56 protein-coding genes (2 of these 56 running past the window's edge) are annotated in these 53,694 nt (G+C 73.2%); 24 read left to right on the forward strand and 32 right to left on the reverse strand.

Annotated features, from left to right (window positions below; all coding sequences use genetic code 11):
• The 11 genes from pufM to AC2EAQ_RS06105 all read right to left on the reverse strand — a co-directional run.
• Positions 1-399: the beginning of a photosynthetic reaction center subunit M gene (pufM, locus tag AC2EAQ_RS06055; RefSeq protein WP_484640925.1), read on the reverse strand. 576 nt of this gene lie to the left of the window's left edge; 399 of the gene's 975 nt are visible here — the first part of the coding sequence; the start codon lies at positions 397-399; its stop codon lies beyond the left edge, outside the window.
• A gap of 13 nt (positions 400-412) precedes the next feature.
• Positions 413-1,237: a photosynthetic reaction center subunit L gene (gene pufL, locus AC2EAQ_RS06060; protein WP_484640926.1), complete on the reverse strand. Its 825-nt coding sequence runs from the start codon at positions 1,235-1,237 to the stop codon at positions 413-415.
• 103 nt (positions 1,238-1,340) lie between these two features.
• Positions 1,341-1,520 (reverse strand): light-harvesting antenna LH1, alpha subunit, encoded by a 180-nt coding sequence (gene pufA / locus AC2EAQ_RS06065; protein ID WP_484640927.1) that lies wholly within the window; start codon positions 1,518-1,520, stop codon positions 1,341-1,343.
• Positions 1,521-1,531: 11 nt separating this feature from the next.
• Positions 1,532-1,768 carry a hypothetical protein gene (locus tag AC2EAQ_RS06070; RefSeq protein ID WP_484640928.1) on the reverse strand — a complete coding sequence of 79 codons (237 nt, stop codon included), beginning with the start codon at positions 1,766-1,768 and terminating at the stop codon, positions 1,532-1,534.
• 25 nt (positions 1,769-1,793) lie between these two features.
• Positions 1,794-1,940, reverse strand: a complete 147-nt coding sequence (gene pufB, locus AC2EAQ_RS06075; RefSeq protein ID WP_484640929.1) for a light-harvesting antenna LH1, beta subunit — start codon at positions 1,938-1,940, stop codon at positions 1,794-1,796.
• A 111-nt stretch (positions 1,941-2,051) separates the two neighbouring features.
• Positions 2,052-3,515 carry a chlorophyllide a reductase subunit Z gene (bchZ, locus tag AC2EAQ_RS06080; protein ID WP_484640930.1) on the reverse strand — a complete coding sequence of 488 codons (1,464 nt, stop codon included), beginning with the start codon at positions 3,513-3,515 and terminating at the stop codon, positions 2,052-2,054.
• A 118-nt stretch (positions 3,516-3,633) separates the two neighbouring features.
• Positions 3,634-5,169 carry a chlorophyllide a reductase subunit Y gene (gene bchY, locus AC2EAQ_RS06085; RefSeq protein WP_484640931.1) on the reverse strand — a complete coding sequence of 512 codons (1,536 nt, stop codon included), beginning with the start codon at positions 5,167-5,169 and terminating at the stop codon, positions 3,634-3,636.
• 4 nt (positions 5,170-5,173) lie between these two features.
• A complete protein-coding gene (locus AC2EAQ_RS06090; protein WP_484640932.1) occupies positions 5,174-6,187 on the reverse strand; it encodes a chlorophyllide a reductase iron protein subunit X in 1,014 nt (337 codons plus the stop codon).
• Positions 6,184-7,143 (reverse strand): chlorophyll synthesis pathway protein BchC, encoded by a 960-nt coding sequence (bchC, locus tag AC2EAQ_RS06095; protein WP_484640933.1) that lies wholly within the window; start codon positions 7,141-7,143, stop codon positions 6,184-6,186. Before bchC ends, AC2EAQ_RS06090 begins: the two co-directional genes overlap by 4 nt.
• A gap of 188 nt (positions 7,144-7,331) precedes the next feature.
• Positions 7,332-8,477 (reverse strand): methyltransferase, encoded by a 1,146-nt coding sequence (locus AC2EAQ_RS06100; RefSeq protein ID WP_484640934.1) that lies wholly within the window; start codon positions 8,475-8,477, stop codon positions 7,332-7,334.
• A 4-nt stretch (positions 8,478-8,481) separates the two neighbouring features.
• Positions 8,482-9,357: a polyprenyl synthetase family protein gene (locus tag AC2EAQ_RS06105; protein WP_484640935.1), complete on the reverse strand. Its 876-nt coding sequence runs from the start codon at positions 9,355-9,357 to the stop codon at positions 8,482-8,484.
• 165 nt (positions 9,358-9,522) lie between these two features.
• Here AC2EAQ_RS06105 and AC2EAQ_RS06110 point away from each other — a divergent pair, with 165 nt between their 5' ends.
• Positions 9,523-9,756 carry a hypothetical protein gene (locus AC2EAQ_RS06110; protein WP_484640936.1) on the forward strand — a complete coding sequence of 78 codons (234 nt, stop codon included), beginning with the start codon at positions 9,523-9,525 and terminating at the stop codon, positions 9,754-9,756.
• A 30-nt stretch (positions 9,757-9,786) separates the two neighbouring features.
• On the opposite strand, the gene bchO is transcribed toward AC2EAQ_RS06110, so the two are convergent.
• Genes bchO through AC2EAQ_RS06130 form a run of 4 tightly spaced genes read right to left on the reverse strand, consistent with a single transcriptional unit; the run spans position 9,787 to position 14,762 of the window.
• On the reverse strand, positions 9,787-10,650 hold the full coding sequence (gene bchO, locus AC2EAQ_RS06115; protein WP_484640937.1) for an alpha/beta fold hydrolase BchO: 864 nt from the start codon (positions 10,648-10,650) through the stop codon (positions 9,787-9,789).
• A 55-nt stretch (positions 10,651-10,705) separates the two neighbouring features.
• Complete coding sequence (locus AC2EAQ_RS06120; protein ID WP_484640938.1) at positions 10,706-12,445, reverse strand: magnesium chelatase subunit D; 1,740 nt, start codon at positions 12,443-12,445, stop codon at positions 10,706-10,708.
• Positions 12,442-13,470, reverse strand: coding sequence for a magnesium chelatase ATPase subunit I (gene bchI / locus AC2EAQ_RS06125; RefSeq protein WP_484640939.1), 1,029 nt, complete (start codon positions 13,468-13,470; stop codon positions 12,442-12,444). The genes AC2EAQ_RS06120 and bchI overlap by 4 nt, the downstream gene beginning before the upstream one ends.
• A complete protein-coding gene (locus AC2EAQ_RS06130; RefSeq protein ID WP_484640940.1) occupies positions 13,470-14,762 on the reverse strand; it encodes a DUF3422 family protein in 1,293 nt (430 codons plus the stop codon). The genes bchI and AC2EAQ_RS06130 overlap by 1 nt, the downstream gene beginning before the upstream one ends.
• 108 nt (positions 14,763-14,870) lie before the next feature.
• Between AC2EAQ_RS06130 and AC2EAQ_RS06135 the strand changes: the two genes are divergently transcribed.
• Positions 14,871-15,200: a high-potential iron-sulfur protein gene (locus tag AC2EAQ_RS06135; protein ID WP_484640941.1), complete on the forward strand. Its 330-nt coding sequence runs from the start codon at positions 14,871-14,873 to the stop codon at positions 15,198-15,200.
• 7 nt (positions 15,201-15,207) lie between these two features.
• Here the strand turns inward: AC2EAQ_RS06135 and AC2EAQ_RS06140 are convergent, their stop codons facing one another.
• The 7 genes from AC2EAQ_RS06140 to AC2EAQ_RS06170 all read right to left on the reverse strand — a co-directional run bounded on the left by AC2EAQ_RS06140 (position 15,208) and on the right by AC2EAQ_RS06170 (position 22,438).
• Entirely contained in the window at positions 15,208-15,942 is a 735-nt protein-coding gene (locus AC2EAQ_RS06140) for a hypothetical protein (RefSeq protein ID WP_484640942.1), read from the reverse strand.
• Positions 15,943-15,944: 2 nt separating this feature from the next.
• Complete coding sequence (locus AC2EAQ_RS06145) at positions 15,945-16,448, reverse strand: TspO/MBR family protein (protein ID WP_484640943.1); 504 nt, start codon at positions 16,446-16,448, stop codon at positions 15,945-15,947.
• Entirely contained in the window at positions 16,445-17,656 is a 1,212-nt protein-coding gene (locus AC2EAQ_RS06150; RefSeq protein WP_484640944.1) for a geranylgeranyl diphosphate reductase, read from the reverse strand. The genes AC2EAQ_RS06145 and AC2EAQ_RS06150 overlap by 4 nt, the downstream gene beginning before the upstream one ends.
• Positions 17,653-19,035, reverse strand: coding sequence for a BCD family MFS transporter (locus tag AC2EAQ_RS06155; protein WP_484640945.1), 1,383 nt, complete (start codon positions 19,033-19,035; stop codon positions 17,653-17,655). The genes AC2EAQ_RS06150 and AC2EAQ_RS06155 overlap by 4 nt, the downstream gene beginning before the upstream one ends.
• A complete protein-coding gene (chlG, locus tag AC2EAQ_RS06160; protein ID WP_484640946.1) occupies positions 19,032-19,916 on the reverse strand; it encodes a chlorophyll synthase ChlG in 885 nt (294 codons plus the stop codon). Before chlG ends, AC2EAQ_RS06155 begins: the two co-directional genes overlap by 4 nt.
• Before the next feature lie 89 nt (positions 19,917-20,005).
• Positions 20,006-21,499 carry a transcriptional regulator PpsR gene (gene ppsR / locus AC2EAQ_RS06165; protein ID WP_484640947.1) on the reverse strand — a complete coding sequence of 498 codons (1,494 nt, stop codon included), beginning with the start codon at positions 21,497-21,499 and terminating at the stop codon, positions 20,006-20,008.
• 123 nt (positions 21,500-21,622) lie between these two features.
• The gene (locus AC2EAQ_RS06170) at positions 21,623-22,438 is read right to left on the reverse strand and encodes a cobalamin B12-binding domain-containing protein (RefSeq protein WP_484640948.1); all 816 of its coding nucleotides are present in this window, start codon (positions 22,436-22,438) and stop codon (positions 21,623-21,625) included.
• Positions 22,439-22,851: 413 nt separating this feature from the next.
• Between AC2EAQ_RS06170 and bchF the strand changes: the two genes are divergently transcribed.
• The 16 genes from bchF to AC2EAQ_RS06250 all read left to right on the forward strand — a co-directional run bounded on the left by bchF (position 22,852) and on the right by AC2EAQ_RS06250 (position 40,295).
• Positions 22,852-23,367 carry a 2-vinyl bacteriochlorophyllide hydratase gene (gene bchF / locus AC2EAQ_RS06175; protein ID WP_484640949.1) on the forward strand — a complete coding sequence of 172 codons (516 nt, stop codon included), beginning with the start codon at positions 22,852-22,854 and terminating at the stop codon, positions 23,365-23,367.
• On the forward strand, positions 23,364-24,680 hold the full coding sequence (locus AC2EAQ_RS06180; protein ID WP_484640950.1) for a ferredoxin:protochlorophyllide reductase (ATP-dependent) subunit N: 1,317 nt from the start codon (positions 23,364-23,366) through the stop codon (positions 24,678-24,680). Before bchF ends, AC2EAQ_RS06180 begins: the two co-directional genes overlap by 4 nt.
• 80 nt (positions 24,681-24,760) lie before the next feature.
• On the forward strand, positions 24,761-26,389 hold the full coding sequence (gene bchB / locus AC2EAQ_RS06185) for a ferredoxin:protochlorophyllide reductase (ATP-dependent) subunit B (protein ID WP_484640951.1): 1,629 nt from the start codon (positions 24,761-24,763) through the stop codon (positions 26,387-26,389).
• A 4-nt stretch (positions 26,390-26,393) separates the two neighbouring features.
• On the forward strand, positions 26,394-30,299 hold the full coding sequence (locus AC2EAQ_RS06190) for a magnesium chelatase subunit H (protein WP_484640952.1): 3,906 nt from the start codon (positions 26,394-26,396) through the stop codon (positions 30,297-30,299).
• A complete protein-coding gene (gene bchL / locus AC2EAQ_RS06195; RefSeq protein ID WP_484640953.1) occupies positions 30,296-31,225 on the forward strand; it encodes a ferredoxin:protochlorophyllide reductase (ATP-dependent) iron-sulfur ATP-binding protein in 930 nt (309 codons plus the stop codon). Before AC2EAQ_RS06190 ends, bchL begins: the two co-directional genes overlap by 4 nt.
• Positions 31,225-31,959, forward strand: a complete 735-nt coding sequence (bchM, locus tag AC2EAQ_RS06200) for a magnesium protoporphyrin IX methyltransferase (protein ID WP_484640954.1) — start codon at positions 31,225-31,227, stop codon at positions 31,957-31,959. Before bchL ends, bchM begins: the two co-directional genes overlap by 1 nt.
• The gene (locus AC2EAQ_RS06205) at positions 31,956-33,431 is read left to right on the forward strand and encodes a BCD family MFS transporter (RefSeq protein WP_484640955.1); all 1,476 of its coding nucleotides are present in this window, start codon (positions 31,956-31,958) and stop codon (positions 33,429-33,431) included. Before bchM ends, AC2EAQ_RS06205 begins: the two co-directional genes overlap by 4 nt.
• Before the next feature lie 25 nt (positions 33,432-33,456).
• On the forward strand, positions 33,457-34,224 hold the full coding sequence (gene puhA, locus AC2EAQ_RS06210; RefSeq protein WP_484640956.1) for a photosynthetic reaction center subunit H: 768 nt from the start codon (positions 33,457-33,459) through the stop codon (positions 34,222-34,224).
• 13 nt (positions 34,225-34,237) lie between these two features.
• Positions 34,238-34,924: a photosynthetic complex putative assembly protein PuhB gene (puhB, locus tag AC2EAQ_RS06215; RefSeq protein ID WP_484640957.1), complete on the forward strand. Its 687-nt coding sequence runs from the start codon at positions 34,238-34,240 to the stop codon at positions 34,922-34,924.
• 19 nt (positions 34,925-34,943) lie between these two features.
• A complete protein-coding gene (gene puhC / locus AC2EAQ_RS06220; RefSeq protein ID WP_484640958.1) occupies positions 34,944-35,402 on the forward strand; it encodes a photosynthetic complex assembly protein PuhC in 459 nt (152 codons plus the stop codon).
• Positions 35,399-36,466: a magnesium-protoporphyrin IX monomethyl ester (oxidative) cyclase gene (gene acsF / locus AC2EAQ_RS06225; RefSeq protein WP_484640959.1), complete on the forward strand. Its 1,068-nt coding sequence runs from the start codon at positions 35,399-35,401 to the stop codon at positions 36,464-36,466. Before puhC ends, acsF begins: the two co-directional genes overlap by 4 nt.
• Before the next feature lie 87 nt (positions 36,467-36,553).
• Complete coding sequence (gene puhE / locus AC2EAQ_RS06230) at positions 36,554-37,324, forward strand: putative photosynthetic complex assembly protein PuhE (RefSeq protein ID WP_484640960.1); 771 nt, start codon at positions 36,554-36,556, stop codon at positions 37,322-37,324.
• Positions 37,321-38,865 carry a phytoene desaturase family protein gene (gene crtI / locus AC2EAQ_RS06235; protein ID WP_484640961.1) on the forward strand — a complete coding sequence of 515 codons (1,545 nt, stop codon included), beginning with the start codon at positions 37,321-37,323 and terminating at the stop codon, positions 38,863-38,865. Before puhE ends, crtI begins: the two co-directional genes overlap by 4 nt.
• Positions 38,862-39,884, forward strand: a complete 1,023-nt coding sequence (locus AC2EAQ_RS06240) for a phytoene/squalene synthase family protein (protein WP_484640962.1) — start codon at positions 38,862-38,864, stop codon at positions 39,882-39,884. Before crtI ends, AC2EAQ_RS06240 begins: the two co-directional genes overlap by 4 nt.
• A complete protein-coding gene (locus AC2EAQ_RS06245; protein ID WP_484640963.1) occupies positions 39,881-40,066 on the forward strand; it encodes a hypothetical protein in 186 nt (61 codons plus the stop codon). The genes AC2EAQ_RS06240 and AC2EAQ_RS06245 overlap by 4 nt, the downstream gene beginning before the upstream one ends.
• Positions 40,056-40,295 (forward strand): hypothetical protein, encoded by a 240-nt coding sequence (locus AC2EAQ_RS06250; protein WP_484640964.1) that lies wholly within the window; start codon positions 40,056-40,058, stop codon positions 40,293-40,295. Before AC2EAQ_RS06245 ends, AC2EAQ_RS06250 begins: the two co-directional genes overlap by 11 nt.
• A gap of 136 nt (positions 40,296-40,431) precedes the next feature.
• Here the strand turns inward: AC2EAQ_RS06250 and AC2EAQ_RS06255 are convergent, their stop codons facing one another.
• The 3 genes from AC2EAQ_RS06255 to pufB (AC2EAQ_RS06265) all read right to left on the reverse strand — a co-directional run bounded on the left by AC2EAQ_RS06255 (position 40,432) and on the right by pufB (AC2EAQ_RS06265) (position 42,389).
• Complete coding sequence (locus tag AC2EAQ_RS06255) at positions 40,432-41,865, reverse strand: PucC family protein (RefSeq protein WP_484640965.1); 1,434 nt, start codon at positions 41,863-41,865, stop codon at positions 40,432-40,434.
• Positions 41,866-41,992: 127 nt separating this feature from the next.
• A complete protein-coding gene (locus AC2EAQ_RS06260) occupies positions 41,993-42,208 on the reverse strand; it encodes a light-harvesting protein (protein WP_484640966.1) in 216 nt (71 codons plus the stop codon).
• Between the two features lie 16 nt (positions 42,209-42,224).
• On the reverse strand, positions 42,225-42,389 hold the full coding sequence (gene pufB / locus AC2EAQ_RS06265; protein WP_484640967.1) for a light-harvesting antenna LH1, beta subunit: 165 nt from the start codon (positions 42,387-42,389) through the stop codon (positions 42,225-42,227).
• Between the two features lie 181 nt (positions 42,390-42,570).
• Here pufB (AC2EAQ_RS06265) and AC2EAQ_RS06270 point away from each other — a divergent pair, with 181 nt between their 5' ends.
• The 4 genes from AC2EAQ_RS06270 (at position 42,571) to AC2EAQ_RS06285 (ending at position 46,374) form a co-directional block, all read left to right on the forward strand.
• Positions 42,571-43,536, forward strand: a complete 966-nt coding sequence (locus tag AC2EAQ_RS06270) for a hypothetical protein (protein WP_484640968.1) — start codon at positions 42,571-42,573, stop codon at positions 43,534-43,536.
• 124 nt (positions 43,537-43,660) lie between these two features.
• Positions 43,661-44,203: a Spy/CpxP family protein refolding chaperone gene (locus AC2EAQ_RS06275; protein ID WP_484640969.1), complete on the forward strand. Its 543-nt coding sequence runs from the start codon at positions 43,661-43,663 to the stop codon at positions 44,201-44,203.
• Positions 44,204-44,293: 90 nt separating this feature from the next.
• Positions 44,294-45,013: a response regulator gene (locus tag AC2EAQ_RS06280; RefSeq protein WP_484640970.1), complete on the forward strand. Its 720-nt coding sequence runs from the start codon at positions 44,294-44,296 to the stop codon at positions 45,011-45,013.
• Complete coding sequence (locus tag AC2EAQ_RS06285) at positions 45,010-46,374, forward strand: HAMP domain-containing sensor histidine kinase (RefSeq protein ID WP_484640971.1); 1,365 nt, start codon at positions 45,010-45,012, stop codon at positions 46,372-46,374. Before AC2EAQ_RS06280 ends, AC2EAQ_RS06285 begins: the two co-directional genes overlap by 4 nt.
• Before the next feature lie 28 nt (positions 46,375-46,402).
• On the opposite strand, the gene AC2EAQ_RS06290 is transcribed toward AC2EAQ_RS06285, so the two are convergent.
• From AC2EAQ_RS06290 to AC2EAQ_RS06310, 5 genes are all read right to left on the reverse strand, one after another.
• Positions 46,403-47,788, reverse strand: coding sequence for an MATE family efflux transporter (locus AC2EAQ_RS06290; protein ID WP_484640972.1), 1,386 nt, complete (start codon positions 47,786-47,788; stop codon positions 46,403-46,405).
• Positions 47,785-48,270, reverse strand: coding sequence for a DUF3717 domain-containing protein (locus AC2EAQ_RS06295; RefSeq protein ID WP_484641184.1), 486 nt, complete (start codon positions 48,268-48,270; stop codon positions 47,785-47,787). The genes AC2EAQ_RS06290 and AC2EAQ_RS06295 overlap by 4 nt, the downstream gene beginning before the upstream one ends.
• 118 nt (positions 48,271-48,388) lie before the next feature.
• Positions 48,389-48,565, reverse strand: a complete 177-nt coding sequence (locus AC2EAQ_RS06300; RefSeq protein WP_484640973.1) for a hypothetical protein — start codon at positions 48,563-48,565, stop codon at positions 48,389-48,391.
• A 51-nt stretch (positions 48,566-48,616) separates the two neighbouring features.
• Positions 48,617-49,609: an MBL fold metallo-hydrolase gene (locus AC2EAQ_RS06305; RefSeq protein ID WP_484640974.1), complete on the reverse strand. Its 993-nt coding sequence runs from the start codon at positions 49,607-49,609 to the stop codon at positions 48,617-48,619.
• A 92-nt stretch (positions 49,610-49,701) separates the two neighbouring features.
• Positions 49,702-50,079, reverse strand: coding sequence for a DUF423 domain-containing protein (locus AC2EAQ_RS06310; RefSeq protein ID WP_484640975.1), 378 nt, complete (start codon positions 50,077-50,079; stop codon positions 49,702-49,704).
• 62 nt (positions 50,080-50,141) lie between these two features.
• On the opposite strand from AC2EAQ_RS06310, the gene AC2EAQ_RS06315 reads away from it, so the two are divergent.
• Entirely contained in the window at positions 50,142-50,945 is an 804-nt protein-coding gene (locus AC2EAQ_RS06315; protein ID WP_484640976.1) for an SDR family NAD(P)-dependent oxidoreductase, read from the forward strand.
• Positions 50,946-50,959: 14 nt separating this feature from the next.
• Entirely contained in the window at positions 50,960-52,081 is a 1,122-nt protein-coding gene (locus AC2EAQ_RS06320) for an NADH:flavin oxidoreductase/NADH oxidase (protein WP_484640977.1), read from the forward strand.
• A gap of 3 nt (positions 52,082-52,084) precedes the next feature.
• Here the strand turns inward: AC2EAQ_RS06320 and AC2EAQ_RS06325 are convergent, their stop codons facing one another.
• Together AC2EAQ_RS06325 and AC2EAQ_RS06330 are read right to left on the reverse strand one after the other, a co-directional pair.
• The gene (locus AC2EAQ_RS06325) at positions 52,085-52,378 is read right to left on the reverse strand and encodes a DUF2783 domain-containing protein (protein ID WP_484640978.1); all 294 of its coding nucleotides are present in this window, start codon (positions 52,376-52,378) and stop codon (positions 52,085-52,087) included.
• 18 nt (positions 52,379-52,396) lie between these two features.
• Positions 52,397-53,694, reverse strand: partial view of an FAD-dependent oxidoreductase gene (locus tag AC2EAQ_RS06330; RefSeq protein ID WP_484640979.1) — the 3' portion only. It continues 382 nt past the right edge of the window; the window shows 1,298 of its 1,680 coding nt (coding positions 383-1,680); the start codon falls outside the window, past its right edge; its stop codon occupies positions 52,397-52,399.

The following is a 53,694-nucleotide window of genomic DNA, read 5'->3' on the forward strand; positions in this document are numbered from 1 at the left end:
GTAGGTGCGCGCCCACCACAGCAGGATCGACGCGGTGAGCAGCCCGCCCGCCAGCAGCCACCATCCGCCCTGGTTCATCGGCGGGAAGTGCAGGCCGTAGCCGGGCGGCGGCGGCTCGAGCGCCAGCCATGGCAGCTGCCGGATGAACTCCACCGGGTTCCAGTTCACCGACGCCAGCATGTTGAAGCCGATGATGTTGATCGCCAGCGTGCCCAGGATCAGCGAGGCGATGCCCAGGCCGCCCAGGTACACCGGACCCACCTGCGCATTGCCGAGCAGGCCGAGCAGGTACCAGAGCCGGGGCTGCCCGGTGCGCGGGCTGTTGCCCGCGGGCAGCTCGATGCCGTGGTGGACCGGGCCGACGGCCTGGACGCGCGTGAAGAGGTTCTGATACTCCATGGTCGCGGCCTCCCTACTTCCAGATCGGCAGCGCGAGCCACCAGTTCCACCACTCGGGCCAGCCGCGTGTCCAGAACGGCCCGCTGATCACGATGCACACGGCACTGAAGAACACCGCGGCCAGCGCCAGGAACAGGCCCAGCCGGTGGATGCCCAGCGTGCCCACCGAGTAGCCGATCAGGTCGCGGAAGAAGGTGTCCTCGTGGTCCGGCGTCTTGACGGTGCGGCCGGCGCCCGGATTGGTCGACGACAGGATCAGTCCCCCGTGCATCGACAGCGCCAGCGCCGTCGTGAAGAAGAACGTGATCGCCAGCATGTGCGCCGGGTTGTAGTGGAAGTGCAGGTACTGGTAGCCGACGTTGGACACCCAGTCCAGGTGGCTGAAGATGCCGTACGGGAAGCCGTGGCCCCAGGCGCCCAGCAGCACCGGCCGGATCACCACCAGCGTCACGTAGGCGAAGATCGCCATGCCGAAGGCGAAGGGCACGTGCAGGCCCATGCCGAGCTTGCGCGCGATCTCGATCTCGCGAAGCATCCAGCTGCCGAAGGCGCCGATCGCGCACACGGTGACGACCTGCCAGATGCCGCCTTCCTTGAGCGGCGCCAGCGCCAGCCCGTACTTGAGGTCGGGCGGCGCGATGTTGATCTGCCACGGGTTCCACGTGGGGCCGAGGGCGGCGCCGTAGAGGATCATCGCCGTGCCGACGAAGGTGAAGAAGACCGTGGTCACGCCGAAGAAACCGACGTAGAACGGGCCGACCCAGAAGTCGAAAAGGTCACCGCCGACGAGCGTGCCGCCGCGTACCCTGTACTTGCGTTCGAAACTCAGCATCGCCATGGCCGGTTCCTCTTTCGATTCGATGGAGAGGACGGAGCGCGGTCTTCGCCTTGCGGGCTCGTACCGTGCCCCGCCATCCGTTTGTGCCTTGACGGCCCAGGAATCACTTCTTGGGCATCGCGGCGTTCTGCTTCAGCGTCTGGTTTGCGCTTGGGCCATCCAGCCAGTTGAAGGTGGGCGTCGAAAGCAAGATGAGATGAATCATCGCCGCCAACCCAAACAGGAAGATGCCTTGCGCAACCATGGCGCGAAGCGGGTCGTACAACTTCCAGATACGCCACATAACGTGACCTCCTATTGAAGATGCGACATGAAGGTATAGACAGCCGCCTTCACGCCCCCGGTCACCGACTTGACTCCTTCGGCACCGGGCAACCAGGACCGCCATTGCATGCCCAGCGTCTGGCCCACCAGAGCGATGGCCAGGAACACCACGAACGCCGTGGCGAAGATGAGAAGAAAGACTTTGCGTTCGTCCGCCCTCGTCACCGCCGCCGGCGGCATCACGTGTCGATCTGCAGGTATTGCCATGACAGTCCTCGCTTCTATGCGGTTGCTACAACCAGGGCCGCCAGATCCAGACCAGGATGTGCGCCACCACGGCAACCGCCGTGAAGCCCACGAACCCCTGGGTCCAGTACTGGTGGAACTCCTGGGCCTCTTCGTCGGTCAGGCCCGAAACCGAGCCCCTACGTTCAGCCATGTGAACCACTCCTTTTTCCGAAATCGACCTTGCGGCCTTTTTTGCGCACAACCCGCGCAATGTGGGTAGCCGGAGCGGAAGCCCCGGCGTCTTGGGGCAGGCGGCGCGCGCTCATGCGTCGGCCTCCTGCGGCAGTCCGGCCACGCGGGCCATCAGTTCGCGCGTCACGCGCGCGGCACCCGCCTCGCGGGCCAGGGCCTCGGCGCGGTCGCGCAGCCGCTTGGCGGTGGAGATCTGCACCAGCACCGGCTCGCGCTGCACCGCCTCGGCCAGCAGCGACTCGGCGGGCGCGTCCCAGGGCAGCGGCGCCTCGCGCTGGCGCGCCGGCGTGGCGTCCACGCGGTCGAGCTCGGTGCCCAGGGGCAGCACGTGGAACAGCGCGTCGAACAGCGCGTTGCAGAACTCCTGCACGAGGTAGGTCGCGCCGGCGTAGCCCATGAAGGGCGTGCCGGTGGCACGGCGGATCACCGCGCCGGGGAACGACGCCGGGATGTAGGTCGGCCGCGGGCCGAAGCCGGCGCCCGCGCTCTCGGCGAGGTACATGCGCTCGTTGTAGGAGCCGAACATCACCAGCGGCGGCTGCTCGTGGCAGAGCTTTCGCACCGCGTCGTTGTCGGTCTTGGCGCCCGGCTTGCGCGGCACCGCGAAGCGGCACGGCAGGCCCAGCTCGTCCTCGAGGAAGTGACGGATGCCGCGGGTGTAGGTCTCGTTGGCGACCACGGCGAAGGTGGCGGTGCCGAAGAAGTCCTGCGTCACCGAGCGCCACAGGTCCCACAGCGGCTTGATCGTGGTGTGCTTCTCGCGCTCGATGAAGGGTTCCGGGTCGAGCCCGGTCAGGCGGCCCAGCTCGCGCAGGAAGGCGGTGGTGCTGTGCAGGCCGATCGGCGCCTGCAGGTAGGGCCGGTCGAGCGCCTCGCACAGCATGCGGCCGAACTCGCGGTACAGGCAGATGTTGACGTCGGCTTCCACCAGGCGCGACACGTCGGCGAGGTGGCTGCCGAGCGGGAACACCATGTTCACGTCGCAGCCGATGCCCTGGACCAGGCGGCGGATCTCGGCCAGGTCGCTCGGGCCGTTGAACATGCCGTAGCTCGGGCCGATGATGTTCACGCGCGGCCGCTCGCCATCCTTGCGCTCGCGCTTGGGCACGTGGCGCAGGCCGTACTGCTGCCACAGCCAGTACATCGCGCGGTTGGCGCACTGCCACTGGTCCTCGTCGATCGTGCGCGGCAGGAAGCGCTGGATCGACGTGCCCTCCGGCGTGACGCCGCCGCCGATCATCTCGGCGATGGAACCCGTGACCACCACCGCGGGCAGGTCCGGGTCGAGCGCCGCATGGGCACGCTTCATCGCGCCCTCGGTGCCCTCGCGGCCGAGCTGCTCCTCGGCCAGGCCGGTGACGACGATGGGCAGCTCGTGCGGCGGCAGCGCGTCGGTGTAGTGCAGCACGCTGGTCACCGGCAGGTTCTCGCAGCCCACCGGCCCGTCGATCACCACCTGCAGGCCCTTGATCGCGGTGAAGACGTACACCGCGCCCCAGTAGCCGCCCGCACGGTCATGGTCTAGAACGAGCATCGGCGCTCCCCCACCCCGAGCCACGCAACCCAGCTTCCCGCCGCGGACCCGGCTTGGCCGGTCCGCAGGCGGACGGCCCCCTCGGGGGGCAGCGACCGGAGCAAGCGTGGGGGCTGCTTCAAATCATTTCCTCGGCCTTGCGGCGCTTGGCCAGCTTCTCGAGCTGGCGCCGCGTCTCGGCACGGAACTCGGGACGCATCTGCGGCGTGCCTTCCCAGACGCCGGCACGGTCGCCCTTGCCGGTGTCGCCGAAGAACTCGCTCATCGTGTCGAAGCGCGCCTTGTTGGCGATGGCCGCGTTGACCACCTGCGCCAGCGAGCCGGCACCGGCCGGCCCCATCAGCGGGCGCGCGGAGATCAGGTTGGTGAAGTACAGCGCCGGGATCGAGGCCTGCTTGGCCGCCTGCACCACCGGCGTCGTGCCGACGGCCAGGTCGGGCTGGAACTCGTGCACGGCGGCGAGATCCTGCTCGAGCGACGCGCGGTACTGCACGTGCACGCCGCGCGACTCGAGCCACTCGCGGTCGGCGTCGCTCCACGGGGTGCGCGGGCAGGCGGTGCCCACGTAGCGCAGGTCGGCGCCGGACTCGACCAGCAACCGGCCGACCAGCAGTTCCGAGCCCTCGTAGCCCGACAGCGTGATGCGCCCGCGCACCGGCGTCTTCGCCAGCGCGCCGGCGATCGCCGGCAGCCATTGGTTCTTGGCGGCGTCGATCTGCGCCTGGCTCACGTTCATCGCGTTGCCGATGGCCTGCAGCCAGGCCTCGGTGCCCTCGCGGCCGACCGGCGCCGAGCCCACCACGGGGCGGCCGGCGGCCTCGAACTCGCGGATGCTCGCGGTGTAGAAGGGATGGATCGCCGCGACCACGCTGCCGTCGAGCGCGGCGTACAGCTCGCGCCACTCGCGCGTGGGCACCACGGGCCCGGCGGCCAGGCCCATCGGCGCCAGCATCATGCCGACGCCCACCGGGTCGGCGGGGAACATCTCGCCCAGCAGCGTGACGGTGGGCCTGTCGGCGCGGCCGCTGCGCGGGGCGGCCACCGGGCCGGCCTCGGCCTCGGCGCGGGCGTAGCGCAGCATGGCGCCGGCCAGCACGTCCTTGGCCTCGGCATGGGTGGGTACGCCGAAGCCCGGCACGTCGATGCCAACGATGCGCACGCCGTTGATCTCGCGCGGCAGCAGCTGCAGCGGCACGCCGCTGGCGGTGGGCACGCACAGGTTGATGATGACGATGGCATCGAACTGCGCCGGGTCGGCCTGGGCGTAGACCGCCTCGCGGATGTCCTCGAACAGCTTGCCGGTGACCAGGGTCTCGCTGTTGAAGGGCACGTAGCCGACGCTGCGGCGCGCGCCGTAGAAGTGGCTGGTGAACGTGAGGCCGTAGACGCAGCAGGCCGAGCCGGACAGGATCGTCTGTGTGCGTCGCATGCGCAGGCCCACGCGCAGCGAGCCGAAGGCCGGGCACATGCTCTGCGGCTGGTCGTGCGGGCCCTTCGGGTAGTCGGCCGCGTACCGGGCCAGCGTCTCGCTCTTGCCGGCCGCGCGCGCGGCCGCGTGCATCGCGTCCTTGCCGGAGTGGCAGCCCAGGCCGTCGCCGGTGGCGGCGGCGGGCACCGCCAGCGGCACGATCGGAATGACGGGCGACGTGCTCATGGGCTCAGGCCGCGTCGTAGACCACTTCGAGCGAGGGCTTGACCACCTCGGCCTTGCCCACCATGTCGAACAGGGTCGCGGGTTCCATCTGGAAGTCGCGCCCGGTGGACTCGGCGGAGAACAGGCCCAGCAGCTGGTCCTGCGTCTGCGGCCGTGGCCGCACCGGCGGCGCCTCGGCCACGTTGGTGGCAAGCTGCTCGAACAGCGGCGCCCACTGCGTGCCGGGGCGGCCGATGATCTCGTAACTGGCGCTCTTGCGGCGGATGTCCTCGTGCGCCGGGATCGCCGCCAGCACCGGGATGCCGGCATTGGCCGCGAAGGCCGCGGCCTCGCCGGTGCCGTCGTCCTTGTTGATCACCATGCCGGCCACGCCGACGTTGCCGCCGAGCTTGCGGAAGTACTCGACCGCGCTGCACACGTTGTTGGCCACGTACAGGCTCTGCAGGTCGTTGCTGCCCACGACGATGACCTTCTGGCACATGTCGCGCGCAATCGGCAGGCCGAAGCCGCCGCAGACCACGTCGCCCAGGAAGTCGAGCAGCACGTAGTCGAAGCCCCAGTCGTGGAAGCCGAGCTTCTCCAGCGTCTCGAAGCCGTGGATGATCCCGCGCCCGCCGCAGCCGCGGCCGACCTCGGGGCCGCCGAGTTCCATCGCGTAGACGCCGTCGCGCTTGAAGCACACGTCGCCGATCTGCACCGCGTCGCCGGCGAGCTTCTTGCGCGAGCTGGTCTCGATGATGGTCGGGCAGGCCTTGCCGCCGAACAGCAGGCTGGTCGTGTCGCTCTTCGGGTCGCAGCCGATCAGCAGCACCTTCTTGCCCTGCTGCGCCATCATGTAGCTGAGGTTGGCCAGCGTGAAGCTCTTGCCGATGCCGCCCTTGCCGTAGATCGCGATGATCTGCGTCGTCTTGGTCACCGCGCCGGTGGGCACCGGGTCGGGCTCGACCGCGGCCTCGGCGCGCAGCTGCTCGCGCTGCATGAACTTGACCGGTGCGACGGCGGGGATCGTGTGCGTCATGCTCTGCCTCTCCAGTCGAGCACCATCTTGAGACAGTCGCTGTCCCCGAAGGCGGTGCGGTAGGCACGCTCGGCGTCGCTCGCCTCGGCGTGATGGGTGATGAGACCGTCCAGCGGCAGGAAGCCGCTCTCGGCCAGCTCGCGCACGGCCAGCATGTCGGCCGGCTTCCACTCGGCGGCGGCGCGGATCTGCGCCTCGCGCATGAACGCGGGCGGGAACGAGAACTGCAGCGGCTCGCTGTAGAAGCCCGCCAGCACGATCTCGCCGCCGGGGGCCAGGCGGGCGATCAGGCGGTCGAGGATCGACGCGTCGCCCGACACGTCGTAGATGGAGCGGTAGTCGCGGCGCTCGTCGGCGTCCGGATGCACCACGCGGTAGCCCTGGGCGCCGCCACGGCGCTCGGCGCAGGTGTCCCACACCGTGGGCGCCGGGTACTCGGCCAGCACCGTCATGCGCGCCAGCAGGCGGCCCAGCACGCCGTGGCCGACGATCAGGTCCGGCGGCACGATCGGCTCGCGGCGGCCGCCGCCGGCCACCGCGTGATAGGCCGTGGCCGCCAGCGCCAGCAGCACCGCACGCTCGCCCAGTTCTTCGCTCACCGTCACGGCCTTGGCACCGGGCACCACCAGGCGGGAGGCCGCGCCGCCGAACAGGCCGCGCACCTCGCCGAAGCAGCGCGCGCCGGGCACGAACACGCGCTCGCCGACCCGGTGACCCGACTCGCGGCCGGCCTGGCGCACACGACCGACCGACTCGTAGCCGGGCACCAGCGGGTAGCCCATGCCGGGGAACATCGGCATGCGGCCGGTGTAGAGCAGCTTCTCGGTGCCGGTGGAGATGCCGCTCCATTCCACGTCGACCACCACGTCGTCGTCGCCGGGACCGGCCATGTCCAGGTCGTGCAGCGCCAGCTTCTCGGGCTGCTCCAGCACGACCGCTCGGGTGCTGATGTTCATGGGCGCGACTCCTTGGGCGCGCCCGCGGCTCGGTGGGAAGGGAGGGGGCGTCGACCGTTCATGCATTGCCTGTGTGGGCGAATGTCATCGTAGGCTTACTTTGATTGGTGTCAAGCGTGATTTACGCTTTTCGGGCCCGGCGGCCCGCCGGACGGGGGCCGGACGGCACCCCACGCACGGGTAAACACTCAGGCCGCACGCGCAACGATCAACCCGGCCTGCAGCGGCAGCGCCGTGCGGCGCTCGCGGACGTGGTCGAAGCCGGCCTCGCGCAGCATCGCGCCCAGCCGCGCCGCGCTGCGCGAGCGCCCGCCGCCCATGGCCAGCAGGTACATGCCGAAGTAGGCAGCGCCCATCCGCTGGGCGCCCTCGGCACCGGCCATCGGCTCGGCCAGCAGCAGCGTGCCGCCGGCCGGCAGGGCGCGCCGCGCCGCGCGCAGGATGGCCTGCGCCGTGGCGTCGTCATGGTCGTAGATGACGCGCACCAGCGACACCACGTCGGCCCCCTGGGGCAGCGCGTCGCGGTGGAAGTCGCCCCCCACCGCCTGCGCGCGTTGCGCGAGGCCGAGCCGCGCGAAGCGGGCCCGGGCGGCGTCGGCCACCCTGGGCAGGTCGAACACCACCGCCTCCAGGCCGGGGGCGCGCACCAGCGCCTCGGACGCGAACACGCCCTCCCCGCCCCCCAGGTCGAGCAGGCGCCGATGGCGGCCGATCGGGTAGGCGTCGAGCACCTGCCCGGCCACCAGCGGCTGCGTCGCCGACATCAGCGCCGAGTACGGCGCGGTGCGCTGCGTGTCGAGCGCCGCCGGCGCGTCGCCCGCGGCATAGGCCCAGTAGCCGGCGACCGCGCCGCTGCCACGCCCTTCGCGCAGCAGCGCCACCGGGTCGCCCAGGTCGGCATACAGCGTGCGGTGGTGCTCCACCATGGCCGTCAGCGCCTCGTTGCCGACCATCGTGGCTCCCAGCGGGCCCAGGCCGTAGAGCAGGCGGCCCTCGGCGTCGTGCCCGCGCGCCTGGGCGAGGTCGAGCGCGGCCGCGGCCTCCAGCAGGCGCTGTGCCGACGCGACCGGCAGGTGCGCCTCGGCCGCCAGACGGTCCGCATGCAGCGGCGCTTCGGCCAGGCGGTCGAACAGCCGGAGCTCGACGCAGGCGAGCAGCCACTGCGTGTAGACGAAGCCGGCGACCAGGTCGAACAGTTCGCTGGCCCGTTGCCTGGCCAGCGGCCGGGTGGCGACGAAGCGGCTGGCGAACTCGCGAAAGCGCGGGCTGGCGAGCCAGCGATCACGCTGGGCGAACCAGCGTTCGCGCCAGGCGGGCAGGACGCCGGCGGCCATGGCGTCAGGCCGCCAGCCGCGCGCGCACGGTCGGCGGCAGCAGCCGCTCGGCCTCGGCGCGCAGCAGCGCCCGCAGCGGCCGGGCCCCGGGGCCGTCGGGCACCGAGCGGCCGGCGTTGTCGACCAGCGACTCGAAGCGCGCCAGCGCGCCGGACATGCCGAACTCGGCCACCGCGCTCGGACGGCCGAGCGTGCGGTCGCGGTCCGCGGGCTTGCCGAGCGTGGCGCTGTCGCAGGCCGCGTCGCGGATGTCGTCGGCCACCTGGTAGGCCTCGCCGAGCCATTCGCCGAAGCCGCGCCACAGCGCCGGGTCGCCCGCCGCGGCCAGCGCGCCCATCTCGGTGGCGGCGGCGAACAGCGAACCGGTCTTGGCACGCTGGTAGTCCGGCAGCGCGACCCAGTCCTCGCACTCCCAGGCCTGACCGGCGACGATGCCGGCGGGCATGCCCACGCGCTGCGCCAGCACCAGGGTCATCGCGGGCAGGCGGGCGGGATGGCGCGCAGCGCCCGCGGCCAGCACCTCGAAGGCCATCACGATCAGCGCGTCGCCGGCCAGCACCGCGCAGCGCTCGCCGTAGGCCGCGTGCACCGACGGCACGCCGCGCCGCAGGGGCGCGTCGTCGAAGCACGGCAGGTCGTCGTGCACCAGCGACGCGCAGTGCAGCAACTCGATCGCGGCGCCGGCCGCGTCGGCCAGGCGGGGGTCGGTGTCGCCGCAGGCCGCGGCCACGGCCAGGCACAGCTGGGGACGGATGCGCGCGCCGCCGGGCAGCACGGCATGGCGGATGGCCGCCGCCAGTCGGGGAGGCGCCCCGCGTGCCTCGCCGCGCGCCAGCGCGTCCGACAGGGCCTGATCGATCCGCGCCTTGGCGTGCTGCATCGCTTGCCTTTCAAGGATGGTGGAAGGGCAGCGCGGGGGGCGCGCAGTGGACGCCGAAGCGTCATGTCTGCTTGTCACCTGCCTGTGTAAATCAGTATAGACACAGGCCGGAAAACGCGTCAATCTGGTGCCAACACGGGGGCGACGACCCCGGGAGCGCATCGAATGGAGCGAAGCCCACCCTGGCACCAGCGCATCGCGCGCCGCCTCGAGAGCTGGATCGGCCTGGCCGCCCTGGCGGGCAGCGCCTGGATGTTCTCCACCATGAGCGAGGCCACGACCGTGGCGGCGCAGGGCGTGGTCAGCCCGGCTAGAGCCGAGGCTGCGCCTCGCGCGAATGCAGCGCCCGCGCATCCGTCGTCCGGGGGCGTGGCCCCGGCGCCTTCGCCCGGGCGCTGAGCCCGGTCACCGAATTCCGATCGCCGGCCGTCAGCCGACGAGGGCCGCCTGCGCCTGCGGGGCGGCGGCCCAGGCTGCATCGATGCGGGCCGCCGTCGCGGCGGCGTCCTCCTCGTGCGACAGGTGGCCCAGACCCGGCTGCCACGCCAGCTGCGCCCGTGGCAGCACGGCCTGCACGCGCAGCGCATGCGACGGCGCCAGCGTGCGGTCGCCCTCGGCCGCCAGCAGCAGCAGCGGCAGGTCCAGGCGCGGCAGGTCCTGCGCCAGGGCGTGAAGGTCCCACGACGCCATCAACCGCAGCGCGCCGGCCGCGTGACGCCGGTCGGCCACGAGGTGCGCATAGCAGCGCTCGCCCTCGGCGTCGATGCGCGAGCCGGTGCTGTCCAGCAGCCGGCGCGCCACCGACGGCAACCCGGCCCAGGCGGCGAAGGCCGGCGCCACCAGCGGATTGGCCGCCAGCAACCGGGCGGCGGGCATGAACATGCGGCCCACCGGCCCCTGCAGCGGCAGGATCGCGCCATTGATGGACACCACGAGGCGCGGATCGATCCGCCCCGCCAGTGCCATGCGCAGCGCCACCGCCGCGCCGGCACTGTGCCCGACCACCAGCGCCGGGCGCACCTGCAGCCGTGTCAGCAGACCGGTCAGCGCATCGGCCACTGCGGGCAGCGACAGCGCCTGATCGGCCGGCGTCTGCGTGAACGCATGCCCGGGCAGGTCGGGCGCGATCACGTCGAAGCGCGGGGCCAGCAGCGGCGCGAGATGGCGCCACGAGTGCGACCCGGCGCCGGTGCCGTGGATCAGCAGTGCCACCGGGCGCTGCGCGGCGGCGCCGCCCCAGCGCTGCACGTGCCAGCGCAGGCCATCGGCGTCGACCATCGTGCTGCGCTGCACATGCGGCCACCTGGCGGGCAGCCCGGGCGGCGGCATCGCAACGGACGGCGCGCGCTCAGCCACGGCGCGGCCCCGCGCCGGCGCCGCGTTCGTCGCGCACCGCCTGCGACAGCGCATGGGCCTGCGCATAGGGCAGCGCCACGCAGCGCGCGCCGAGGGCGGCCGCCAGGGCGGGGGCCGCGGCGCCGGGCTGCGCCGACGTGTCGATCAGCAGGGCCGGCGTCGCGGTGGCGGCGAACTGGCGCGCCGCGACCAGCGTGTCGCGCTGGGCCGCCTCGCGGCCGCCGCTGCCGTCGCGCGCGACGTTGGCGCGGCCGTCGGTCAGCAGCACCACCAGCGGCGTCGCGCCACCCCGGCGCACCGCCTGCGCCATGTCCTGTGCCGCGGCCAGCCCCGCGGCCAGCGGCGTGCCGCCGCCGCCGGGCAGGCCGGCGAGCTGGCGCTTGGCGCGCACCAGCGACCGCGTCGGCGCCAGCAGCACCTGCGCGCCGCGACCGCGGAAGGCGATCACCGCCACCCGGTCGCGCCGCGCATAGCAATCGGCCAGCAGCAGCTCGACGGCCCCCTTGGCCTCGGCCAGCCGGTGCATGGCCTGCGAGCCCGAAGCGTCGATCGCGAAGATGGTGGTGGTGGCGCGCTGCTGCACGCGGCGCTGCACGCGCAGGTCCTCGCGCGACACGTGCACGCGCGACGCGTCGCCGCTGGCCTGCCGGCGCAGGTTCTGCCACGGCGCCGCGGCGCGCAGCGTGTCGATCAGCGCCAGCCGCGCGCCGCCGCGCGGCGTGCCGCGGCGCGAGCCGACGCTGCGCCCGCGCTGCAGCGACGCGGTCATCGCGCCCTCGCGACCGGCGTCGCCGCCGCGCGAGGCGCGCGAGCGGCCGGCTGCCAGCAGCGCCAGCAGACCGGCGGGGATCGCGGCCTGCGCGGCGTCGAGCACGCGGTCCTCCAGCGGGCGGTCGTCGTCGGTGCGCGCCGTGGCGTCGTCCGGCGGCTCGTCGCCCGGTGGTGGCGGCTGCGGCGGCTCGGGCGGCTCGTCGGGCGCCGCCTGCGCCGGCGGCTCGGCCGCGTCCTCGACGGGCGGCAGGCGCGTCGCCTTGGGCGCAAGCACCACGCGTGCCGCGCGGGCGACGTCGTCGTCGACGGCCTCGGCACGGCCGTCGAGCGCGGCCGCGATGCGCGTCACGCACAGCGCCTGCCAGGTGGCACGCGCCGAGCCGACGCCCAGTGCCTGCGCCACGGCGGCGAGGGCCTCGATGCGCTCGTCGGCCACATGCACCCGGGGCCAGCGGGCACGGGCCCGTTCGACGCGCCGCGGGTCGGGCAGCGCGCCCGCCACCGGCCGCACCGTCAGCGCCACGCGCTCGGCCAGGCTCGCCGGCAGGGCCTCGTCGTCCACGCCTTCGTCGAGCAGCACGAGGCCGAAGCCGGCGTCGCCGTCGAGCGCGGCCGACACCTTGGCCGCCAGCACGGCGCCGATGCGCTCGGCGCTGGCGGCAACCAGCACGCCGCCGGCGGCCCGTGCGAACAGGCCGCGCTCGACCACGAGCCGGCCGGTGGCCAGCGTGGCGGCCAGGTCGGGCGCGCCCCGCAGCGCGTCGTCGCCCACGTGCACCGGCATGCGGACCCAGGGCGCGTCGGCCGGCAGCGCCGCGCGCAGCGCCGTCAGCACCGCGTCGCGCGGCGGGTCGGCCGGGCCGCGCAGCGCCAGCGCCCCCAGTGCGGCCGGCGCACAGGCGAAGGCCTCGATCGCCAGCCGGGCGTCGCCCGCGGCGTCGGGCGGGCGCGGGGCATTCACCCGAACTGCTCGGCGACCACGCGCGCGACGCGGGTCGAGGCGTCGCTGTCGTCGAGCGGGTTGCGGCGCAGCCGGTGCCGCAGCGCCGGGCCGGCCAGTCGACGCAGGTGCGCGTCGTCGACGCTGCGCGCGCCTTCCAGCGCCGCCAGGGCGCGCGCGGCGCGCACCAGCGTCAGTTCGCCGCGCAGGCCGTCGGTGCCGAGCGCGATGCACAGCGTGGCCGCGCGCTCCAGCGCCGCGTCGGGCACGGCCACGTCGTCGAGCCGGCGCCGCGCCTGCACGATGCGCTTGCGCGCGTCGTCCTGCGTGCCCTGCCACTGCGCGGCGAAGGCGTCGCCGTCGCGCTCGAACGCGTCGCGGCGGCGCACCACCTCCACCCGCGTGGGCAGGTCTTCCGGCGTGCGCACCTCCACCGCGAGGCCGAAGCGGTCGAGCAGCTGCGGCCGCAGCTCGCCCTCCTCCGGGTTGCCGCTGCCGATGAGCACGAAGCGCGCGGGGTGCCGCACCGACAGGCCGTCGCGCTCGACGACGTTCTCGCCGGAGGCGGCCACGTCGATCAGCAGGTCGACGAGGTGGTCCTCCAGCAGGTTGACCTCATCGACGTAGAGGAAGCCGCGGTGCGCCCGCGCCAGGAGGCCGGGCTCGAAGGCCTTGACGCCCTGCGACAGCGCGCGCTCGAGGTCGAGCGCGCCGACAACGCGGTCCTCGGTGGCGCCCAGCGGCAGGTCCACCACCGGCACCGGGATCAGGTGCACCTTGGGGCGGCCGCGCTCGCCCAGGCGCGTGCGGCAGTCCTCGCACCAGGCCGCGCGCGGGCCGGGGTCGCAGCCGTAGCGGCAGCCCTGCACCGCGCGCATCGCCGGCAGCAGCGAGGCCAGCGCGCGCACCGCGGTGGACTTGCCGGTGCCGCGGTCGCCAAAGGCGAGCACGCCGCCGATGCCGGGATCGACCGCGCACACCGTGAGCGCGAGCTTGAGCTCGTCCTGCCCCACGATGGCGGTGAACGGAAATGCCTGTCTGGCCATCAAGCCCCCTGCTCTGCCAGCCGCCGCCGCATGCGGCGAATGGACCACAACATCAATGCCGCCACCAGCGGGATCGACACGCCCACGGCGATGTCCGGGTCGATCGGCAGGCCGGCGCCGCGCGCGGCCTTGGCCACGTAGCCCACCAGCCCGGCCATGTAGTAGACGATGGCCGCCACCGACAGGCCTTCCACCGTCTGCTGCAGCCGCAGCTGCAGCTTGGCGCGGCGGTCCATCGACGCCAGCAGCGACTGGTTCTGCCGCTCGCGGGCGATGCCCACGCGCGTGGCCAGCAGCGCGCTGGTCTGCCCGATGCGGTCGGCCAGGCCGCGCAGGCGCTGCGCGGCGTTGGCGCAGGTGGCCGCTGCCGGGGCCAGGCGCCGGCTCATGAACTCGTCGATCGTCTGCAGCCCGGGCAGACGCGCCTCGCGCAGCTCGGCGATGCGGCGCAGCACCAGGCCGTGATAGGCCTCGCAGGCGCCGAAGCGGAACTGGCTCGCGGCGATGCCGCTTTCCACCTCGGTGGCCAGGCGCATCAGCTCGTGCAGCAGCGCCTCGTCGTCGATGCCCTCGCCGGCCATGGTGTCGGTGAGCGAGGCCAGCGAGGTTTCGATGGCGGCGATGCGCGGCGCCTGCCGGCGCGCGATGGGCAGCGCCAGCAGGGCGAGCACGCGGTAGGCCTCGATCTCGAACAGGCGCTGCAGCGTGCGGCCGGTCTGGGCCTGGGTCAGGCTGCGGTTGACGAGCCACACGCGGGTGCAGCCGTCGTCGTGCAGGCGGAAGTCGGTGAACAGCTGCGCCGCGCCCTCGGCGATCTCGCTGGCCACCACCGCGTTGCTGCCGAAGCGCGCGGACAGCGCCTCCGCATCGGGCACGCCGGGCGCCGTGCCCGACGCGGCCGTCACCTCGGCATGCACCGCGGCGACGGTGCGCCCCGGGATGCCGGCCAGCCAGCCGGGGGGCAGCTGCTGCGCGGCCGGGGTCTCGAACGGCGCCCCGTCCGAGGCGGCCATCGACATGGTGTAGCCGGAGAACTCGCCGTGCCGTTCCCACTTGAGGCGCAGCGGCCCGAGCGCGGCGCGGAAGTGCGACGCCTGCGGCGGCGGGCCGGGCACGTCGAAGCGGCGGCACAGCGCGGCCAGATGCCGCACCTCCTGGTCGCGCGCCTCAGGCTCCACCAGCACGGCCACGTAGCTCGCGCGCGCCGGCGTGGCCAGCGGCTCGGGCGGCCGCGCGTGGACCTCGTCTGCCAGAGCGATTCGCTCGGGATGGTCGGGCGGGAAGATGGACATGCGCAGGAGGCTCTAGGATGATCGCGCGGCGCTGGCACGCAGTATGTCAAATCGGGTTGACGATGTGCCGGCGTCATCCACCACTGTCAAACCCGAACGGAGCCCTGAATGTCTCTCTCGAATCGCAATCACTCCACGCGTCGCGTCTTCCTGATGCAGGTGGCTGCCGCGGGCGGCGCCGTGTCGCTGGCCGGCACCGCGCAGGCGCAGGCCAAGGTCGACGAGAAGGACGCCCAGGCGGCCGCGCTCGGCTACGTGGCCGACACCGCCAAGGCCGACGCCAAGAAGTACCCGAAGCACACCAAGGACCAGAAGTGCAGCAACTGCCAGCTCTACACGGGCAAGGCGGCCGACGCGTCCGGTCCGTGCTCGCTGTTCCCGGGCAAGCACGTGGCCTCGGGCGGCTGGTGCAGCGCCTGGGTGAAGAAGGCCGGCTGATCGCACGTCAGCGGCGCGGCGGCGAGCGCCGGCCGCGCCCCTGGGTCTTCGACGGCGCGCCCGCGCCCCGGGCGCGCTGCTGGGCCCGCGCCAGGAAGTGGCGCTCGGCCAGTCGCCGCGCATCGCGGATCAGGCCGGGCAGTTGGTCCTGGCCGATCCGGTCGTACAGCCGGCGCAGCGCGCGCAGCAGTTCCTCGTCCGCCAGGGCTTCGGCGCCGGCATCGGCACCGGCCGGCAGGCCGAGGCTGGCCTTCTCGCCGGCAGTGAGCGTGGCGGGCGCCTCGGGCGGCGCCGGGCTGTGCATGTTCCAGTAGCTTCGCTCCAGCGCTTCCTGCGCCGCCAGGAAGCGCTGCTGCAGCGCCGCCTGCGCCCGCAGGTCGTGACCGATCGCCAGCATCGGGCCGTCGGCCCCCAGTCGCGCGAGGCTGTAGGCCACGGGCACCGGGCCGCCGATCGCGCTCGGATGGTTGAGCTCGCGCCGCTTGGCATGGCCCTGCGCCGCCACGTCGGCGAGCATCTGGTCCACCTTGGCCAGCGAGTCGGCACCGACGGTCTGGCGCCACTCGGTGCCGACCCAGGCCACCGGCGCAATGGGGTGCGCGTCGTGCTGCGCCATGCGGGCGATGCGGCCCTTCTCGTCGATCACCAGCGCGATGTCGCACGACAGCGCGACGAAGGTGTCGGCCAGCTCGGGGGCCCAGGCGGCCAGCACCTGCAGATCGGACGAGGGCGGAGCGCGCATGGTCAGGCGGCCGGGTTGAGCCGCACCACGGCCAGGTTGAGGACGCCCGCGAATCCCACCCACAGCAGGTAGGGCAGCAGCAGCCACGCGGCCACCGGAGCGAGCCGTCCGGCCACGGCCATCAGCAGCGCCACCGACAGCCACAGGAACACCACCTCGACCAGCGCCCAGTCGGGACGGCGCGCCGCGAAGAACAACCCGCTCCACAGCACGTTGAGCGCGCCGTTGAGCAGGAACGCGACCAGCACGCCGCGGCGCTGGGGCCGGGTCGACGCCGCCATCCATGCCTTCACGCCGGCGGCTGCCGCCAGTGTGTAGATCAGCGTCCACACCGGGCCGAACCAGAGGTCCGACGGCTTCCAGTCCGGCTGCACCAGCGCCTGGTACCAGGGCCCGAGGTCGGTCAGCGCCATGCCCAGCAGCGCGACGACGGTCGCCACGGTGCCGGCCCACAGCGAAGCCACGGCCACGCGGCCGCGCGGCATTGCGCTGGCGCCGGTGCTCACGTGACGCGCGCCAGGCCCAGCAGGTGCGCCATGTCCTTGAAGAAGATCCGCACATGCGCGATCGGGCGCTTGCGGACGAGGCGCTTGTGCATGTAGGCGTCGAAGGTGAGCTGCTGCACGTCGCGGTCGCGGCAGATGGCCACGAAGCGCTCGCGCCGCTTGTCGCTGGAATACCAGAAGCGCTGCATGATCCCCAGCACCCAGAACACGCGGCCATGCTCGGCCAAGAAGCGCTTGCGCGCCTTGGCCAGGTGGCTGGCCTTGCCGGTGGCCAGGAAGGCCTCGACGGCCTCGGCGGCCATGCGTGCGCTGGCCATCGCGTAGTAGATGCCCTCGCCCGAGGCCGGCGCGACGACGCCGGCGGCGTCGCCCACCAGCACCACGTCGCGGCCGTTGTCCCAGCGCGGCAGTGGCTTCATCGGGATCGGCGCACCCTCGCGGCGCACGGTCTGCGCGTCGCCCAGGCCGATCTCGCGCCGCAGCGCCGCCGCCGCATGGCGCAGCGAGAAGCCCTTGTCGGCGCTGCCGGTGCCGATGGACAGGGTCTGCCCGTGCGGGAAGACCCAGCCGTAGAAGTCCGGCGACAGGGTGCCGCGGTAGATGACGTCGCAGCGCGAGCCGTCGTAGTCGGGCGGCGGCACGTCGGGCTTGCGCACCACCTCGTGGTAGGCGAACACGAAGCGCCCGCGCTCCCAGCCCTCGATGGCCTGGCGCGCGACGCCGCTGCGCGCGCCGTCGGCGCCGATCACGCAGCGGGCGCGCGCCTTTGCATGCCCGCCCGCGCCGGCGCCCTCGGCCTGCCAGGTGACGACGGCGGTGCCGTCGGTGTCGCGATCGATCGACTCGAAGCGGCCGGTGCGGCGCAGCGCGCCGGCACTGGCGGCGCGCTCGCGCAGCCACTCGTCGAAGTGCTCGCGGTCGACCATGCCGACGAAGCCGCCCTCGATCGGGATGTCCACCTTGCGGTCGGTCGGCGACACCATGCGCGCGCAGGTGGCATGCGCCACCAGCTGCTCGGGCGGGATGGCGAAGTCCTCGATCAGGCGCGGGGGGATCGCGCCGCCGCAGGGCTTGATGCGGCCGTCGCGGTCCAGCAGCAGGACCGAGCGGCCGCGCTGCGCCAGCTCGTGGGCCGCGGTCGCGCCCGAGGGCCCGCCACCGACCACGATGACGTCGAAGGTGCCGATGGGCGTGCTGTCATTGCTCATGCTCGTCTCTCCAGCGAGGGGGCTGCGTCGGGCTGCGGTGGCGGCTGGGGTGCCGGTGCGGACTCGGGCATCGCGATGCGCCGCGCCAGCAGCGCCGCGACCACGAACAGGAAGGCCTCGAGCGCGAACACCAGCGCATAGGCCGGCGCCTGCGCGCCGAGCCACCAGCGCGCCACGTCGCTGGCGGCCGTGCCGGCCACGCCGCCGAGGGCAAAGGCGATGGCCTGCGACGCGCCCCACAGGCCCATGCGCGTGCCTTCGCGCGCGGCGCGTCCCTGGCCGGCCAGCGCCATCATCGAGCCGATGGCCGCGATCGAGAACGCGCCATTGGCCACGCCCATGGCGAACACGTTGGCGCGCAGCGGCCAGCCGGCGGCCACGGCCGCGCCGCCGAAGCCGGCGAAGGCCAGCCCGGCCAGCGCCACGCAGGACGCGAGGCAGCCCCAGACGATCCAGGTGCGCAGCGAGCCGAAGCCGATGCCCATCACGCGGCGGCCGGCCAGCGCCGCGAGCAGCATCCCGGCCAGCGTGCCGCCGTGCTGCAGGCCCGACAGCTGCGTCGACTCGCCCGGCGTGAAGCCGAACACCACGCCGGCGAAGGGCTCGAGGATCAGGTCCTGGGCGCTGAAGGCCAGCATCGAGACGAACACGAAGACCGTGAAGCGGCGCGCGTCGGGCTCGCCCCACACCTGGGCCAGCGCGTGGCGGAAGCGCTGCGCGGTCATCGGCGCGTCGGCCCCGTCCCGCGGAGACGCGGCTTCGGCCACCAGCCGGCCCTGCCGCTCCAGCCGCCACAGCGCCAGCAGCGTGACGGCCACCGCGATGGCCGACACCACACCCGACACCGACATCAGCCGCGCCGGCGTGTAGGGGTCGAGGAAGCGGCCGGCCACGCCGGCCGTGACCGCGAAGCCGACGATCATCATGGTCCACACCAGTGCCGCGGCGCCGGCGCGTCGCGGCGCGTCGACGCACTTGGCCAGCATCACCAGCAGCGAGGTGCCGGCCGCGCTGACGCCCAGGCCGACCAGCGTGAAAGCCAGCACCGCCAGCGCGAGGCCACCGGCCGCCTGCTGCGACATCCAGGCCGTGGCCACGGCCGCGAGCCAGCCGCCAGCGGCCAGCACGGCCATGCCGCCGACGATCCACGGCGTGCGCCGCCCGCCGACGTCGGAGCCGAATCCCATGCGCGGGCGGCTCATCTGGATCGCATGGTGCAGGCCGACCAGCAGCCCCGGCAGCAGGGCCGGCAGCGCCAGTTCCACGACCATCACGCGGTTGATCGTCGACGTGGTCAGCACCACCACCGCGCCCAGCATCGCCTGCACGATGCCCAGGCGGGCGATGCCCCACCACGACAGCCCCGTGGCGCGGCTCATGCGACAGCCCTTTCCACCGCGCGCAGCGCGAACGCCGAGCACAGCATGCCCAGCACGTAGAGCGTGACGCCCAGGCCGCTGTACCAGAGCGCGCGCTCGCGCGGCGCCGCGAGGAAGCGCCACATCAGCGCCACCTGCGCCAGCAGCAGCGCGCCCACCGTGGCGGCATGCCAGGGCCGGCCCCAGTCGAGCAGCAGCGCCACCACCGCCACCTGCGGCAGCGCCATCACCCAGCAGGCCACCTGCGCCGCGCGCTGCGTCCCCAGCCGCACCGGCAGCGAGCCGATGCCCATGCGCCGGTCGCCCTCGATCGACTTGAAGTCGTTGAGCGTCATGATCCCGTGCGCGCCGGCGCTGTACAGCGCCGCCAGCAGCAGCGAGCGCAGGCTCGGCGCGCCTCCGGCCATGACGGCCGCGCCGGTGATCCAGGCCAGCCCCTCGTAGCACAGGCCGCAGGCCGCATTGCCCCACCAGCCGTTGCGCTTCAGGCGCAGCGGCGGCGCGCTGTAGGCCCAGGCCAGGGCCAGCCCGAAGGCGGCGGCGGCCAGCACCCACGGGCCGATGGCCCAGGCGGCCGCCAGCGACAGCAGGGTCCAGAGGATCGCGACGTACAGGCCCCAGCGCCCGGGCATGCGGCCGGACGGGATCGGCCGGTGCGGCTCGTTGATCGCATCGACCTCGCGGTCGAACCAGTCGTTGACGGCCTGGCTGGTGGCGCACACCAGCGGGCCGGCCAGCACCACGCCGGCGACGACGAGGCCGACGCGGCCGTCGGCGGACGCACCCGAGGCCACCGCACCGCAGGCGAAAGCCCACATCGGCGGGAACCAGGTGACCGGCTTGAGAAGTTCGGCGACCGCCGAAGGCGCAGGCAGCAGCATCGGCGCATGTTGCGCCTGACACTCAACTACGTCAACTCAGATTTACACCTTGAGCAGGGGACCCGCCCGGCCGGCACCGGCGCACCGCCTCAGGGCGCGTCGCCGCCGTCGAGGCCGCCGATGCCGAAGCGGCGCAGCTTGACGTACAGGCTCTGGCGCGACAGGCCCAGCAGCTGCGCGGCCATGGCCCGGTTGTCCTTGGTCATGGTCAGCGCGGTCTCGATCGACAGCCGCTCGATCAGGTCGCTCGTCTCGGCCACGATCTGCTTGAGCGGCACGCGGCCCACCAGTTCGGTGAGCTGCTGCACCGACGCCGGCACCTTGGTGGGCAGCGTCTGCTCGGACGGCGCCAGCCGGCGGCCGACGTCGCGCAGCGAGAACGCGAACGCCGCCTCGCCCGGCTCGTCCAGCACCGACGCGGCGATCTCCACTTCCGTCACCAGCCCGAGCGTGCCGCGCAGTTCGGTGCTGAACAGGCCGGCCGAGCCGCTCTCGCGCAGGTTGGCCAGCAGCACCGACAGTTCGACCCCGGTGCGCCCGAGCCAGCGGTCGAGCGTCTGGCCGCGGGCCTGGTCTTCGCTGGACAGCTGGGCCAGGCGCGCGAAGGCGCGGTTGACCGCCACCACGCGGCCGGCGGTGTCGGTGAGCACCAGCGCGTCGGCTGCGCTGCGCACGAAGGACGCCGCCGCCTCGTCGATGCCCTGCATCGGCGCCGCGACGGCCGCGCGAGCCCCGCGTGCACTGCGCGGGGCTGCGGCCTGCGGAGGCGCCAGGCGCACCAGCAGGAACGACGCCTGATCCTGGCGGAACGACGACAAGGCCACCGACACCACCTGGCCCGACGCCGCCAGCGGTGCCGACAGGCGTTCATGCTTGCCGGCATTGCGCGCCGCCGCCACCGCGGCGGCCAGCGCGTCCGCCGCCTCGGCGGCGAACAGCGACGCCAGCGGCGCTCCGGGCGTCTTGGCGGCGCGGCTTCCGGCCTCGCCGATCAGGGCCATCGCGGCCGGGTTGGCCTCGGCCACGCGCAGCGTGGAGCCGTCGACGATGAGCACCGCCTCGGCCGAGGACTGGAACAGGTTGCGGTAGCGGGTCTCCGCTTCGCGGAAGCGCCAGTAGTCGCGCTCCATCGTCTGCTGCGCCTCGACCAGGCGGCGCTGCAGCACCACCGTGTCGCGCAGATCGCGCCCGAGCGCGACGAGGCGGATGCCGGCGCGCGAGCGGCCGGTGCCCGCGACGCGGACCACCGAATACAGCACCGGCAGGTCCGGGCCGCCGCGGCCGGGATGGTTCACCTGGCGCGGCGCGCCGGCGCGGTCGCCCAGCGCCTGCTCCAGCAGGTCGGCCACCTTGTCGCGGCTGTCCACGGTGACGCTGTCGGCCCAGGGCTTGCCGCGCCAGTCGCGGCGGGCCGACTTCTGCAGTTCCGCGTCCTGGGCCCGCACGTCGATCACCACGCCGTCGCCGTCGAGCACGAGGGCGATGTCGCCGGCGGCCTCGATCAGACGTTGGGCATGGGCCGCGTCGAGGTCGCGCGCGAGCATCGGCGCGTTGGCCATGGCAGCCTTGGCAGCCCGGCTCATGAGAGCCGGGCCTTCGGGACAGTACTGCTCGGGTTGTGCTGACTGCGGTGTGGTGGGCCCACCGGATTCATCGGTCTGCGTCCTCTGGCTGGCGACCAGGTTGCCGTCTTCTACTGTCGCGGGTCAGCGCCGCTGCAGGCGTGTTGCCAGGAGTTGCTCCGCGATCGACGGCGCCTTGCCACCGTCGTTGCCCATCGCGTCGGCCCCAACCACCTTGGCCCACGCAGGGTCATGCACGAAAAGCGGCCCCCCTACCAGCACGACCACCGAGCGATTGCGCGTCGCCGCGCGTACCTGGGCGATTCGTTCCTTCAGCCAGTCTATCCGCGATTCGACGCCGATTGAGAAACCCACCACGTCGAACCAGTCGCGGGACACCTGGGCCGACGGGTCGTGCACCGCCCCGCCGACGCCACCCAGCACTTCCCAGCCGTCGCGACGGAAGAACTCCGCCACCATCGACAGGCCGAAGCTGTGGTGCTCGTCCGGATGCTGCGCCAGCAGGATGCGTCGTCCGTTGGGCGGGTGCTCCACCTCGGTGCCGAAGGCCGGGCTCCATTCGCGCAGCAGGCGCTGCAGGCGGCCCAGGCAGATGGTGACGGTGGAAAAGTCGCAGCGGTCGGACGCCCACATCTCGCCCAGCAGGCGCGCCGCGGGCGCGAAGACCTGCAGGAAGATCGACTCGACGGTCATGCCGCGCCGGCGCAGGGCCTGCATCGTGGCGTCGACCTCGGCCTCGGTGCCCTGCCGCAGCAGCCCGACGAAGCTCTCGACCTCGCGCGGCTCGAACGGCAGCGGCATCGGCAGGTCGCGCGCATGCGCCCCGACCAGGCGCGGAATGACATCGGACTCGAGGGTCTGCGCCAGCGACGTGAGCCGTGACTTCGCGTCGACCCGGCCGGCGGCCGCGCTCGGCCAAGCCGAGCCGGCAACGTGCATCCACACATCCGGAACCGGGTCGCACTCGGCGGGGGGGTTCTCCCTCGATCGGCCGGACTGCATTGAGGCCTTCTCCTGCGTCGCGTCCTCTGCCGGCGAATGCCGACGCAGGGCGGGCTTGCTCTTCAGCGCATTGCGCCGAGCCCTGCTCCGACCCGACCCCGGGGTCGAAGTCATCCGCATCGAAACAGCGCTCATGCGTTGTACTCCTCGGAAAGGTGAGCGTCAAAAGCAGTTCGCACCGGGTTTTCCCCGAGTTGCGTGACGCTGCGGCCCGGCCCCTCCGCCTGCCGCTCGATGCTGGCCATCTTCCGAAGCTCCGACCCTTCTGTCAATCCGGCATGACGTACATCTTGATTGACACTTTGCGGGCGCCCCACTAGGCTGCCTTCCGCAAGGAGAAGTCCGACCCGATGAACCAGCCGCGCCAAGCGAGGGGCCCGACCAGAGCACCGCTGTACTCGCCCGAGGAGCGCCGCCGCCGTGATGCGACGGCGTGGACGATGGTGCAGGGCGTGCTGGCACCGGTGCAGTTCGCCGTCTGCGCCGTCAGCGCCGTGCTCGTGGTGCGCTATCTCGTCACCGGCGACGGCTGGCTCGCCGCCAGCGTGTCCTTCCTCGCCAAGACCGCGCTGCTCTATCTGATCATGGTCACCGGCAGCGTCTGGGAGAAGGTGGTGTTCGGGCGCTGGCTGTTCGCCCCGGCCTTCTTCTGGGAAGACGTGGTGTCGATGGTCGTCATCGCACTGCACACCGCCTGCCTCGTGGCCATGGCCACCGGCTGGCTCACGCCGCGCGCCCAGATGCTGCTGGCGCTGGCCGCCTACGCGTCCTACGTCGTCAACGCGGTGCAGTTCCTGCTGAAGCTGCGCGCCGCGCGCCTCGACGAGCGCCGCGAGACCCCCTCGCCCGCGGGGGTGCCGGCATGACGCCGCCGGTGGTGCCCATCCACGCCGAGCCGCTGCCCGGCCCGGCCGGACTGCGCGGCGAAGGCTGCGCACTGCCGCCGGTGATCCGCGAGCGCGGCCAGCGCGAGGTGTTCTGCGGCCTCACCGGCATCGTGTGGCTGCACCGCAAGATCCAGGACGCTTTCTTCCTGGTGGTGGGCTCGCGCACCTGCGCGCACCTGCTGCAGTCGGCGGCCGGCGTGATGATCTTCGCCGAGCCCCGCTTCGCCACCGCCATCATCGACGAGCGCGACCTGGCCGGCCTGGCCGACGCCAACGCCGAGCTCGACCGCGTGGTGACCCGGCTGCTCGAGCGCCGCCCCGACATCCGGCTGCTGTTCCTGGTCGGCTCGTGCCCGTCCGAGGTGATCAAGCTGGACCTGTCTCGCGCCGCGGCGCGCCTGTCGCAGCGCTTCAACCCCGGCGTACGCATCCTCAACTACTCGGGCAGCGGCATCGAGACCACGTTCACGCAGGGCGAGGACGCCTGCCTCGCGTCGCTGGTGCCGCAGCTGCCGGCCACCGACGAGCGCCGGCTGCTGGTGGTGGGCGCGCTGGCCGACGTGGTCGAGGACCAGTTCCGCCGCCTCTTCGACGAGCTGGGCATCGGCCCGGTGGACTTCCTGCCGCCGCGCCGCGCGAACCTGATGCCGCCGGTAGGCCCGAACACCCGCATGCTGGTGGCCCAGCCCTTCCTCGCCGACACCGTGCGGGCACTGGAAGACCGCGGCGCCACGCGGCTGCCGGCGCCGTTCCCGCTCGGCGCCGAAGGCACCACCGAGTGGCTGCGCGCCGCCTGGAACGACTGGCCGCACGACGGCGACGACGTGACGCGCTTCGCCAACGTGGTCGGCCCGCGCCGCGAGCGTGCCGCACGCGCGCTGGCGCGCCACCGCCTCGCGCTGCAGGGCAAGCGCGTGTTCTTCTTTCCCGATTCGCAGCTCGAGGTGCCGCTGGCGCGCTTCCTGTCGCGCGAGCTGCACATGCAGCTGGCCGAGGTGGGTACGCCGTACCTGCACCGCACGCTGCTCGACCACGAGCTGTCGCTGCTGCCCGAGGGCACGCAGCTGGCCGAGGGGCAGGACGTGGAGCGTCAGCTCGACCGCTGCCGCGCCGCGCGTCCCGACCTCGTGGTCTGCGGCCTGGGCCTGGCCAATCCGCTCGAGGCCGAGGGCTACACCACCAAGTGGGCGATCGAGCTGGTCTTCACCCCGGTGCAGGGCTTCGAGCAGGCCACCGACCTGGCCGGCCTGTTCACCCGTCCCCTCGAGCGCCGCACGCGCCTCGTTGCCTGACATGAAGCCCCCACGCTCTCTTCGTTCGCTGCCCCCCGAGGGGGCGGTCAGTCCCTTCGGACCGGCCGGGCGGGACTGACATGCAGCTCACGCTCTGGACCTACGAAGGCCCCACGCACGTCGGGGCGATGCGCATCGCCACCGCGATGCGCGGCGTGCACTACGTGCTGCATGCGCCGCAGGGCGACACCTACGCCGACCTGCTGTTCACGATGATCGAGCGGCGCAACCACCGCCCGCCGGTCACCTACACCACGTTCCAGGCGCGCGACCTGGGCGGCGACACCGCCGAGCTGTTCAAGACCGCCGCGCGCGGCGCCTACGAGCGCTTCCGCCCGCAGGCGATGCTGGTGGGCGCGTCGTGCACCGCCGAGCTGATCCAGGACGACCCGGGCGGCCTGGCGCAGGCGCTGGACCTGCCGATCCCGGTGGTGCCGCTGGAGCTGCCGTCCTACCAGCGCAAGGAGAACTGGGGTGCCGCGGAAACCTTCTACCGCCTCGTGCGCGCGCTGGCGCGGCCGGCCACGCCGCGCGCAGCCGGCTCGCGCCCGCGCTGCAACCTGCTGGGCGCCACCGCGCTGGGCTTCCGCCACCGCGACGACCTGATCGAGATCCGCGGCCTGCTGGCGCGCCTGGGCATCGACGTCAACGTCTGCGCCCCCTACGACGCCACGCCGGACGACCTGGCGCGCCTGACCGACGCCGACTTCAACGTCGTGATGTACCCCGAGGTGGCGGGCCTGGCGGCGAGCTGGCTCGAACGCACGCACCGCATGCCGCGCACGACCGTCGTGCCGATCGGCCGCGGCGCTACGGTCGAGTTCGTGCGCCAGGTGGCGCAGTTCGCCGGCGTCGACGCCGAGCCGGTGCTGGCCTCGATGGACTGGCACTCGCGCTGGTATTCGCAGTCGGTGGACGCCACCTACCTGACCGGCAAGCGCGTATTCATCTTCGGCGACGCCACCCATGCGGTGGCCGCAGCGCGGGTTGCCACCGAGGAGATGGGCTTCGAGGTGGTGGGCCTGGGCACCTACAGCCGCGAGTTCGCGCGCGAGGTGCGCGAGGCCGCCGCGAAGTACGGCGTCGAGCCGCTGATCACCGACGACTACCTCGAGGTGGAAGCGCGCATCGCCGAGCTGCACCCGGAGCTGGTGCTGGGCACGCAGATGGAACGCCACATCGCCAAGCGCCTGGGCCTGCCCTGCGCCGTGATCTCGGCGCCGGTGCACGTGCAGGACTTCCCCGCCCGACGCTCGCCGCAGATGGGCGAGGAAGGCGCGAACGTGCTGTTCGACACCTGGGTGCACCCGCTGATGATGGGGCTGGAGGAGCACCTGCTGCACATGTTCCGCGACGACTTCGAGTTCAACGAGTCGTCGGCGCCGTCGCACCTGGGCTCCGCGGCGGCCCGGCCCGAGGCGACCGCGCGCGCCGCCGCTGCGGTGGCCACGGCACCGGCCGCCGAAGCGGACACCGACATGGCCGCCCTGCCCGCCACCGCGCAGGCGGCGTCCGAACCGATCGTCGTGCCGGCCGGTCCCGCCGGGCCGGCCCCCTGGACCCCCGACGCCGAGAACGAGCTGAAGAAGATCCCCTTCTTCGTGCGCGGCAAGGCGCGTCGCAACACCGAGGCGTATGCCGGCCAGCGAGGCCTCACGCGCATCACCGTCGAGACCCTCTACGATGCCAAGGCGCACTTCAGCCGCTGACACGGTGGCGGCCGCCACCCTGACGCTGCCCGGCGCCGCCGCCGGCGCCAAGGGCGGCACGCGCACTCGCGACGCGCAGGCCGGCGCCACGCCGATGCGCGTGGTGCTCGTCACGATGGACAGCCACCTGGCCAGCGCCGCGCGCCGTGCCGGGCGCAGCCTGGCGCGCCAGCTGCCCGGCCTGGTGTTCACCACGCACGCCGCCGACGAGTGGAGCAACGACGAGCGGGCGCTCGAGCGCTGCAAGGCCGACATCCTGCAGGGCGACATCGTCATCGTGACGATGCTGTTCATGGAAGACCACTTCCAGCCGCTGCTGCCGGTGCTGCGGGCGCGCCGCGACCACTGCGACGCGATGGTCTGCGCCATGAGCGCCGGCGAGGTGAGCAAGCTCACCCGCATGGGCAAGTTCGACATGTCGGCCCCGGCCAGCGGCCTGATGGCGCTGCTGAAGAAGCTGCGCGGCAAGGCCAGCGAGACCGCCGACAACCGGGCCGACAACGCCGCCAAGGCCAGCGCCGGCGAGAAGCAGATGCGCATGCTGCGCCGGCTGCCGAAGATCCTGCGCTTCATTCCCGGTGCCGCGCAGGACGTGCGGGCCTACTTCCTGACGCTGCAGTACTGGCTGGCCGGCAGCGAGGCCAACGTCGGCCGTCTCGTGCACTTCCTGGTCGACCGCTATGCCGACGGCCCGCGCAAGGGCCTGCGCGGCCTGGTCCGCACGCTCGAGCCGGTGGAGTACCCCGAGCTGGGCGTCTACCACCCGCGCATGGAACCGCGCCTGTCCGAGCAGGCGTCCGACCTGCCCGACTGCGCCACGCGCGGCGCCCAGGGCACGGTCGGCGTGCTGCTGCTGCGCTCGTACCTGCTGGCCGGCAACGCGGCCCACTACGACGGCGTGATCACCGCGCTGGAAGCGCGCGGCCTGCGCGTGCTGCCGGTGTTCGCCACCGGCCTGGACGCCCGCCCCGCGATGGAGCGCTTCTTCTTCGACCACGGCCGCCCGGTGGTGGACGCGGTGGTGTCGCTCACCGGCTTCTCGCTCGTCGGCGGCCCGGCCTACAACGACGCCCGCGCCGCCGAGGAGATCCTGGGCCGGCTCGACGTGCCCTACGTCGCCGTGACCCCGGTGGAGTTCCAGAGCCTGGACCAGTGGGGCGGCTCCGAGCGCGGCCTGCTGCCGGTGGAAGCCACGATGATGGTGGCGATCCCCGAACTGGACGGCGCCACCGGCTCGATGGTCTTCGGCGGCCGCGGCAATGCCGCCCACGTGGCCTGCACCGGCTGCGAGCGCGCCTGCACCTTCCAGGCACCGGCCTCGAACGATGCGCCGGCCGAGGCCGGGCACGACATGTTCAGCTGCCCCGACCGTGCCGACATGCTGGCCGCGCGCCTGGGCCGCCTCGTGGCGCTGCGCCGTTCGCAGCGCGCCGAGCGCAAGGTGGCGCTGGTGGTGTTCAACTTCCCGCCCAACGCGGGGGCCACCGGCACCGCGGCCTTCCTGTCGGTGTTCGAGTCGCTCTACAACACCCTGGCCGCGATGCAGCGCGAGGGCTACTCGATCGACATGCCCGCCAGCGTGGACGCGCTGCGCCACGCCGTGGTCCAGGGCAACGCCGAGCGCCTGGGCGCCCTGGCCAACGTGCATGCGCGCGTGCCGGTGGCCGACCATGTGCGCCGCGAGCGCTGGCTGCGCCAGATCGAGGCGCAGTGGGGCCCGGCGCCGGGCCGGCTGCAAAGCGACGGCGCCTCGATCCACGTGCTGGGCGAGCGCTTCGGCAATGTCTTCGTCGGCATCCAGCCGGGCATGGGCTACGAAGGCGACCCGATGCGCCTGCTGTTCGAGAAGGGCTTCGCGCCCACGCATGCCTTCTCGGCCTTCTACCGCTGGATCCGCGAGGACTTCGGCGCCCATGCGGTGCTGCACTTCGGCACCCACGGCGCGCTCGAGTTCATGCCCGGCAAGCAGAACGGCATGACCGCCAGCTGCTGGCCCGACCGCCTGATCGGCGACCTGCCGAACTTCTATCTCTACGCCAGCAACAACCCGAGCGAAGGCACGGTCGCCAAACGACGCGCGGCGGCCACGCTGATCAGCTACCTGACGCCGCCCACCTCGCAGGCCGGCCTCTACAAGGGGCTCGTGGACCTCAAGGCCGCGATCGAGCGCTTCCGCAGCCTCGAACCCGAAGCCGAGCGCGAGCGCGGCGAGCTGGGCCAGATGATCCAGGCCCAGGCCGCCGCGCTGGATCTCGCCCCGGCGCAGCCGGCCTGGGCCGCGGACGCCGGCGCCCAGGTGGCCCGGCTGTCGGAGCAGGTGCTGGAGCTGGAGTACGCGCTGATCCCGCATGGCCTGCACGTGGTGGGCGCCGTGCCCAGCGCCGCCCAGCGCGTGGACCTGCTGATGTCGCTGGCCGAGGCCTCGCACGGCCAGCGCCTGGAGCGCGCCACGATGCAGGCCCTGGTGGACGGTCAGTCGCCGCAGGCCCTGGCCGCCAGGACCGGTGCCGCCGGCAGCGCCGACGAGCAGGCCGCCCGCCGCACGCTGCTCGAGGACCTGGCCCACCACGACCGCCTGCTCGCCACCGACCATGAGCTCCCCGGCCTGATCCATGCGCTGGATGCCGGCTACGTGCGGCCCGCCCCCGGCGGCGACCTGCTGCGCACGCCGTCGGTGCTGCCCACCGGGCGCAACCTGCACGGCTTCGACCCCTTCCGCATCCCCAGCGCCTACGCGGTGCGCGACGGCGCGCGCCAGGCGCAGCGCCTGCTGGACCGCCACATGCAGGACGGCCATGCGCTGCCCGAGACGGTCGCGCTGGTGCTGTGGGGCACCGACAACCTCAAGACCGAGGGCGGCCCGATCGCCCAGGCGCTGGCGCTCATGGGCGCCAAGCCGCGCTTCGACAGCTACGGCCGTCTCGCCGGCGCCGAACTGCAGCCGCTGGCCGAACTGGGCCGGCCGCGGGTGGACGTGGTGATCACGCTGTCGGGCATCTTCCGCGACCTGCTGCCGCTGCAGGTGAAGCTGCTGGCCGAGGCGGCCTTCCTGGCCGCGCAGGCCGACGAGCCGCCGGAACAGAACTTCGTGCGCAAGCATGCGCTGGCCTACCTGGCGCAGCATGGCGGCGACCTGGAGACCGCGGCGCTGCGCGTGTTCGGCAATGCCGAGGGCGCCTATGGCGCCAACGTCAACCTGATGATCGACAACGCGCGCTGGGACGACGAGGACGAGCTGGCCGAGACCTACTCGCGCCGCAAGGGCTTCGCCTACGGCCGCAGCGGGCGCCCGGTGCAGCGCGCCGAGCTGCTGAAGAGCGTGCTGTCGCAGGTGGAACTGGCCTACCAGAACCTCGACTCGGTCGAGCTGGGCGTGACCACGATCGACACCTACTTCGACACGCTCGGCGGCATCAGCCGCGCCGTCAAGCGCGCCAAGACCGAGCTGCAGGGCAGCGAGGCCCGCGTGGCGCCGGTCTACATCGGCGACCAGACCAACGACGGCATCGGCGGCGGCACCGTGCGCACGCTCGACGAGCAGGTGGCGCTGGAAACGCGCACCCGCATGCTCAACCCCAAGTGGTACGAGAGCATGCTCGAGCACGGCTACGAGGGCGTGCGCCAGATCGAGGTGCACCTGACCAACACCATGGGCTGGTCGGCCACCACCGGGCAGGTGCAGCCCTGGGTGTACCAGCAGCTCACCGAGACCTTCGTGCTCGACCCGGCCATGCGCGAGCGCCTGGCCCAGCTCAACCCGACCGCGTCGGCCCGCGTGGCCCACCGGCTGTTGGAAGCCCATCGGCGCCAGTACTGGCAGCCCGATGACAAGACGCTCGAGGCCCTGCAGAGGGCGGGCGAGGAACTGGAAGACCGCCTCGAGGGCGTTTACGAAAAGGCTGCCGCATGAACGACATCGTCTCCGTGCCCCTGAGCGAACTCAGGCGCGCCGGCTCCCGCGCCGGCCCCCGCCCGCCCGACGGCGAGGGCAGCGTGCAGGTGCAGCTCGATCCGAACCTGAAGATCGGCACCGCCAAGGTGTTCGCCGTCTACGGCAAGGGCGGCATCGGCAAGAGCACCACCAGCTCCAACCTCAGCGTGGCCTTCAGCAAGCTCGGCAAGCGCGTGCTGCAGATCGGCTGCGATCCCAAGCACGACAGCACCTTCACGCTGACCAAGCGCCTGGTGCCCACCGTGATCGACATCCTGGAGACGGTGGACTTCCATGCCGAGGAGCTGCGGCCCGAGGACTTCGTGTTCCCGGGCTACAACGGCGTGATGTGCGTCGAGGCCGGCGGGCCGCCCGCGGGCACCGGCTGCGGCGGCTACGTCGTCGGCCAGACGGTCAAGCTGCTCAAGGAACACCACCTGCTCGAGGACACCGACGTGGTGATCTTCGACGTGCTGGGCGACGTGGTGTGCGGCGGCTTCGCGGCCCCACTGCAGCACGCCGACCGGGCGCTGATCGTCACCGCCAACGACTTCGACTCCATCTTCGCGATGAACCGCATCGTGCAGGCCATCGGCGCCAAGGCGAAGAACTACAACGTGCGCCTGGGCGGCGTGATCGCCAACCGCTCCGACGCCACCGACCAGATCGACAAGTTCAACGAACGCGTCGGCCTGAAGACGATGGCCCGCTTCCCCCAGCTCGACGTGATCCGCAGGAGCCGGCTCAAGAAGGCCACGCTGTTCGAGCTGGAGGACTCGCCCGAACTGCTCGCGGTGCAGGAGGAGTACCTGCGGCTTGCGGCCCAGCTGTGGGCCGGCACCGACCCGGTGGCGCCGCAGGCGCTGAAGGACCGCGAGATCTTCGACCTCCTCGGATTCGACTGATGAACCCCGCCCGCAACGACACCTTCGAGGCCCGCCGCGGCCAGATCGAGCACTACTTCGACCGCACCGCGATGCGGGCCTGGGAGCAGCTCACGTCGACGGCGCCGGTGGGCCGCATCCGCGCCACCGTGCGCGCCGGCCGCGACCGCATGCGCGACACGCTGCTGTCGTGGCTGCCGGCGGACCTGCACGGCCTGCGCATCCTCGACGCCGGCTGCGGCACCGGGGCGCTGGCGATGGCGGCCGCGCGCCGCGGCGCCCACGTGGTGGCGATCGACCTGTCGCCGGCCCTGGTGGACGTGGCGCAGCGCCGCGTCGCGCAGAACCTCGACGTGTTCGACCATGGTGGCCGCATCGACTTCCGCAGTGGCGACTTCACCGACGAGTCGCTCGGCGAGTTCGACCACGTCGTCGCGATGGACTCGCTGATCCACTACAACGCCGAGGACGCGGTGCGCGTGCTGCAGGGCTGGGCGCGGCGCGTCCCGTCGCCGCAGGGCTCGCTGCTGTTCACCTTCGCGCCCAGCAACCCGCTGCTGCGCGCGATGCACACGGTGGGGCGGCTGTTCCCGCGCGGCGACCGCGCGCCGGCGATCGAGCCGGTGGCCGAAAGCGCGCTGCGCCGCATGCTGGCCACCGACGACGGCTTCGCGCTGTGGCAGCCGGGCCGCACCGAACGCGTGGCCAGCGGGTTCTACACCTCGCAGGCCCTCGAGCTGAACCGCGCCCGATGAGCGGCTTCATCCAGCGCAAGGGCCTGATGCTGCGCATCGACTGGATGCGCGTGCCCGAGCGCTGGCTGCCGTTCGCCGACGCGGCGTCGCCCGAGCTGCCGCTGGCGCGGCTGATGCGGCTGTCGCTGTTCCAGGTGGCGGTGGGCCTGGTCACGGCCCTGATGGTGGGCACCCTCAACCGCGTGATGATCGTCGAGCTGGGCGTCGCGGCCTGGCTGGTGGCGCTGATGGTCGCGCTGCCGCTGCTGGTGGCGCCCTTCCGCGCGCTGATCGGCCTGCGCTCGGACCAGCACCGCAGCTTCCTCGGCTGGCGCCGCGTGCCCTTCATCTGGTTCGGCACGCTGATGCTGTTCGGCGGGCTGGCGATCATGCCGTTCTCGCTGATCCTGCTCACCGGAGAGACCGCCGTGCAGCAATGGGCCGGCCACGGCGCGGCCGCGCTGGCGTTCCTGCTCGCCGGCGCCGGCCTGCAGACCAGCCAGACCGCCGGCCTGGCGCTGGCCAGCGACCTCGCCCCCGAGGACACCCGGCCGCGCGTGGTGGCCCTGCTCTACGTGATGCTGCTGGTGGGCATGGTCGGCGCCGGCATCGTCTACGGCCTGCTGCTGACCGACTACACCCACACGCGCCTGGTGCAGGTGGTGCAGGGCTCGGCGGTGGCCTGCGTGCTGCTGAACTTCGTGGCCCTGTGGAAGCAGGAGCCGCGCGACCGCCAGCGCGCCCGCGCGACCACGCCGCGCGAGCCGTTCGCAGTGCACTGGCAGCGTTTCACGCAGGCCCAGCCGCACGTGCGCCGCTTCCTGGTGATGATCGGCATGGGCACCCTGGCCTTCAACATGCAGGACGTGATCCTCGAGCCCTACGGCGGCGAGATCCTGCACCTGGGCGTGGGCGCGACGACGCAGCTCACCGCGCTGATGGCCGGCGGCGCCTTGCTTGCCTTCGGCGCTGCGGCGCGCACGCTGGCGCGTGGTGGCGATCCGTATCGCGTGGCCGCGGTCGGCGTGCTGTTCGGGCTGGCGGGGTTCTCGGCCGTGATCTTCGCCGAGCCGCTGGAAGCGCCGAACCTGTTCCGCGCCGGCACCGCGCTGATCGGCTTCGGTGGCGGCCTGTTCTCGGTGGGCACGCTGAGCGCCGCGATGGGCCTGCAGGGCCACGGCATGAACGGCCTGGTGCTCGGTGCCTGGGGCGCCGTGCAGGCCACCTGCGCCGGCGTCGCGGTCGCCCTGGGCGGCGCGCTGCGCGACGTGGTGTCGCACCTGTCGGCGTCGGGCGCCCTGGGCGAGGCGCTGCAGCACCCCGCCACCGGCTACGCCACCGTCTACCACCTCGAGCTGGGCCTGCTGTTCGCCACGCTCATCGCGCTCGGGCCGCTGGTCGGCCGCGCACGCCGACCGCTTTCCACCGACGCACGGTCCGACGCCGTGCCCGGCCATCCGCCCCGTCTCGGCCTGGCCGAGCTGCCGGGCTGAGTCCCCGCCAACAAGGAGCCACACCATGGGCACAGGCGCCATCACCTCGTACATCGACGTCGCGCAGATCGTCCTGTACCTGTTCTGGATCTTCTTCTTCGGCCTCATCTACTACCTGATCCGCGAGAACCACCGGGAGGGCTACCCGATGGACAACGACCGCGGCATCACGATGGAAGGCTGGCCGCGCGCGCCGGAGCCCAAGACCTACCTGCTGGACAACGGCCGCGAGGTCGTGGTGCCGCGCCCGGACGACCGCGAGCCCGAGACGCGCGGCGAGCGCGTCTACCGCTCGGCCGGCTCGCCGATCGAGCCGGTGGGCAACCCGCTGACCGCGGGCGTGGGGCCCGGCGCCTACGCGCTGCGCCCCGACGTGCCCGACCTCGACCATCACGGCCTGCCCAAGATCGTGCCGCTGTCGACGCTGCCCGATCACGGCGTTAGCCCGCACGACCCCGACCCGCGCGGCAAGCCGCTGTTCGACGCCCACGGCGACGAGGCCGGCACGGTGCGCGACCTGTGGATCGACCGCAGCGAGATGATGTTCCGCTACCTTGAGGCCGAGGTGCCGGTGGACGGCGGCGGCACGCGCCGCGTGCTGGTGCCCGTGACCTTCGCGCGCCAGCGCCAGGACGGCGTGACGGTGCATGCGCTGGTGGCCGGCCAGTTCGCCGGTGTGCCGGCGCCGAAGACGCCCGGGCAGGTCACCTTCCTCGAGGAGGAAATGATCACCGCCTACTACGGCGCGGGCACGCTGTACGCCGAGCCGGGCCGCGCCGAGCCGCTGATCTGACCGGAGCAAGCCGATGAACGCACCGCGCCCCGTCCACGAGCACGAGTTCGAGCCCCAGCACGGCCTGCCCGAGCGCCTGCCCGAAGGCGAGCGGCTGCTGTGGCAGGGCATGCCCGACTGGCGCGTGATCACCCGGCGCGTGTTCCACTTCAACAAGGTGGCCGTGTACTTCGCGGCGATGCTCGCCTGGCGCGTGGCCACCGCGCTGCATGACGGCGGCAGCCTCGGCGACGCCCTGCGCGCACTGGCCTGGCTGGCCCCGCTGGCCGCGCTGGGCCTGGGCCTGCTGGCGCTGCTGGGCTGGCTGACGGCCCGCACCACCGTCTACACGCTCACCGACCGCCGCATCGTGATGCGCATCGGCATCGTGCTTACCGTGGCCTACAACCTGCCCCTGGTGCGCATCGAAAGCGCCGACCGCGCCGACGTCGGCAGCGGCTGCGGCGACATCGCGCTCACGCTAGAACGCGGCACGCGCATCGCATGGCTGCACCTGTGGCCGCATGTGCGCCCCTGGCGCGTGCGCCGCACGCAGCCGATGCTGCGCGCCCTGCCCGATGCGCCGCACGTGGCGGCACTGCTGGCGCAGGCCTGGTCGGCGGCCAACGGCCAGCAGGCGCTGGCCAGCCAGGGGGCACCGGCCCGTCCCGGCCCCGCGCAGGGTTCGCTGCAGGGCCGCGCCGTGCTCATGGGCCGATAGGCGCAAGCCCTCCACCAACATGCAGGCCGCCAGCCCCGACATCATCCCGCGCCGCGCGCTGCTGGTCGGCGCCCTGGCGCTGGCCGCCACGGTGCTGGCCATCGGCGCCGCACGGCTGTCGGGTCTGGACACGACCGAACCCGACGCCGTCACCGTGGTCGAGCGCTCGCTGCGCTTCGTCGATCGGCCCGACGGCGGCATCGCCGTGGTGGACGCGCGCAGCGGCCGCACGCTGGACGTGATGCAGGGCGAGCAGGGTTTCCTGCGCGGCACCCTGCGCGGCATGGCCCGCGAGCGCCGTCGCCACGGGCTGGACGACAGCGCCCCGCTGTCCCTGCTGGCGCGCGCCGACGGCCGCCTGACCCTCGTCGACCCGGCCACCGGGCGACGCATCGATCTCGAATCCTTCGGTCCGACCAACGCGGCGGTGTTCGCCCGCTGGATCGCGCCGCCCACCGCCCAGGAGGCCAGACCATGACCATGACCGTGCCCGCCATCGAGAGCCGCGACGACGTGATGGAGCGCGCCAAGGCCAAGACGCTGATCAGCCCGCGCTTCTACACCACCGACTACAAGGCGATGGACCGGCTCGACATGAGCCCGGTGCGCAAGGAATGGGACGAGATGCTCGCCGAGTACGAGGGCGACAACAACCACGACCACTTCCAGCGCGACGCGTCCTTCAAGGACGAGATCCGCCAGCTGCCGCCCGAGTTGCAGCAGGAGTTCCTGGACTTCCTCGTCAGCTCGATCACCAGCGAGTACTCGGGCTGCGTGCTCTACAACGAGATCCGCAAGCACGTCGACAACCCGGACATCAAGCAGCTGATGACCTACCTGACGCGCGACGAGTCGCGTCACGCGAACTTCATCAACGCGGCGCTGCGCGACTACGGCCTGGGCGTGGACCTGGCCAACCTCAAGGCCACCAAGCACTACACCTACTTCAAGCCCAAGTACATCTTCTACGCGACCTACCTGTCCGAGAAGATCGGCTACGCGCGCTACATCACCATCTACCGCCAGCTCGAGCGGCATCCGGACAAGCGCTTCCACCCGATCTTTCGCTGGTTCGAGCGCTGGTGCAACGACGAATTCCGCCACGGCGAGTCGTTCGCGCTGATCATGCGCGCCAACCCGCACCTGCTGCGCGGCCCCAACCTGCTGTGGGTGCGCTTCTTCCTGCTGGCGGTGTACGCCACGATGTACGTGCGCGACCACACGCGGCCGATGCTGCACGTGGCGATGGGGATCGACCCGGACGAGTACGACCACCGGGTGTTCGACATCACCACCGAGATCAGCCGCCAGGTGTTCCCGATCTCGCTGGACACGCGCAGCGACCGCTTCCGTGCCGGCCTGAAGCGCCTGCTCGAATGCAGCAACGGCGTGGCCGCCGCCAAGGCGCGCGGCGGCGTGGTGGGCCTGGTCAGGCAGGCCGGCTGGGCGGCGGCGGCGGTCGTCGCCTTCGCGCGGCTGTACACGCTGCCGGTCAAGCGCCACGACCTGCCCGCGCAGATGCGCGTCGCTCCGGCATGGTGACCGTGAGCCCCCGGCCCGCTTCGCCCGGGTCCCCTCGGGGGGACGTCATGCCCGCCGGGCCACAACCCGGGGCCTGACGGAACGCCCATGGACTTCCTGCTGCCCCCGGTCTTCGCGCTGTTCGTGTGGTGGTTCGGCACGGGCATCGTGATGCTGCTCGACGGACTGCCGCGCGGCACCTTCCGCTGGAGCCTCGCCACGTCCACCGTGATCGCCGTCGGCGCCCTGGTGTGCATCGCGCGCAGCGCCGACAACACCACGGTGGCGGGCGCCTACGCGGCGTTCACCTGCGCCGTGCTGGCCTGGGGCTGGCACGAACTGGCCTTCCTCACCGGCTGGCTGACCGGTCCACGCAAGGACGCCTGCAGCGCGCCCGGCCACGGGCCGACGCGGTTCAACGAGGCGGTGCAGGCGATCCTGTGGCACGAGCTGGCCATCATCGCGATGGCGCTGGTGATCGCCGCGCTCACCTGGGGCGGCCCGAACCAGGTGGCGCTGTGGACCTTCGGCCTGCTGTGGATCATGCGGCTGTCGGCCAAGCTCAACCTGTTCCTCGGCGTGCGCAACCGCGGCGAGGAGTTCCTGCCGCCGCACCTGGTGTACCTCGGCAGCTACTTCCGGCACCGCCGCATCAATGCGCTGCTGCCGGTGTCGCTGATCGTCGGCACGGCCGTGGCCGCGTCGATGATCGGTGCGGCCCTGGCGGGCAGCGGTGCGCAGCGCACCGGACTGCTGCTGGTGGCCTCGATGCTGGTGCTGGCCCTGGTGGAGCACCTGCTGATGATCACCCCGATGTCGCCCGTCGCCCTGTGGCGCTGGGCGCTGCGACAGGGCGAACCCTCGCCCACGCTGCCATGAAGCCCGACCCCGCTCCCGTGCTGCTCGCCCGCGACGGCGCCCCCACCGCGGTGGTCATCGGCGCCGGCTTCGGCGGCCTGGCGGCTGCGGTGCGCCTGGCCTGCCGCGGCTGGCGCGTCAAGGTGCTGGAGAAGCTCGACGCGCCCGGCGGCCGCGCCTACGTGTTCCGCGAGGGCGGCTACACCTTCGACGCCGGCCCCACCATCGTCACCGTACCGCACCTGTTCGAGGAACTGTGGTCGATGGCCGGCCGGCGCCTGGCCGACGACGTGACGCTGCGCTCGCTCGACCCGTTCTACCGCATCCGCTTCGACGACGGCAGCCACTTCGACTACAACGGCGACCCGGCGCACATGCGTGCCGAGGTGGCGCGCATCTGCCCGGCCGACCTGCCCGGCTACGAGCGCTTCATGGCGGCGGCCGAGCGCTGCTACCGCATCGGCTTCGAAGAGCTCGGCGCCACCGCGTTCGACTCGCTGGGCGACCTCGTGGCCGCCGTACCGGCGCTGATCAAGATGCGCTCGTGGCGCACGATGCGCACGATGGTGGCGGGCTACTTCCGCGACCCGAAGTTGCGCGTGGTGTTCAGCTTCCATCCGCTGCTGATCGGCGGCAACCCGTCGTCGGTGACCTCCACCTACAGCCTGATCAACCTGCTCGAGCGGCGCTATGGCGTGCACTGGGCGATGGGCGGCACCAACGCACTGGTCACCGGCCTGGCCCGGCTGGCGCAGAGCCTGGGCGTGGAGCTGCGCTGCAACGCGGGCGTGAAGCAGGTGCGGGTGGACGGCGGCCGCGCGCGCGGCGTGGTGCTGGACAACGGCGAACGCATCGACGCCGACATCGTGGTCAGCAACGCCGACACCGCCTGGACCTACCGCAACCTGGTCGCGCCGGAGCACCGCCGCGTCTGGACCGACCGCAAGCTCGACCGCGCGCGCTACTCGATGAGCCTGTTCGTCTGGTACTTCGGGCTGGACCGCCGCTACGACGCCGTGCCGCACCACACCATGGTGCTCGGCCCGCGCTACGAGGGCCTGCTGCACGACATCTTCAAGCGCCACCACCTCGCCGAGGACTTCAGCCTCTACCTGCACCGCCCGACCGCCAGCGACGCATCGATGGCGCCGCCCGGCTGCGACACGTTCTACGCGCTGTCGCCAGTGCCGCACCTAGACAGCGGCACCGACTGGCGCACTCAGGCCCCGCTGTACCGGCGCGCGATCGAGAAACGCCTGGACGCCACGATGCTGCCCGGCTTCGCGAAGCACGTGATGGTGTCGCGCACGATGACGCCCCTGGACTTCCAGGACCGACTGCTGTCGCACAAGGGCGCGGCCTTCGGCCTGGAGCCGCTGCTGCTGCAGAGCGCCTGGTTCCGCCCGCACAACCGCAGCGAGGACCTGCCCGGCCTGTACCTCGTGGGCGCCGGCACGCACCCGGGCGCCGGCATCCCCGGCGTGCTGATGTCGGCCAAGGCGCTGGAGTCCGTGCTGCCCCCCGTGTCCGCGTTCGCCAACCCCACCGGAGCGTCCCGATGAACGCCGTCGAGCTGCAGGCCTGCCGCACGCTGATGCGCGGCGGCTCGAAAAGCTTCTTCCTCGCGTCGCTGGCGCTGCCGCAGCGCGTGCGCGCGCCCGCCAGCGCGCTGTACGCCTTCTGCCGCGTCGCCGACGACGCGGTGGACCTGAGCGAGTCGCCCGAGGCGGCCCTGTCGCAGCTGCGTCAGCGCCTGGACGCGGTGTATGCCGGCGCGCCGCAGCCCGAGTTGGCCGACCGCGCGCTGGCCGCCGTGGTGCGCGACGCCAGCCTGCCGCGCACACTGCTGGAAGCCCTGCTCGAAGGCTTCGCCTGGGACGCCGAGGGCCGCACCTACGAGACGCTGGAGGACGTGCACGACTACGCCGCGCGCGTGGCCGGCACGGTGGGCGCGATGATGGCGCTGGTGATGGAGACGCGCGACGCCACCGCGCTGGCCCGGGCCTGCGAGCTGGGCGTGGCGATGCAGCTGACCAACATCGCGCGCGACGTGGGCGAGGACGCCCGCCGCGGCCGCCTTTACCTGCCGCGCGCCTGGATGCGCGAGGCCGGCCTGGACCCCGACGCCTGGCTCGCCGATCCGGTGTTCGACGGGCGCATCGCCGCCGTGGTGCAGCGCCTGCTCGCCGAGGCCGACCGCCTGTACGCACGCGGCGAGTGCGGCGTGATCTCGCTGCCGCGCGCCTGCCGCCCGGCCATCCAGACGGCCCGCCTCGTGTATGCCGAGATCGGCCGCGCACTGGCCGCCGCGGGCCACGACTCGGTGCACACCCGCACCGTCGTGCGCACGGGCCGCAAGCTGGCACTGCTGGCCCGCGGCTGTGGTGCGCTGCTGGTGGCGCCGGGCCATCCGATCGACGCGGGCGCCGCCAGCGCGCCGCTGCCGGCGGTGCGCTTTCTCGTCGACGCGGCGGCCGGCTCCGAACTGCCGCAGCGAACGTTCTACCAGCGCACGCTGCGCATGATCGCGCTGTTCGAGCGCCAGGCCGAGCGCCAGCGCGTCGGCATGGTCTCGTCGTGAACCACCTGCCGCTGATCGTCGTCGAGGTGCTGCTCGTGTTCGGGGGTGCGCTGGCCTTCGCCTGGTGGCAGTTCCGCGACCTGCGGCTGGAACGCGAGAAGCGCGAGAAGCGCAAGCAGGAATCCCGCGACGCCGGCGACGGCGCCGCCTCACCCGCCAAGGAGCCCGGCGATGTCCACTGACACCTTCCTCAGCCCGCGTCATCCGGGCCGCAGCCTGGCCGCCCGGGTGCGTGGCCTGGTCTCGTGGGGGGCCCACGGCGCGGCGATGGCCGCGGGGGCCTGGTACAGCTTCGGCTTCGGCGTGCAGATCGGCGGGCCGGGCATCGGCGCGCTGGCCGCGCTCAACGGCGCGGTGATCAGCGCGCTCATGGTCGGCGCGGCGATCGACCGGCTCTGGCCGTCGGACTGACGGTCAGACCGGCCGGAGCGGCCAGGGCCGCCGGCCTACTTGCCGTCGCCCTTGCGCTTGTTGTGCTCGGCGAACTGGCGCACGAGCCAGAACGCGAACACGACGGCCCAGAGGATGAAAATGATCTGATAGACCTTCAAGGCGCGCTCCAGAGTTGTCGGTGGGAAGTCGGCGTGCCGGGGGGCACGGCCAGGGCCCGCAGCGCCACCAGGGTGGCCACGAGCAGGAGGATCTCGACGGCGTAGACGGCAGCATAGCCGGTGGCCGGGCCGGCGAGCGACTCGCCCAGCCAGCCGCGGCTGGCCGCCGCCTGCACCAGGTCGCGGCCGAGCCCGCCGGCCGCCACGGCGGCGCCGGCGGCGGTGGCCTGCACCGCGCCCCAGGCGCCCAGCGCCAGCCCGGCCTGCCCGGCCGGCGCACCGTTCATCGTGAGGGTGAGCGTGCCATGGCTGAACAGTCCGGCACCGAAGCCGATGAGCAGCACGCCCAGCGAGAACATCGGCACCGACAGCGTGGCCGAGGCGCTCAGCACGGCCGCAAAGGCCGGCAGCCCGACCCAGGCACCGGCCGTGGCCATGCGCGCCGCGTCCGTGCCGCGGGCCAGCACCACCGACGCGAGCCAGAACCCGGCCAGCCCGCCCGTGGCCAGCGTGGCGGTGAGCCACGTGGTGGCGCCCACGCCCATGCCCAGCACCTGCCCGCCATAGGGTTCGAGCAGCACGTCCTGCATGCCGAAGGCCACCGTGCCCAGCGCGATGGCCACGAGCCGCGGACGCACGCCCGGCTGCGCCACGTGCTCGCGCCAGGCCTGCCGGAAGCCGGCCTCGGCGGGCCGGGGCGGCGCGCGGCCGCGGTCGGGACGGCGTGTCTCCTGTTTCCACAGCGCCACGGCGTTGAGCACCATCGTGGCCAGCGCCGCCGCCTGCAGCACCTGCACCAGGCGCCCGGGGGAGAAGTCGCGCAGGAACGCGCCGAAGACAAAGGCGCTGACGATGGTGCCGGCCAGCAGCATCACGTACATCAGGCCGACCATGCGTGGCCGCGCGGACTCTGGGGCCAGGTCGGTGGCCAGGGCAAGACCGGCGGTCTGCGTGGTGTGCAGCCCGGCGCCCACCATCAGGAAGCACAGGCCGGCACCGGCCTGGCCCACCCAGGCCGGCCAGCTCGCAGCGTCGCCGCCGCCGGACAGCACGAGCAGGGCGAACGGCATCACGGCGAACCCGCCGAACTGCATCAGCGTGCCCATCCAGATGAAGGGCACGCGGCGCCAGCCCAGGGCCGAGCGGTGCGTATCGGAGCGGAAGCCCACCAGGGCGCGCAGCGGCGCATACAGCACCGGCAGCGCCACCATCACCGCCACCAGGGTGGCGGGCACGTGCAGCTCGACGATCATCACGCGGTTGAGCGTGCCCACGAGCAGCACCAGGGCCATGCCGACGGAGACCTGGAACAGCGACAGCCGCAACAGGCGCGGCAGGGGCAGGTCCGGCGTGGCGACGTCGGCGAAGGGCAGGAAACGCGGGCCCAGGTTGGCCCACCGGCCGATCAGGTTGCGCGTGAGCGAACTCATGACATCGGGGTGCGGGTCAGGGGCACGACGAAAACGGGGTGCAGCGTCGGCCGAGGCGCGCTCGTGCACCGGGTCGGCAACAGCGATGCTGCCGGCCCGCGCACCAACGCGCGGCCTGCTGCCGGGCCTACTTCTTCGGCGCAGGCGCCGCGGGTGCGGCACCTCCGGCGTCCGCGGGCGCAGTGGCCACCACCGCGGGCTTGCCGGCGACGAAGTTCTGCAGCCACGGAGCGTGACGCAGCAGGGTCAGGTGGACGGCGAACGAACTCACCGCGACGGCCCCCAGGAACAGCGGGATGCCGACCGACGGCTTGACGACGCACCAGAGCTTTCCGTAGATCATGGTTGGTCCTCCGGCCTTACTTCAGCCACGGCGAATAGATGTAGGCGAACAGGTGCGCCAGCACGGCGATGAAGCCGAAGATCTGGGTTCCCTGGATGAGATGGCGATGGATTTCCTCCGACTCGGCGGTGGTCAGTCCGGTGGGCCACACCTTGTTGGGATCCGACTTGCTGTCTGACATGGACCCTCCTTGAGGGGGTTTTCTTCGTGCGCAACCCGCACGCGGGTACTTCGCTGGTACCGCCCGGCACCGGCACGCGTAATCTTGCATTTACGCTTCTATATGTCAATCTGCATTTACGATCAAGTCGGCCGGGCGCCATGACGAGCCCATCGCCGCTGACGGCACAATCGAGGCGACCATGCCCCGCCCCGTGACGCCCGCCCCCCGGCCCGCCCTGCCCGCGGCCCTGCTTGCCCTGATGCTGGCCGCCGGCTGCGCCACCCGCTCGCAGGACGTGCCGGCCGAGAAGGTGGACGCCGCGACCTTCTCGGCGCTGGACTGCAATGCGCTGTACGACGAGACCGACCGCACCCGCCTGCGGGCCACCCAGGTGGCCTATGCGCTCGACGAGCGCTCGGGCACCAACATCGTCGCCCTGGGCATGGGCGTCACCGTGTTCTGGCCCGCCCTGCTGGCCATGCGCCCCACCGGCCCGGACGCGTTGGAACTGTCCCGCCTGAAGGGCCGCGACGAGGCCCTACGCGCAGCCCAGGCGGCGCGCGGATGCCCGCCGGCCCCGACGGAACTGTCGGCCGAACGCGCCGCGCGCCTGCCGGTGGCGCAGGGTGAGCGGCTGGTCTACGAGGAACGCGCCGCCCGCGGCGGGCCGGCGCGCGAACTGGGGCTGCGCCTGCTGAGCCTGCGCCGCGACGGCCTCGAGTTCGCGCTCGATCCGCCCGGCGGGGCCGGCGCGCCGCGCTGGCGCCAGGACCCCTTCGGCAACCTGCCGCAGCCGTCCGACGCCACGGGCTGGGTGCAGTGGCGCCGCCTGCTGCTGCCGGACCTGCCGCTGGGCCAGGTGGTGTCGGGCGACCTCGTGGCCGGCGACGGCGAGGTGCGCGGCCGCGTTCGCGGCCAGGTCATCGCCCAGGGTGTGCAGACGGCGGGACTGGGCCGCCCGTTCGACGCGGCGGTGATCGAACTGTTCGGCGACGTCGCCGACGCCGACGTCAGTACCCGGCTCGACGGGGTCATGGTGGTGGACCGTCGCAGCGGCGTGCTGCTGCGGCTGGAGCTGAAGAGCGCCCACCCGGAGTTCTCGTTCCGGCGCACGCTGGTGCGCATCGAGCCGGCCGGCGCCGCCGTGGCCCGCCCGCCGCGCTGAGCCGCTGCACGCGGCGGGGCCGCGTGTGGGGGCGCCACCCCTTTACGCAGCTTTACCCCCGGTTGGCACGCGCGTGACGAGCGCGGCGCATCCTTTGCACATCCCATCCGCAAAGGACTCCGACATGAGCACCCAGACCTCCGCCTCCCGATTCCTCGCGCCCCGCGGCGCCCGCCTGGCCGGCGCCGCCCTGCTGGTGGCCCTGCTGAGCACCGTCACCCTGTCGGCCTGGGCCCAGCCCGGTGGCCATCGAATGCACGACGGCGGCCCCGGCATGGGCATGATGATGGGCGGGCGCGGCCTCGAGCGCATGCTCGACAGCGTCAACGCCACCGCCGAGCAGCGCACCCAGATCAAGCAGATCGCCGAGCGCGCGATGGCCGACATGAAGGCGCAGCGCGAGGCGGGCCGCGCCAGCCGCGACGAGATGATGAAGCTGTTCACCGCGCCGACCGTGGACGCCAACGCCGTGGAAGCCCTGCGGGCGCGCAAGATGCAGCAGCACGACCAGGCCTCGCGGCGCATGACCCAGGCCATGGTGGAGGCCAGCCGCGTGCTGACGCCCGAGCAGCGCAAGCAGCTGGCCGAGCGCATGACCAAGCGCCACGACATGATGCAGCGCCACATGCAGGAGCGCCGCGCGCTCGAGGCCCCGGCCAAGCCCTGATCCGGCGCCGGCTTGAACCGCTATCCTTCGTTCCAGGAGCTTGCCCCGGCCCCGAAAGGCGCCGGGGCCCTTTTGCGTAACGCCCCTGCCGTGACACCCAACGCCAAGCTGCTGCTGATCGACGACGACGCGCGACTGACCGCCATGGTGGGCGACTACCTGCGCGGCGCCGGGTACGACGTCGAGACCGCGCCCACGCTGGCCGCCGGCCACGAGCGCCTGGCTGCCGGCCACTTCGACGCCCTGCTGCTGGACCTGATGCTGCCCGACGGCGACGGCCTCGACTTCACGCGCCGGCTGCGCGCCGACCCGCGCACACGCCGCCTGCCGCTGCTGATGCTCACCGCGCGCGGCGAACCGATGGACCGCATCGTCGGTCTCGAACTCGGCGCCGACGACTACCTGGGCAAGCCCTTCGAGCCGCGCGAACTGCTGGCGCGCGTGAAGGCGCTGTTGCGCCGCGCGCAGCCCGCCGCCGGCGCCGACGACGTGCTGGCCTTCGGCCGCCTCGAGGTGGACCTCGGCGCGCGCGAGGCGCGGCTGGACGGCAAGCGCTGCGACCTCACCAGCCACCAGTTCGAGCTGCTGGCCGTGCTGGCGCAGAGCGCCGGACGGGTGCTGTCGCGCGACCAGATCATGGACTCCCTGCGGGGCCACCCGATGGAGGCATTCGACCGCTCGATCGACGTGCACGTGTCGCGCATCCGCGCCGCCATCGAGGACGACCCCAAGACGCCCAAGCGCGTGCTCACGGTGCGCGGCGCGGGCTACATCTTCGCCAAGCGCCAGGACACCGACAGCGACGAATGAAGTCGCTCTACCTGCGCATCTACGTCACGGTGGTGGTGGTGCTGGCGCTGTTCGCGCTGGGCTCGGGCTGGCTGTTCCAGCGCCAGGTGGAGGCCGAGCGCGGCCGGCTCGACGCGCAGGTCACCGAGCGCGTGGGCGCCTGGGCCGAGCTGATCCAGCGATCGCTGCCGGCAGCCGACGCGCCGCCCGAGGAGCAGGCCGACGCGTTGCGCGAATGGGCGGCGCGGCTGCGCCTGCCGATCGCCCTGGACGACTCGCGCGGCGAGCGCATCGCCGAGAGCGAGCTCTACACCCAGCGCCAGTCGATGATGCCCGGCGCGCCGCGCGGCATGGCCGTGCGCCTGGACGACGGCCGCACGCTGTGGGTGCTGCGCGGCCCGGTGCAGGGCCTGCGCAACCCCAATCGCAACCCGCCGCCGCTGGGCATCGCCGCGCCGCCGTGGGCCCGGGGCACCGGGCTGCTGGCGCTGCTGGTGGTGCTGTTCATCGCCGTGGCGGCCGGTGCCTACCCGGTGGTGCGGCGGCTGACGCGGCGCCTGGAAAGCCTCAAGCAGGGCGTGGAGCGCTTCGGCGCGGGCGCGCTCGGCCAGCGCGTGGACACGTCCGGCCGCGACGAGGTGGCCGCGGTGGCGGCCAGCTTCAACCTCGCCGCCGAGCGCATCGAGGCGCTGGTGGCGTCGCACAAGAACCTGCTGGCCAACGCGAGCCACGAACTGCGCTCGCCGCTGGCGCGCATGAAGATGGCGCTGTCGCTGATGGAGGACGCCGAGTCGCCCGCCCAGCGCGAGCGCCTGGCTGCCGAGGTGCGCACCAACATCGCCGAGCTGGACGCGCTGGTCGAGGAGGTGCTGCTGGCCAGCCGCCTGGACGCGCAGGCCGGCAGCTTCACCCCGCTGCCGGTGGACCTGGTGTCGCTGGCCGCCGAGGAGGCCGCACGCGTCGGCGCGGAGCTGCAGGCCACCGACACGCAGCTCACCGTGGACGGCGACGAGCGCCTGCTGCGCCGCGCGCTGCGCAACCTGCTGGAGAACGCGCGCCGCTACGGCGTGGCCCCCGCGCGCGAGGGCACCGGGGCAGCGGCCGACGCCGAGCCCGCGGCCGACATCACGCTGCAGGCGCTGCGGCAGGGCGCGATGGTGGAACTGCGCGTTTGCGACCGCGGCCCGGGCGTGCCCGAGGCGCTGCGCGAACGCATCTTCGAGCCCTTCTTCCGCCTGCCCGGCCATGCCGAGCGCGAGGGCGGCGTCGGCCTGGGCCTCGCCCTGGTGCGCCAGATCGCGCAGCGCCACGGCGGCAGCGTGCGCTGCGAGCCGCAGCCCGGCGGCGGCAGCTGCTTCGTGCTCGGCCTGCCCGCGGCCTAGCGCGGCACGCCGCGCCAGGCCAAGGCGCTCAGGCCGCCGCTTCCTGCGCCCGCTGCCGGCGCAGCACCCACGCCAGCAGCAGCGTCAGCCCCGTGGCGGCACAGGCCAGCCCGGCCGTGGACGCGATCCAGAAGCCGCGCGCACCGTGCAGCGCGGCGGGCACGCCGCCGCCCAGGTTGAAGGCCAGCGCGTAGCCGCCGCCCATGCCCACGCCCCACAGCGACGTGGCATAGATGAACAGCGGCGCGGTGGCGATGCGCCAGGCGCGCAGCACCAGCGCGGACACGATCTGCATCGCGTCGACGAAGTGGAACAGCGCCACCCAGGCCAGCAGCGGCAGCGCCGCGGCGACGATGACCTCGTTGCCGGTGTACAGGCGCACCACCTCCTCGCGCAGCACGAACAGCGCCGCGCCCAGCGCCAGCGCCACCAGCGCCGCGAACTCCATGCCGTGCCAGGCCACGCGCCGGGCGTCGCGCAGCGCGCCCGCGCCGACCGACTGCGCCGCCAGCGTGCTGGTGGCATTGCCCAGCGCCATCGGCACCATGAACAGCAGCGACACCATGTTGGCCGCGATCTGGTGCCCGGCCACCGGCGTGGCGCCGAAGCGCGAGATGAAGAACGCCATCGACGCGAAGCCGGTCACCTCGATCAGGATCGACCCGCCCATCGGCAGCCCCAGGCGCAGCTGCGCCGCCAGCGCGGGCCGGTGCGGCGGGCGCAGCCCGTGGCCGAAGATCGCGAACGGCCCGTAGAACGGATCGCGCCGCATCACCTGCCACGCGATCAGCGCCAGCAGCCACATCACGATCGCGGTGGACACGCCGCAGCCCACCACGCCCAGCGCCGGCACCGGCCCGGCGCCATGCACCAGCAGCGCGGCCAGCGGCAGCTTCAGGCCCAGGCCCGCCAGCTGCAGCGCCATCACGGCCTTGGGCCGCGACACGGCGTTGTTGAAGCCGCGGTAGGCCGCGAACAGCAGGCCGGCGGGCAGCGCGAAGGCCAGCGCCAGCAGGTAGCCGCGCAGGCGTTCGGCCACCTCCGCCGACGCGCCGGACAGCGCGATGAACGGGCCCGGCAGCGCCAGCGCCAGGCAGCCGGGCAGCGACAGGCCGAGCGCCAGCCACACGGCCTGGTGCAGCTGGTCGCCGGCGGCTTCCAGCCGGCGTGCGCCGTAGAGCTGGCCGACGATCGGCGCCACCGCCAGCACCACGCCCATCAGGCCGATGAACACCGTGATGTAGGCCGCCGCGCCCACCGCCAGCGCGGCCAGGTCGGTGGCCGAGTGGCGCGCCACCAGCACCGTGTCGACCGTGGCGAACAGCACCATCGCCACCTGCCCGGCGAACACCGGCCACGCCAGCGGCACGATGCGCGCCACGTCGGCGCGCCACTGCCGGGCGCGCCCGGTCATCCGCGCTCCGGCGGACGGCTCTCGGCCCGCGGGGCGATGTCGGCGAAGGCCTCCGGGCCCGGATGGTCGACGCCAGTGGCCAGCCTCGCACGCTCGGCATAGCGGTTGAAGCGCCAGGCCGTGTTCTGCATCGTGATGCGGCGCCACACGGCGCGCTTCTCGCCCGGGCTCAGCAGGGGCCAGTGCTGCACCTCGCCCTCGGTGCGCCCGCAGCCCTTGCACACCGGGTCGCCCTGCGCGGTGGAGCAGATGGCGATGCAGGGCGCGTCGGGCGTGCTGGCGTACCAGCCCAGCCACGCGTCTCGCGCCCGCGCGGGCAGCGTGTCCTCGTCGCACTCGCTCTCGCGGTAGTACACCATCAGCGCATACACCTCGGCCAGCGCGCGCACCTCGGCGCAGGCGGTGATGCCGTCGGGCGACGGCGAGCGTTCGCGCCACCAGTTGATGGCGCGCTCGATGTCGGTGATGTGGATGCCGGCCATGCGCTGCGCGAGGGGCTTGCCGGCACGCGCGGGGCGGCGCCGGATCAAGGGGGGCGAAGCATAGCGCCCCGTCGGGCGTCGCGTGCGCGCCCGGGGCCGGCGGCGGGCCGGGCGCGGGCTACGACGCGGACGTGTCCGCGGGCGGCGCCGCAGGGGCACCCGCCTCGCCGGAGGCCGGGTCGGCCGGCGCACCGTCGGGCTGCGACGCCTTGCGCTGGGCCTTCTCTTCCTTCTTGCGCTTCTTGGCGAGCTCGCGCTGGCGCTTCTCGAACTGGTAGTTGGGCTTCGGGGGCACGCGTGCCTTTCCTGGGGGAGCTGGGAGGGGGTACGGCGACCCGACGATACCCTACTTGCCCGCCGGCGCCGGCAGGTTGGCCGTGTAGTGGGCCGGCAGCCAGCGGTAGCCCTTGCCGTCGGGCCGCAGGCGGCCGATGCCCGGGAAGGACACGTGGGCCACCGCGGCGTAGTAGCCCTGCTTCGCCGCGTCGGCATAGGCCTTCTGGCGCTGCGCACGCGCGGCCTTCGTGTCCGAGTCGAAGCCCACGGTGATGTCCGGGTGCGGGAACTGCACCGCGGCCACGTGCATCAGGTCGCCCCACACCACCAGCGTGGCACCCTTGCTCTGCACCTGGTAGACGGTGTGGCCGGGGGTGTGGCCGTGCGTGGGCAGCGCGCGGATGCCCGGCACCAGCTCCACGCCGCCGGGTGCGGACTCGAAGGTCTTCATGCGCCCCGAGTCCAGGTAGGGCTTCATCGAGATCAGCGCGCCGTCGAACGCCGACTTCAGCGCCTCCGGTGCCTTGTCCTTGTTGGCCGGGTCGAGCCAGAACGCGGCCTCCTTGGCGTCCAGCCGCACCACGGCGTTGGGGAACACCGGCTTGCCGTCGGCCGTGGTGATGCCGGCCACGTGGTCGGCATGCAGGTGGGTGACGTAGATCTCGTCCACCTGCTCGGGCTTGTAGCCCGACGCCTCGAGGTGTTTCACGAGACGGCCGAGCGTGGGGCCGAACAGGCCGGCCGCGCCGGCGTCGATCAGCACCAGCTTGCTGCCGGTGTTGACGAGGTAGCCGTTGACCGAGGTCTCGTAGGGCGAGGTGCCCATGTACTGCGCGCGCAGCGCGGCCTGGATGCGCGCGGCCGAGCCGTTGAGCAGCTTGTCCCACGGCAGGGCGACGGTACCGTCCGACAGCGCGGTGACCTCGAACGCGCCGAGCGGCATGCGGTACCAGCCGGGCGCCTGGCCCCCGGCGACCGGGCCGGCGGCGTGGGACGACGCGGCCGCGAGGGCCAGGACCAGGGCTGCGACCGGACGCAGCCAGCGGGAGACGGTGGGGGTCATGGTGGCGGGCTCCTGCGGGTGGGAGGACAGCGTAGCGCACCGGCCGGCCGTGCGCGCGGCGGCAGCGCCCCGACGACGGCGGGCAGGCCCCCTCAGGGGGTGCGGGCCGTGGCGGCGCCCCAGGCCAGCAGGCCCCAGCCCACGATCCAGGCCACGCCGCCCAGTGGCGTGACCGCGCCGAGCCAGCGCACGCCCGACAGCGCCAGCAGGTACAGGCTGCCCGAGAACAGCACCGTGCCGGCCACGAAGGCCCAGCCGCTGGCGTGGACGGCGCTGCCGGGCCAGCGGCCCACGGCCCAGGCCACGGCCAGCAGGCCGAGGGCGTGGACGATCTGGTAGCGCACCCCGGTCTCCCACACCGCCAGCAGGTCGGGCGTCAGGCGCGCCTTCAGCGCGTGGGCGCCGAAGGCGCCGAGCGCCACGCCGAGGCCGGCGCTGACGGCGCCGATCGCGAAGAAGAGTCGGTCCATGGCGGTCATTGTGGCGCCGGGGCTGCGATGATGTCGGCCCCCTTTCGAATCGCCCTGCTTCCATGGACCTGCAACTCACCGGCAAGCGCGCCCTCGTCACCGGCGGCAGCCGCGGCATCGGCAAGGCCATCGCGCATGCGCTGGCCGCCGAAGGCGCCGACGTGGCGCTTCTGGCGCGCGACCGCGCCACGCTCGACGCGGCCGCCGCCGAGATCGCCGCAGCCAGCGGCCGCCGCATCGTCGGCGTGGTGGCCGACACGCGCAGCGACGACGCCGTGCGCGCCGCCGTGGCCGACGCCGTGCGCCGGCTCGGTGGGCCGATCCAGGTGCTGGTCAATGCCGCGGCCGAGCCGGCGGGCTTCGCCGCGCCGCCGAAGCTGGCGCAGATCGAGACCGGCTACTTCCACGCCGAGATGGACACCAAGGTGATGGGCTACCTGCGCTGCGCTCGCGAGGTGGCGCCGGGCATGCAGGCCGCGGGCTGGGGCCGCATCGTCAACGTCAGCGGCCTGGGCGCGCGCACCACCGGCCACGCCGTGGGCAGCATGCGCAACGTGGCCGTGGCCGCCCTCACCAAGAACCTGGCCGACGAGCTGGGGCCGCAGGGCATCAACGTCACCGTGGTGCACCCGGGCACCACGCGCACCGAACGCACGCCGGGGCTGGTGGCCGCGCGCGCCGCGGCGCAGGGCCTCACGCCGCAGGAGATGGAGGCGCGCATGGCCGGCGCCAACAGCATCCGCCACCTGGTGGACGCGGCGGAGGTGGCGCACGTGGTGGCGTTCCTGTGCTCGCCGCTGTCGCGCGCCATCAACGGCGACGCGATCGCCGTCGGCGGGGGAACCCCCGGCACGATCCACTACTGAACGACCCGTCCCGCATGAGCGCTCTGTTCTCGCCCTGGGCCCTCGGCCCCCTCGCGCTGCCCAACCGCATCGTCATCGCCCCCATGTGCCAGTACTCGGCGCAGGACGGCTCGGCCACCGACTGGCACCTGATCCACCTCGGCACGATGGCGCAGTCCGGCGCGGGCCTGCTGATCCTGGAGGCCACGGCGGTGGAAGCCGCGGGCCGCATCACGCCGGGCTGCCTCGGGCTGTACTCGGACGCCAACGAGGCGGCGCTCGGCCGCGTGCTCGACGCGGTGCGCGCCCACGGCAGCGGCATGCCACTGGCGATCCAGCTCGGCCATGCCGGGCGCAAGGCCAGCAGCCGCGCGCCGTGGCACGGCGGCGCGCAGATCCCGCTGGCCGAGCCCGGCGCCTGGCCGGCCGAGGCGCCGTCGGCGCTGGCGCACATCGCCGGCGAGGAGGCCCCGCGCGCGCTCGACGCCGCCGGGCTGGCCCGGGTGCGCGAGGCCTTCGCGCAGGCGGCGCGCCGCGCCGCGCGCCTGGGGCTTCAGGGCATCGAGATCCACGCCGCGCACGGCTACCTGCTGCACCAGTTCCTGTCGCCCGTCGCCAACCGGCGCGACGACGCCTACGGCGGCAGCCTCGCCCACCGCATGCGCTTCCCGCTCGAAGTGTTCGACGCGGTGCGCGCCGCGTTCCCGGCCGACCGGCCGGTGTGGGTGCGCGTGTCGGCCACCGACTGGGTCGAGGGCAGCGGCTGGGACATCGACACCACGATCGAGTTTTCGCGCGCGCTGGCGGCCCGCGGCTGCGCCGCCATCCACGTGTCCAGCGGTGGCGTGTCGCCGCAGCAGAAGATCCCGCTCGGCCCGGGCTACCAGGTCGGTCTGGCCACGCGCATCCGGCAGGCCGTGGGGCTGCCGGTCATCGCGGTGGGCCTGATCACCGAGCCGCAGCAGGCGCAGGCCATCGTCGAGTCGGGCCAGGCCGACGCGGTGGCGCTGGCGCGCGCGATGCTCTACGACCCGCGCTGGCCCTGGCATGCCGCCGCGGCGCTGGGCGCACAGGTGACGGCCCCGCCGCAGTTCTGGCGCAGTCAGCCGCGCGAGCTCAAGACGCTGTTCGCCGGCCTGAAGTTCGGCGCGCGCTAGCCGTCAGGCACCGGCCGGCGCCGCCCCTTCGCCGGCCCCTGCGCCGGCCCCTGCGCCGGCCGCGCCATCGGCCACCACGCCGCCTCGGGCCAGCGCGATCGCCTCGCGCAGCACCGCCAGGTCGCCGACATGGTTGGCCAGCAGCAGCACCAGGCGCGCATTGAGCAGTTCGCTCTGCGCGTCGCTCAGGCCCTGGTGCGCCGCGATCAGCGCCTCGTAGAAGGCGTCGCCGGGCGTGTAGGCCCAGCGCTGGCGCTGGCCGGGTTCGTGGAAGTGGGGTTGGGTGTTCAGCGGCATGGTGGCGGGCCCCTGTGGTCAGCCGGCCAGGCCCTGGGCCCGTGCCAGCGCCACACCGGCGGCGGCGACGTCGAAGCGGCGCCAGCGCGCCGCCACGTGCTGGTCGGGACGGATCAGGTAGCAGGTGCCGGGCCGCGCGTCGCAGCGCCGCGCCGCCAGGCCCTGCACGTCGTGCAGGTGGCCGGCGTCGGGTTCGGCGGCATCCAGCAGGACGATCAGCGCGAGGTCCAGCTCATGAGCTGCGCGCCGCGTGGCGTCGTCGGGGCGGCCGAAGTGCAGCAGCACGAAGCCATTGGCCGCCGCCACCGCGTCGAGCAGCCAGCCCGCACCCTGGGGCCCCTGCACGGGCGCGTCGTCCAGCGGCGCGCCGGGCAGCATCCAGCCGGCGAAGGCCTGCGTGCCGGTGTCCGCGTCGGGCGTGTTCAGCGGCGAGTCGAGCAGCCACGTGGGCACCGACAGGCGCCCGCTGTTGACCAGCGCGCGGCCCGCGGGCACTTCGGCGGCCAGCGACAGCACCGCGTCGCGCAGCACGCGCGCGGCACGGCTCTTGGGCGTCATGAAGTCGGTGCTGCGCGTGCTGTTGAGCAGGTTCTCGTCGGCGGCGGCCACGCGCTCGGTGCTGTAGCTGTCCAGCAGCGATGCCGGCGCGATGCCGTCGACCACCCGCTTGAGCTTCCACATCAGGTTGTCGGTGTCCTGGATGCCCGAGTTGGCACCGCGCGCGCCGAAGGGCGACACCTGGTGCGCGCTGTCGCCGACGAAGAGCACGCGGCCGTGGCGGAAGCGTTCCATGCGGCGGCACTGGAAGGTGTAGACGCTGACCCATTCCAGCTCGAAGCCGATGTGGCCGAAGCCCTGCTGGTCGAGCGCGGCGCGCACGCGGGCAGCCACGCGCTGCGGGTCCTTCTCGGCCTCGGGGTCGGCGTCCCAGCCGAGCTGGAAGTCCAGCCGCCAGACGTTGTCGGCCTGGCGGTGCAGCAGCGCGCTCTCGCCGGCATGGAACTTCGGCGCGAACCAGAAGCGGCGCTCGGTGCGCTCGAGCGGGAACGGCTCGCCGTCGAGCACGATGTCGGCGATGAGGAAGCGGTCCTGGAACACCTTGCCGTCGATGTCCAGGCCCATCTGGCGGCGCACGGTGCTGCGCGTGCCGTCGGCGGCCACCAGCCAGTCGGCGTCCAGCGTGTACGGGCCGTCGGCGGTGTCCACCTGCAGGCGCACGCCGTGATCGCCGGGCTCCACCTGCTGCAGCTTGTGCTGCCAGCGCAGGTCGATCGCGGGCAACTGCTGCGCGCGTTCCACGAGGTACTGCTCTAGGT

It is taken from the genome of Aquabacterium sp. T101 (assembly GCF_057219775.1).

Excerpts from the sequence above, each read along its gene's own strand:
- bchL (WP_484640953.1), top strand. The coding sequence starts at position 30,296 with ATGAACGACATCGTCTCCGTGCCCCTGAGCGAACTCAGGCGCGCCGGC.
- AC2EAQ_RS06325 (WP_484640978.1), bottom strand. The coding sequence starts at position 52,378 with ATGCCGCTGAACACCCAACCCCACTTCCACGAACCCGGCCAGCGCCAG.
- AC2EAQ_RS06260 (WP_484640966.1), bottom strand. The coding sequence starts at position 42,208 with ATGATCTACGGAAAGCTCTGGTGCGTCGTCAAGCCGTCGGTCGGCATC.
- bchF (WP_484640949.1), top strand. The coding sequence starts at position 22,852 with ATGAACCAGCCGCGCCAAGCGAGGGGCCCGACCAGAGCACCGCTGTAC.
- ppsR (WP_484640947.1), bottom strand. The coding sequence starts at position 21,499 with ATGAGCCGGGCTGCCAAGGCTGCCATGGCCAACGCGCCGATGCTCGCG.
- AC2EAQ_RS06290 (WP_484640972.1), bottom strand. The coding sequence starts at position 47,788 with ATGACCGGGCGCGCCCGGCAGTGGCGCGCCGACGTGGCGCGCATCGTG.
- bchM (WP_484640954.1), top strand. The coding sequence starts at position 31,225 with ATGAACCCCGCCCGCAACGACACCTTCGAGGCCCGCCGCGGCCAGATC.
- bchC (WP_484640933.1), bottom strand. The coding sequence starts at position 7,143 with ATGAACATCAGCACCCGAGCGGTCGTGCTGGAGCAGCCCGAGAAGCTG.
- AC2EAQ_RS06105 (WP_484640935.1), bottom strand. The coding sequence starts at position 9,357 with ATGCAGCACGCCAAGGCGCGGATCGATCAGGCCCTGTCGGACGCGCTG.
- pufL (WP_484640926.1), bottom strand. The coding sequence starts at position 1,237 with ATGGCGATGCTGAGTTTCGAACGCAAGTACAGGGTACGCGGCGGCACG.
- AC2EAQ_RS06140 (WP_484640942.1), bottom strand. The coding sequence starts at position 15,942 with ATGCGCGCTCCGCCCTCGTCCGATCTGCAGGTGCTGGCCGCCTGGGCC.
- bchY (WP_484640931.1), bottom strand. The coding sequence starts at position 5,169 with ATGAGCACGTCGCCCGTCATTCCGATCGTGCCGCTGGCGGTGCCCGCC.
- AC2EAQ_RS06130 (WP_484640940.1), bottom strand. The coding sequence starts at position 14,762 with ATGTCCATCTTCCCGCCCGACCATCCCGAGCGAATCGCTCTGGCAGAC.
- puhC (WP_484640958.1), top strand. The coding sequence starts at position 34,944 with ATGCAGGCCGCCAGCCCCGACATCATCCCGCGCCGCGCGCTGCTGGTC.
- pufB (WP_484640967.1), bottom strand. The coding sequence starts at position 42,389 with ATGTCAGACAGCAAGTCGGATCCCAACAAGGTGTGGCCCACCGGACTG.
- AC2EAQ_RS06110 (WP_484640936.1), top strand. The coding sequence starts at position 9,523 with ATGGAGCGAAGCCCACCCTGGCACCAGCGCATCGCGCGCCGCCTCGAG.
- bchB (WP_484640951.1), top strand. The coding sequence starts at position 24,761 with ATGCAGCTCACGCTCTGGACCTACGAAGGCCCCACGCACGTCGGGGCG.
- AC2EAQ_RS06315 (WP_484640976.1), top strand. The coding sequence starts at position 50,142 with ATGGACCTGCAACTCACCGGCAAGCGCGCCCTCGTCACCGGCGGCAGC.
- AC2EAQ_RS06305 (WP_484640974.1), bottom strand. The coding sequence starts at position 49,609 with ATGACCCCCACCGTCTCCCGCTGGCTGCGTCCGGTCGCAGCCCTGGTC.
- AC2EAQ_RS06310 (WP_484640975.1), bottom strand. The coding sequence starts at position 50,079 with ATGGACCGACTCTTCTTCGCGATCGGCGCCGTCAGCGCCGGCCTCGGC.
- AC2EAQ_RS06180 (WP_484640950.1), top strand. The coding sequence starts at position 23,364 with ATGACGCCGCCGGTGGTGCCCATCCACGCCGAGCCGCTGCCCGGCCCG.
- AC2EAQ_RS06170 (WP_484640948.1), bottom strand. The coding sequence starts at position 22,438 with ATGCACGTTGCCGGCTCGGCTTGGCCGAGCGCGGCCGCCGGCCGGGTC.
- acsF (WP_484640959.1), top strand. The coding sequence starts at position 35,399 with ATGACCATGACCGTGCCCGCCATCGAGAGCCGCGACGACGTGATGGAG.
- puhE (WP_484640960.1), top strand. The coding sequence starts at position 36,554 with ATGGACTTCCTGCTGCCCCCGGTCTTCGCGCTGTTCGTGTGGTGGTTC.
- AC2EAQ_RS06135 (WP_484640941.1), top strand. The coding sequence starts at position 14,871 with ATGTCTCTCTCGAATCGCAATCACTCCACGCGTCGCGTCTTCCTGATG.
- AC2EAQ_RS06070 (WP_484640928.1), bottom strand. The coding sequence starts at position 1,768 with ATGGCAATACCTGCAGATCGACACGTGATGCCGCCGGCGGCGGTGACG.
- puhB (WP_484640957.1), top strand. The coding sequence starts at position 34,238 with ATGAACGCACCGCGCCCCGTCCACGAGCACGAGTTCGAGCCCCAGCAC.
- pufB (WP_484640929.1), bottom strand. The coding sequence starts at position 1,940 with ATGGCTGAACGTAGGGGCTCGGTTTCGGGCCTGACCGACGAAGAGGCC.
- bchZ (WP_484640930.1), bottom strand. The coding sequence starts at position 3,515 with ATGCTCGTTCTAGACCATGACCGTGCGGGCGGCTACTGGGGCGCGGTG.
- AC2EAQ_RS06100 (WP_484640934.1), bottom strand. The coding sequence starts at position 8,477 with ATGGCCGCCGGCGTCCTGCCCGCCTGGCGCGAACGCTGGTTCGCCCAG.
- AC2EAQ_RS06240 (WP_484640962.1), top strand. The coding sequence starts at position 38,862 with ATGAACGCCGTCGAGCTGCAGGCCTGCCGCACGCTGATGCGCGGCGGC.
- AC2EAQ_RS06275 (WP_484640969.1), top strand. The coding sequence starts at position 43,661 with ATGAGCACCCAGACCTCCGCCTCCCGATTCCTCGCGCCCCGCGGCGCC.
- puhA (WP_484640956.1), top strand. The coding sequence starts at position 33,457 with ATGGGCACAGGCGCCATCACCTCGTACATCGACGTCGCGCAGATCGTC.
- AC2EAQ_RS06270 (WP_484640968.1), top strand. The coding sequence starts at position 42,571 with ATGCCCCGCCCCGTGACGCCCGCCCCCCGGCCCGCCCTGCCCGCGGCC.
- bchI (WP_484640939.1), bottom strand. The coding sequence starts at position 13,470 with ATGGCCAGACAGGCATTTCCGTTCACCGCCATCGTGGGGCAGGACGAG.
- AC2EAQ_RS06150 (WP_484640944.1), bottom strand. The coding sequence starts at position 17,656 with ATGAGCAATGACAGCACGCCCATCGGCACCTTCGACGTCATCGTGGTC.
- AC2EAQ_RS06320 (WP_484640977.1), top strand. The coding sequence starts at position 50,960 with ATGAGCGCTCTGTTCTCGCCCTGGGCCCTCGGCCCCCTCGCGCTGCCC.
- AC2EAQ_RS06155 (WP_484640945.1), bottom strand. The coding sequence starts at position 19,035 with ATGAGCCGCGCCACGGGGCTGTCGTGGTGGGGCATCGCCCGCCTGGGC.
- chlG (WP_484640946.1), bottom strand. The coding sequence starts at position 19,916 with ATGCTGCTGCCTGCGCCTTCGGCGGTCGCCGAACTTCTCAAGCCGGTC.
- AC2EAQ_RS06250 (WP_484640964.1), top strand. The coding sequence starts at position 40,056 with ATGTCCACTGACACCTTCCTCAGCCCGCGTCATCCGGGCCGCAGCCTG.
- pufA (WP_484640927.1), bottom strand. The coding sequence starts at position 1,520 with ATGTGGCGTATCTGGAAGTTGTACGACCCGCTTCGCGCCATGGTTGCG.
- AC2EAQ_RS06205 (WP_484640955.1), top strand. The coding sequence starts at position 31,956 with ATGAGCGGCTTCATCCAGCGCAAGGGCCTGATGCTGCGCATCGACTGG.
- AC2EAQ_RS06285 (WP_484640971.1), top strand. The coding sequence starts at position 45,010 with ATGAAGTCGCTCTACCTGCGCATCTACGTCACGGTGGTGGTGGTGCTG.
- crtI (WP_484640961.1), top strand. The coding sequence starts at position 37,321 with ATGAAGCCCGACCCCGCTCCCGTGCTGCTCGCCCGCGACGGCGCCCCC.
- AC2EAQ_RS06255 (WP_484640965.1), bottom strand. The coding sequence starts at position 41,865 with ATGAGTTCGCTCACGCGCAACCTGATCGGCCGGTGGGCCAACCTGGGC.
- AC2EAQ_RS06090 (WP_484640932.1), bottom strand. The coding sequence starts at position 6,187 with ATGACGCACACGATCCCCGCCGTCGCACCGGTCAAGTTCATGCAGCGC.
- AC2EAQ_RS06295 (WP_484641184.1), bottom strand. The coding sequence starts at position 48,270 with ATGGCCGGCATCCACATCACCGACATCGAGCGCGCCATCAACTGGTGG.